The following is a 56,073-nucleotide window of genomic DNA, read 5'->3' as shown; positions in this document are numbered from 1 at the left end:
GCAGGCGATGTCCCGCCTCGCGCCCGCCGACCGGCTCACCGGCAGCGGCCTGTACCAGACGGCCGTACAGCTCGCCGCGGTCGTCACGGTCGCGCTGGTCGCCGCCCTGCTCGCCGCATACGCACCCGCGACCGCCCCGGGCCCGGCCGCCGCGGCCGCCGCCTGCCGGCCCGCGCTGACCCTGGTCGCCGTGCTCGGTTTCCTGGGCCTGCTCGTCGGCCTCACCGGCCTGATCCGTACCCCACCCTCCTCACTCCACGACGGGGAATGACCATGGACCAGACAACGCAGACCTGGGTCTTCGACGACCTGGAGGACGAACTCGACGACCTGGACTACGAGTTCGAGCGCGACCAGATCGTCGAGGTGGTCCCGCCCAGCCTCGCGCACCTCGCCTCCGTCGGCCTCACCGAGCGCACCCGGATCATCGACGCGTACGTGCGCGGCGAACTCGCCCGGGTGCTGCGGGTGTCACCCGAGAACATCGACACCGTGGGCCGCCCGATGAACAGCCTGGGCATCGGGTCCATCAACGGCCTGGAGCTCCAGCGGCGGATGGAGGCCGCACTGCGCGTCGACGTCAACCTCAACCGGCTGCTGCGCGCCAACAGCGCCGCCGAGCTGGTCGAGTGCCTGGCCGGACAGCTCGGCCCGGAGGACAGCCCGCACAAGCACGCCGGGAAGGGCGAGCACCACCTCGTCGCGCACGACGTGCCGAGCCCGAGGTGATCGGGCAGATGCCGGTCCTGGAGTTCGGCGCGGCCGCCCTCGCGGCCGGGCCCCGGCTGCCGGCGGCCGGGCAGCTGGACGTCTGGATGGTCCGCCGGGCGCCGCTGGAGACCGCGGCCGAACTGCTCGACCTGACCGAGCTGAGCGAGGCGGAGCGCAGGCGGACCGCGTCCTTCGTCCGGCCCACGGACGGGGTGACGTACGCCTCCGCGCATGTCGCCCTGCGCCGGCTCCTCGGGGCCTACCTGGGGCTGGCCCCGCAGGACGTGCCGTTCGTGCGGGAGCCCTGCCCGGGCTGCGCCGAACCGCACGGCCGCCCGGCGGTAGCCCACCCCGACCCGCCGCTGCACTTCTCGCTGGCGCACAGCCACGGCATGGCCGTGATCGCCCTCTCCCGTACGGTCGTCGGCGCCGACGTGGAGCGGCTGCCGCGGGCCGAGACCGTCGAGGTGTGCACCCCGGCGCTGCACCCGGGGGAGCAGGCGGAGCTGGCGGCGCTCGACGACGCCGGGGAACGGCGCGCGACCTTCGGGCGGCTGTGGACCCGCAAGGAGGCCTATCTCAAGGCGCTGGGCACCGGTCTGTCCCGCGACCCCGGCCACGACTACCTGGGTGCCGACCCGCACCGCAGGCCGGCCGGCTGGACGCTGCTCGACCTGCCGTCGGGGCCCCGGCACAACGCGGCCGTCGCGGTGCGCGGCGGGGCGCCGGAGCAGGTCACCGTGCGCTGGGTGCCGCCGGTCGCGCTGTACGCGGGACAGACGGTCGACCTGGACGCCGACGGCACCGTGGGCGTGCCCGTGCACCGGGGCGCCGAAGGCACGACCACCGCAGTATCCGACTGGGGAGCGTGACCCACCAATGTCACTCGAACAGAAAACCGGCCGCCCGAGCCTGCACGACCGTGAACATCGCGGCCAGTGGAGCGCCGCCGAGCGGATCGAGGAGCTCGGCCTGATGAAGGAGGCCGCCCGGCACGGCGACCCGCTCGCCACCGAGCGCCAGCACGCCAAGGGCAAGCTCACCGCGTACGAACGTATCGAACTCCTGCTCGACGAGGGGTCGTTCAACGAGGTCGAGATGCTCCGCCGGCACCGGGCCACCGGGTTCGGCCTGGAGAAGAAGCGGCCGTACACCGACGGTGTGATCACCGGCTGGGGCACGGTCCACGGCCGTACCGTCTTCGTCTACGCGCACGACTTCCGCATCTTCGGCGGCGCCCTCGGCGAGGCCCATGCCCAGAAGATCCACAAGATCATGGACATGGCCGTCGCGGCGGGGGCCCCGCTGGTGTCCCTCAACGACGGAGCCGGCGCCCGGATCCAGGAGGGCGTCTCGGCCCTCGCCGGCTACGGCGGCATCTTCCAGCGCAACACCCGCGCCTCCGGGGTGATCCCGCAGATCAGCGTGATGCTCGGCCCGTGCGCGGGCGGCGCGGCCTACTCGCCGGCCCTGACCGACTTCGTCTTCATGGTCCGGGACATCTCCCAGATGTTCATCACCGGGCCGGACGTGGTCAAGGCGGTGACGGGCGAGGAGATCACCCAGAACGACCTCGGCGGCGCCGACGTCCACGCCACCGCCTCCGGCGTGGCCCACTTCGCCTACGACGACGTACGCAGCTGCATGGAGGACGTACGGCACCTGCTGTCGCTGCTGCCGTCCAACAACCGCGACCTGCCGCCCCGGATGCCGACCGAGGACCCCGCCGACCGGCGCACCGACCACCTCCTCGAACTGGTCCCGGAGGACCCCGGCCGGGTCTACGACATCCGGTCCGTCATCGAGGAGATCGTCGACGACGGCGACTACTTCGAGATCCAGCCCGGCTGGGCGACCAACGTGGTGTGCGCGCTGTCCCGGCTGGACGGCGAGGTCGTCGGCATCGTCGCCAGCCAGCCCGCCTCCTTCGCCGGCGTCCTGGACATCGACGCCAGCGAGAAGGCCGCGCGGTTCGTGCAGTTCTGCGACGCCTTCAACATCCCGCTGGTCACCCTGATCGACGTACCGGGCTTCCTGCCGGGCGTCGCCCAGGAGCACAACGGCATCATCCGGCGCGGCGCCAAGCTGCTCTACGCCTACTGCAACGCCACCGTGCCGCGCATCTCCCTGGTGCTGCGCAAGGCCTACGGCGGCGCGTACATCGTCATGGACTCCCGCTCCATCGGCACCGACCTGGCGCTGGCCTGGCCGTCCAACGAGATCGCCGTGATGGGCGCCGAGGGCGCGGCGAACGTCATCTTCCGCCGGGAGATCGCGGCGGCGGACGACCCCGAGTCCATGCGCGCCCAGAAGATCAAGGAGTACCAGGCGGAGCTGATGCACCCCTACTACGCGGCCGAACGCGGTCTGATCGACGACGTCATCGACCCGCGGGCGACCCGTGGCACCCTGATCCGCGCCCTCGCGATGCTGCGCGGCAAACAGGCCGACCTGCCGTGCCGCAAGCACGGCAACCCGCCGCAGTGAGCGCGGCGCGACCCGCTGCGGTGAGTGCGGCGACGGGCACAGGCGGCACAGGCAGCGTCGCAGGCAGCACAGGCAGCACAGGCAGCACAGGCAGCGCAGGCAGCGCAGACGGCACGGTCGGCACGGACGGCGCCCTGGTCATCAAGGTCGTCAGGGGTGCGGCGAGCCCCGCCGAGCTGGCCGCGCTGACCACCGTCCTGCTCGCCCGTGCGGCCGCCCTGGCCGCGGCGGACCCGTGCCCGCTGGAGTCCCGCCCGGTGGCCGGCTGGCGCCGCCCGGAACGCCTCGCGGCGCACCGCGACCCCCGCGGCTGGCGTCTCGCGGGCAGCCCAGCAGCCTGACCGGCCCTCCTCACCCGAATTGGAGCCACGGATCCCATGACGTCCCCGTCCCTCGACCGCGCCGGCACGGTCCTCGAACTGCGTGCCGAACTCGACGCCCTGCGCGCCGAGTTCGCCGCACTCGCGGACCGCGCGGCCGTCGCCGAACTGATCGACCGCTACATCACCCTGCTCGACACCCAGGACGAACACGGCTTCGATCCCGCCTGGCCGGCCACGGTCTTCACCCCGGACTGCCGGCTGGAGTTCCCGGTCGGCACGGTCGAGGGCCGCGACCAGGCCGCAGCCTTCCACTACGACCGCAAGTCCCGCTTCGCCCGCACCCACCACCTGGCCGCCAACTACGGCATCCGGGTCGACGGGGACACCGCCCGGATCCGTATCCACCTCGTCGCGTCCCATGTGCACCACGACGACGGTCCGGACCCGGACGGCCGCTTCGACATCGGCGGCCACAGCGAGGGCGAGGCGGTCCGCACCCCGGACGGCTGGCGGCTCAGCCGCTGGCGCTTCCACCTGACGTGGTCCGACGGGGCCGGTCCGCGCCCCGGCCCCGACCCCCGCGCACTGCGCAGTTCCCAGCCACGCCCACGCCCCACGAAAGGACGATGAGACCGTGCCCGCCACCCCGACCACCACGCTCGACCTGGGCGCTCTGCGCGAGACTCCCGGCGACGACCGCCGGCGCGCGTTCGAGACGTTCCTCTGCCGGAATCTGGCCCAGCACCTGGACATCCCTCCGGCCCACCGCATCGCCCGCAACCGCCCCCTCTACACCCAGGGCATCGACTCCCTCACGGCCCTGACCCTCCAGCGCACCCTGGAGTCGGCCCTGAACATCCCGGTGCCCGCCCACCACCTCCTGCGCGAACAGTCGGTGGGCGAACTGGCCGCGACACTGAGCGACTTGGTCGACCGGACCTGAGCCTCCCAGTCTCCTGTGCCGTTGGGTGCGAGATGCCCGCATCTCGCACCCAACGGCACAGGAGACTGCTGACAACGATGTCAAGACCCGGATACCTCCGGGCGGGAACCCGCCCCGTGGCATGCTGAGAGCCGGACGGCCCGAAAGGCGGCGGACACGATGGACTGGGCCCGGTTCGCACAGAAGCTGGCGTCGATGGCGCGGGACCTGCTGGCACAGGAGTCGGTCGACGCCACCCTGGCCCGGATCACCGGCTCGGCCACGGAGCTGGTGGAGGGCTGCGACGCGGCCGGCATCCTGGTGCTGCGCGGCAAGGAAGTGCGGACACTCGCCCCCACGGAGCAGCTGGTCGTGGACAGCGACCGGCTCCAGGAGCGGCTGGGCGAGGGCCCATGCTTCGACGTGGCCCACGCCGAGAACGGGGAGCGGGTGTTCCGCATCCGGGACGTCACCCGCGAGCAGTCCCGCTGGCCGGAATTCGCCCCCCAGGCCCACCGGCTGGGCGTGGGCAGCATGATGGGCTTCCTGCTGTACACCGAGGGCGAGGAACTCGGCGCGCTGAACATCTACTCCCGCCGGCCTGGCGCCTTCACCGAGGCCAGTGAACTCGCCGGCTGGCTGCTGGCCTCCCACGCGGCGGTCGCCTTCTCCAGCGCCCGCACCCAGGCCCAGCTGGAGCAGGCCGTCGCCACCCGTCACCTGATCGGCGAGGCCATGGGCATCCTGATGGGTGGCCACCGCCTCACCGAGGACCAGGCCTTCGACGTACTGCGCCGCTACTCGCAGGAGAACAACATCAAGCTCCGCGAGGTCGCCCGCCGGGTCTGCGAACAGGGCTCGCTGTCCTGACCGACAGTGTGGGCGGGCGGCTGTTGCGGGAAGCCGGCGTACGACGTCGACAACAAGCCCTTTCTCGGCGGCCCGCGGTGCCCGCGCCCGTGATCGGCGAAACTCTGCCCGAACGGCCCCGAAGGCGCGTCTGACCTGCGGTTTCCCGGGGATCAAGGATGGCTGCGGAGTGGGCGCCCCCGGCAGGACTCGAACCTGCGGCCAAGCGCTTAGAAGGCGCCTGCTCTATCCACTGAGCTACGGGGGCCGGATGTGCTGGCCTCGTACGTCCTGCCCTTGTCGGGCCGGTCCGTGACGTTGCCGGGGACAAGGATAGAACTCCCCGGTCCTCGTCCCGGTTGCTTCGCCTCCGTGGCTCAATGTGGAGGTTCGGTGAAGCGGTCCTGATAATCGCAGGCAGGTACGAATAGTGCATCGCTTTTGGCGCCTGACGCACCGGGTGTTGTGCACTCGTTATGCCTGGACTGTGCCTCCGTCCCAGTCGTCCCTTCCGCCCGTTGTGTTCTGTCGGCGCGCAGACATGTCTATATGCTTCAGAATTCCCCTAAAATTGGGCATTCTTCGCATGTGGTGACCTTGGACGTACGGCCTCAGCTGCTCGACACACTCTCCGCTCTGCGCGACCGTGTCGCCGCCGCACGCTTTCCGTTGCCCCTGGCCGGGGCGGCACGCGCGCGTGCCAATCGCGACGAACTGCTCGCCCAACTCGACGACTATCTGGTGCCCCGGCTCAAAGAGCCGGAAGCGCCGCTTCTGGCCGTCGTGGGCGGATCGACCGGTGCCGGCAAGTCGACCCTCGTCAACTCTCTGGTGGGCCGCCGGGTCAGTGAGGCGGGCGTGCTGCGGCCGACCACCCGCACGCCGGTCCTGGTCTGTCATCCGGAAGACCATCACTGGTTCAGCGGCATGCGCGTGCTACCCGACCTCACGCGCGTGTGGGTACCGAACCAGGAACCCGGCGACGACTCCTTCCTCCCCGGCGAGAAACCCGAGCGCGTGCTGCGCGTCGAGACCGTCGACAGCCTCCCGCGCGGACTCGCCCTCCTCGACGCCCCCGACATCGACTCCCTGGTCGTCGACAACCGCGTTCTCGCCGCCGAACTCATCTGCGCCGCCGACATCTGGGTGATGGTCACGACGGCCGCGCGCTACGCCGACGCCGTCCCCTGGCATCTGCTGCGCACCGCCAAGGAGTACGACGCCACCCTGGTGACCGTCCTCGACCGGGTCCCGCACACGGTGGTCTCCGAGGTCTCCCGGCAGTACGGCGCCCTCCTCACCAAGGCCGGGCTCGGCGAGGTGCCCCGGTTCACGGTGCCCGAGCTGCCCGAGTCCGCGTGGGGAGGCGGGCTGCTCCCGGCCACCGCCGTCGCCCCGCTGCGCGCCTGGCTCCTGCAACAGGCCCAGGACCCCGGCGCCCGCCAGCACACCCTGGCCCGCACCGCCCACGGCGTCCTCGACTCCCTCAAGGCCCGGATGCCCGAGCTGGCCGCCGCCGCCGCCGCGCAGTACGCCGCGGCCCTGCGCCTGACCTCCGCCGTGGAGGCGGCCTACGACAGCGAGCACGCGCGCGTGCGTGGCCGGCTCCAGAACGGCGCCGTGCTCGCCGGTGACGCCCTCAAGCGCTGGCGCGCCTTCCCCGTCGACTGCGCCCCCGACGAGCTCCTGGACGCCCTGGTGGAGAGCCTCGCGGCACTGCTGCTGTGCGCCGTGACCGCCGCCGACGAACGCGTCGACGACTCCTGGCGCCGCGAACCCGCCTCCGCGGCCCCCGGGCTCACCGGCCGCGACCCCTCCGTGGAGAGCGCCGAGCACCGCATCGGCATCGCCGTCCGGCGCTGGCGGCGCGAGCTGGAGGAGTACGCCGACGACGAGGTGCGCGAACTCGACCGCAGTGTCGCGCCGGACTCCGAGGCGGTCGCCGCCCTGGTGGCCACCGCGCTGCTGGGCGGGCGCCGCACCCGGGTGGCGGGGGAGCGGCTCGCCGAACGCATCGGCGCCCATGGCGCGCTGCGGCTGCGCGACCGCGCGGGACGGCTGCTCGGCGAGCACGTGGACCGCGTCATGCACACCGAACGCGAACGCCGCCTCGCCCCGCTGGACGCCCTGGACGTCCACCCCGAACCCCAGGCCGAACTCATCGCCGCCCTGTCCGTCCTCCAGAAGGAGAGGTGACCGGTGACCGCCGTCACTGACCACGACCACACGGATCACATGGAACGCATGGATCACACCGGTGACTACACAGGTGAGTACACGAGTGAGTACACGAGTGACTGCACCAGTGACTGCACCGGTGACCTCGAAAGCGGCCTGACCGCGGCGGACTCCGCACCGGACGCCGGGCGTGAGCCGGGGCGGGAGCCGAGACGAGAGCCGGGACGAGAGCCGGGGCGAGAGCCGGGGCGGGGGCCCGGACGTGAGCCCGTGCCGGACCGCGTGCCGGACCGTGTGCCGGACCCCGTTCACGACCCCGGTCCGGACCCGGTGAGGGCCTCTGCGAAGGACACCGCGAAGGGCACCGTGATGGAGTCGGTCAAGGACCCGGGGAGGGACTCGGCCAAAGGCTCGGCGAGGGGTTCGGGAAAGGACTCCGCGCCGGACTCCGTGAACGAGGCCGCGAACGCCCCCGGGGCGCGCCTCACGAAGGACTCCGTACCGGACGGGTCCCGGGCCCGGCGGGACGGGACCGGCACGGAACCCGCCGGCCCGGCCGAGGGCGCCGCCGAGACCGAGACCGTGCCGCACGCGCGCGTGCAGGAGCAGCGGGAGCAACGCGAGCAGCGGGAACCGGGCGACCACGACCCGGGCGCCGCCGACGACGTCTGGGACGACGGCCTCATCGCCCGCCGGGTCAGCGAGACCGCGAAACCGGCCGTCCCCGTCCTGGAGACCCGGGGCCCGGGCGCCCCGCCCCCCGCCCCGCTGGCCTACGACGGACAGCTGCGCTCCCGCCTCGACGCGCTGCGCGAACTCGTCGGCCTCTCCCGCACCCGACTCGACAGCCAGACCCTCTCCGAGGCCGGCCGGGTCCTGGACGAGGCCGCCGCCCGGCGCCGGCTCTCCGGTCAGCACACCGTCGTCGCCATCGCCGGCGCCACCGGGAGCGGCAAGTCGCAGCTGTTCAACGCGCTCGCCGGAGTCGCCATCTCGGAGACCGGCGTACGGCGGCCCACCACCGCCGCGCCCATCGCGTGCAGCTGGAGCGACGGCAGCGCGGCCCTCATCGACCGGCTCGGCATCCCGGGCCGGCTGCGCCGCCGCCCCGTGCACAACCCGGAGGCGGACGCGCAACTGCGCGGGCTGGTCCTGATCGACCTGCCCGACCACGACTCCGCCGTGGTCCAGCACCGCGAGCACGTCGAGCGGATCCTGAAGCTGGTGGACGCGGTGATCTGGGTCGTCGACCCCGAGAAGTACGCCGACGCGGTGCTCCACGAGCGTTATCTGCGGCCCCTGTCCGGTCACGCGGAGGTCATGTTCATCGTCCTCAACCAGACCGACCGGCTTCCCGGCGAGGCCGCCGACCTGGTCCTCGACGATCTGCGCCGGGTGCTCGACGAGGACGGCGTCGCGCTCGGCGAGTACGGCGAACCGGGTGCCACGGTGCTCGCGCTGTCCGCGCTCACCGGGGACGGTATCGGCGAACTGCGCGAGGCACTCGGCCAGTTCGTCTCCGAGCGGGGCGCGGCGGCCCGCCGGGTCGCCGCCGACGTGGACGCCGCAGCGGCCGGGCTGCGGCCCGTCTACGCCACCGGGCGGCGCGCCGGGCTCAGCGAGGAGGCGCGCGACGACTTCGCCGCGCGGCTGGCCGACGCGGTGGGTGCCACCGCCGCCGGCGAGGCCGCCGAACGGGCCTGGCTGCGCAACGCCAACCGGGCCTGCGGCACGCCCTGGTTGCGGCTGTGGCGCTGGCACCAGGGGCGCGGCGAGCAGCCCACGGGACGCCTCCAGCAGGCCCAGCCGGAGGAGGAGGCCACCGCGCGGCAGCAGGTCGAGCAGGCGGTGCGCACGGTCTGCGACCGGGCCTCGGCCGGACTGCCCGCGCCCTGGGCGCAGGCGGTGCGGGAGGCGGCCCTACGCGGCTCGCAGGGCCTGTCGGAGGCTCTCGACGACCTGGCCGCACGGGCCGGGCTGCCCCCGGGGCGGCCGCCACGGCCGGGCTGGTGGCCGGTGGCGGTGCTCGCACAGGCCGCCATGACGCTCCTCCAAGTGGTCGGCGGGCTGTGGCTGGTGGGGCAGATCACCGGGGTGATGGCGCCCAACCTGGGCGTGCCGGTGCTGCTGATGATCGCCGGGATCGTCGGCGGGCCGCTGGTCGAGTGGGGCTGCCGGTTGGCGGCACGGGGCCCGGCCCGGCGGTACGGCCTGGAGGCGGAGCGCCGCCTGCGGGAGGCGGCGGCCGGGTGCGGCCGGGCCCGGGTCCTGGACCCGGTGGCGGCGGAACTGCTGCGTTACCGGGAGGTACGGGAGCAGTACGGCAGGGTGACGCGGGCGGGGGCAGGGGTGAGGTGACCTCGGCGGGGGGACGGGCGGGGGCAGGGGTGAGGTGACGTCGGCGGGGGGACGGGCGGGGCGAGGTCCGCCGTGGGGGCTGTGGGTCACTCGTCCGGGTGGTGGGGTTTTCCACAGGCCGCCGGTGGTCCACAGCGCTCGGCGGGGCCGGTCCGGCCGCGGCAGTCTGGCCCCGCGGCGATCGCCACGAGGGCGGCCGCCGTGGTGGACACAGCCGTACGGGACGGGCCCGTACGGGGATCCGCCCGGCCCCGGCGGCCGGGCGTGGGAGGGGTTCGTGATGAACGAGACGTTGGTATGCGCGGTGGGCAACGTGGCGACGCAGCCGGTCTACCGGGAGCTGGCGGCGGGACCGTCGGCGCGTTTCCGGCTGGCGGTGACCTCGCGCTACTGGGACCGCGAGAAGAACACCTGGACGGACGGCCACACCAACTTCTTCACGGTGTGGGCCAACCGGCAGCTCGCCACCAACGCGGCGGCCTCGCTGTCCGTCGGCGACCCGGTCGTCGTGCAGGGGCGGCTGAAGGTGCGCACCGAGACCCGGGAGGGCCAGCAGTGGACCTCCGCCGACATCGACGCGGTGGCGATCGGCCACGACCTCGCCCGCGGTACGGCGGCCTTCCGGCGGGCCGGGAAGCCGGAGACGGCGGCACCGGCACCGCCCCGGCCGGAGCCGGACTGGGAGACGCCGGCGGAGTCCTCCGCAACCGCCGCGCAACAGCAGTCGGAACCAGTGGCGGTGACATGAAGTCGCCCCGGATGGCGGACCGTTCGCCATGTCCTGCCCGAACTGCGGTCGGCCGAACATTCCTTGACGGTTTGTCGGCGCGTGCACCGCGAAGTACCCATCGGAACGGCTTGGTGGATTTGTCGATATGCGCTGCTCATCCGGCGTCCCGCGATAACGATTACGGATCGGATCGCTCATCCGACCATCTCACCGGGAATGGGCGGTCCGACTGATCCATAGGATGCCGGGCGTGGCCCCTGGGGCCGTTGATTCTGCTGGTGGGACCACCCCCCGCGTTCAAGGGGTCCTGCTCGAAGGGGAATTCTGTGCTCGCTGCGTTCTCTGGTTCCTCGGCGCCCGGTGCGTCCGCCAGGCACTCCGGTACGCCCGTGTCCGCGAGAGGCGTGGCCCGCCTCGCCGCCGCGGCACTGACGTCCGGGCTGGTGGCCGCCCTCGCGCTGACCGGTGCCGGCCGGGCCGCGGCCGACGACGGCACCACCCAGAGCCAGAGCGGGGCGACGGCGACCATAGGCGGCCTGAAGACCTACGGCGAGGCCGTCGTGCACGGCGACAGCGGTGACGAGCAGGTGGCCGCGGGCCTGTTCGAGATGTCCGTGGACGGCGGCGGCATGCTCCAGACGTACTGCGTCGACCTCCACAACCCCACCCAGCGGGACGCCAAGTACCACGAGGCGGCCTGGAGCGGCACCTCGCTGGGCGCCAACAAGAACGCCGGCAAGATCCGCTGGATCCTGCAGAACTCCTACCCGCAGGTCAACGATCTCGCCGCGCTAGCCCGCAAGGCCGGGGCCGGCAGCCTCACCGAGCAGGACGCGGCGGCCGGCACCCAGGTGGCGATCTGGCGATACTCCGACCCGGACGCCGGTGCGGACGTCGACGCCGTCGACCCGCAGGCCGAGAAGCTCGCCGACTACCTGGAGAAGAGCGCCCGCGGTCAGACGGAGCCCCAGGCCTCGCTGACCCTGGACCCGCCCGCGGTCTCCGGCCGGCCGGGCGGCCTGCTCGGTCCGGTCACGGTCCACACCAACGCGCGCACCGTCACCGTGGTCCCGCCCGCCGACGCGGCCCTGACCGGCGTACGGATCACCGACAGGACCGGCAAGCCGGTCACCACGGCGCAGGACGGTACCGAGCTGTACTTCAAGGTCCCCGACGACGCCGCGGACGCGTCCGCCGAACTCGCCGTCCAGGCGTCGACCACCGTCCCGGTCGGCCGCGCCTTCGCCTCCGAGAGCCGCAGCCAGACGCAGATCCTGGCCGGCTCCAGCGAGTCCACGGTCACCGCGACCGCGAACGCGACCTGGGCGGAGCAGGGCGCGATACCGGCACTGTCGGCCGAGAAGGACTGCGCCGCGGGCGGCGTGGACATCACCGCGGCCAACACCGGAGACCAGCCGTTCACCTTCGACCTGATGGGCACCGAGCACACCATCCCCGCGAACACCTCGCGGACGGTGACCATCCCGCTCCAGGAGGACCAGGTCTACGACTTCACGATCACCGGCGGCAACAGCCTCGAACGGCGCTTCACCGGCGTCTTCGACTGCAAGACCCAGGCCGCCGAGAGCGGCCTCGCCACCCAGACCCTCAGCGAGCCCAGCCCCGCCTCGGTGGGCGGCACCGCCTCCGACGTCAACCTCGCCGCGACCGGCGGCGACTCCGCGACCGGCGTGATCACGGGCGTCGCCATCGGCCTGGTGGTGATCGGCGGCGCGGTCCTGGTGATCCTCCGCCGCCGGGAGAACCCCATGGGCGACTGAGCCCCGCCGAACGGCCCCGCGGGGCAGGATGACCTCATGACCAAGTCACCCCGCGGTACGTCCCCGGACTCGGTGCTGTCCCTGTGGTCGCAGGACTCGGTGCTGTCGATCGGCTCGGTGGGATCCGTCCTGTCCATCGGGTCGGTCGGCTCGGCCCTGTCCGTCGGCTCGATCGGCAGCGCCCTCTCGGTCGGTTCGATCGGCTCCGCGCTGTCCCTGATCTCGGCCGGCTCATGGCTGAGCACGGCATCCCTCCTGTCGGCACAGTCCCGCTGGTCGGTCCTGTCCTGGCGCTCCTCACACGCCCTCCGCGCGGCCGGAGCCGCAGGAGCCCTTGCGGCCACCGCCCTGCTCCTGCACCACACCCTCCAGCCCCCTTCCGCCCCCGGCCCCACCAACCGCCCCTGACTCCCGTCCCCCACAGCCACAGGCGTAGCGGCCGACGCGCCGCACGGCCCTGGGCTTCGGATGAGGCCACGGGTCCACATCCTGTTGGCCCCACCAACGAGAAGGCCCCCGGCGCCGCCAAGGCCGGGGGTCCTCGGCTTTTGCCGATGGTGCGCCAGAGGGAACCCGCGTTCACACGGTCACGGGGACCGGGTGGATCTCGTCGGCCCGATGACCGGCACGTTCGTGAATACGCTGGACCGCTTCGGCCGAGGGGGCGTCAGAGAGGCAGTAGACCGTGCCGGACTCCGGGTCCGCCCAGGCTTTCTCGAAGTGGACGCCTTCTTCCTGTTCAATGGCAAGATCGGCCCCGTGGGCCTGCTGCAGCTGGTCGGCCGTGATGCCGTTCATCCCGTGGTGGACGTCCATGAACTGGGGCATGATTTCGCGCCTCCATCCAGCTCTCGCGCCCCGGCGAACTGCCGAGTCGCGCTCGTCGGCTCCGTCATTTCCATCCTGTGCCCGTACGACCATGACGGCGACTGTGCAGGCCCTGGGCCGACGGGTTACCGGCGAGGTGCACCAGAGGGGAGAGGCGTCCCAGGACCACCGGCATCCCGCTGGCGAATGTGTGTCGAAGGCGCCGAACATTCGGGCCTGGCGTCCAGCGAACGCCAGTTCGGAAGGGGGGTACCGGTGATCACACCGAGCGCCTTCTCAGCGCATGGCCGCACGGCGTTGCCGGTGGGCGAGGCCTCGGCAGAGGGTGCGGGTGAGCTGGTCGGGGTCGGTGACGGCAGTGTTGGCCATCGGCCCTCGCCGTAACAGGGACCGGGCGCCTTCCACCGGGTTCAAGTCCGGGCTGTAGAAGGGAAGCTGGATGACCGCCAGCCAGTCGTGGCTGGCGGTGAACTTTGATCGGCCCTGCTGGGTGTCGGCGCAGCTACCTCTTCTTGATTTTCTTCACTTTCTTCGCGCTCTGTGCGTTGCCCTGACCTGTGGACGCCTTCTTCTTTCCTTGATCGGTGGATGCGCTCGCGGGCTTCGTCCTGACGTTGATTGTGTCCTGCCGAGGGGCGGCGCTGCCTGGTTTCAGGGCCGCGTCGGTGACCGATTGCCCGCTCAGGTTTCCCGGTGCCGGACTGACGCTGTGTGCAGGGGCGGAGATGGTACGGCTGATGGACGGCTGTGGCGCGGGGGTGTCGTTGCCGTCTTCTGAGGTGTCGGGGGAAGAGGAGGTCACGGCTGGAGCGCTGGTGGGAGGGGCCGTCTTGCTCTCGGCGCTCTGATGCGAGGAACCGTCGGCGACGGCGAGGGTGGCGGCCATGGCTGCGGCTAGTGCGGCAGTTGCCCCGGCCATCAGGACGCGGCTCCGGGGACGAGCAGGTGGGGAACTGGCCAGGGAAGCCGCTTCGGAAACGGGCCCCTCCGGGCCGGGCAGCGGCGTCCTGTGGGTGCTGGTGCTGTCACCTGCGGGGCGCCGGCTTGCAGCTGTGCCCGTGGTACGGGCTGCGGACCGGTGGGACGTGAGGTTCGTGCCGGTGGACAGAGCTGCCAGTGTCCGGGCGCAGTCCTGTGCCGTCGGCCGTGCCTGCTCGTCAAGTGCGGTCATGTCGCTCAGCAGGGCGTCGAGTTCCGCGGGGAGGTGGTCCGGGAGGCCCGGCTGGCGGTGAAGCCGTGCTATCGCGGCTTCCAAGGGACCACCGTCGTATTCGAGTCTGCCGGTGAGGCATTCGAGAAGCACCAGACCCAGGGCGTAGACGTCGGCAGGCCGTCCGACGGGCCGGCCCAGGACCTGTTCGGGCGACAGATAGGCCGCCGTGCCGATGAAAGTGCCGGTAGCGGTGCATGTGGTGGCATCAAGCAGCCGGGATATACCGAAGTCGGTGAGATGGGGGTGATCGGATGCATCGAGGATGACATTGGACGGCTTGACGTCACGGTGGACGACTCCAGCGGCGTGCGCGTGGACCAGGGCATCGGCGAGGCCGGCGCCGAGCGCGGCGGTGGCTTCGGGAGACAGGGGGCTCCCGGCGATGCGTGCCTTGAGGGTGTGGCCTTCGATCAGTTGCATGACCAGATAGGCGTCACCGTCGTGCCGTCCCGCGTCGTAGGCGGTCACCAGCCCAGGATGCTGCAGGCGGGCCAGGATCATGGCTTCGCTCAGAAAGGCTTCCTCTGTGTCGAAGCCGGTGTTCGGCCGGAACATTTTCACTGCCACCGGCCGACGCAGCCGCAAGTCGAACCCGCGATGGACGTCCGCGGCACCCCCCGAACCGATGAGCGCGTCCAAACGGTATCGGCCCGCCAGTATCCGGGCGGAGTACCGGGAAGCCAATGCGAAACCCGACTCGCGGAACCCCATGCTCTCTCCCACTTCCGGCGTAGGCCCGCTGGTGGCGGGCTCCGCACGCAGGTACCCACAAGGCACCGGACTACCCGTAGCACCTCCCTTGCGGCGCCGACTCAGGCTGCTTAGACGTCATCGAGTCGATCGCGCACCGGCTCCAGTCCAGGTCACCGCGCCTGCCCAGCTCGTCCAGGACCAGACGGTGGAGCTTGGCCCAGACCCGGGCCATGGTCCACTCGGTGAACCGCCGGTGGGCTGTCGGCCCCGAAGGTCCGAACGAGCCCTGAACGCTCCACCGCAGGTCACAGCCCCTCGGCCGAACGGGTTTCCCCCCAGGGGTAGCCGTCAGGCAAGATGGGGTGTATCTGCCCACTGCCAGTTTCAAGCTGCCGGACGGTTTCTCTTGGCTGAGTTCATTTACACCATGCGCAAGGCGCGCAAAGCGCACGGCGACAAGGTGATCCTCGACAACGTCACCCTGAGCTTCCTGCCGGGGGCGAAGATCGGCGTCGTCGGTCCGAACGGCGCCGGTAAGTCGACCGTGCTGAAGATCATGGCTGGGCTGGAGCAGCCGTCCAACGGCGACGCCTTCATCTCGCCCGGTTACAGCGTCGGCATCCTGATGCAGGAGCCCACGCTCAGCGAGGACAAGACCGTCCTGGAGAACGTCCAGGAGGGTGTCGCCGAGATCAAGGGCAAGCTCGACCGGTTCAACGAGATCGCCGAGCTGATGGCGACCGACTACTCGGACGCCCTCCTCGACGAGATGGGCAAGCTCCAGGAGGAGCTGGACCACGCCAACGCCTGGGACCTCGACGCCCAGCTGGAGCAGGCCATGGACGCGCTGGGGTGCCCCCCCGGCGACTGGCCGGTCACCACCCTCTCCGGTGGTGAGCGCCGCCGCGTGGCCCTCTGCAAGCTCCTCCTCGAGGCCCCCGACCTGCTGCTCCTCGACGAGCCCACCAACCACCTCGACGCCGAGTCGGTGAACTGGCTGGAGCAGCACCTCGCCAAGTACGCGGGGACCGTGGTCGCGATCACTCACGACCGGTACTTCCTGGACAACGTCGCCGAGTGGATCCTCGAGCTCGACCGCGGCCGCGCCTACCCCTACGAGGGCAACTACTCCACGTACCTGGAGACCAAGGCCACCCGGCTCAAGGTCGAGGGCCAGAAGGACGCCAAGCGGCAGAAGCGCCTCAAGGAAGAGCTGGAGTGGGTCCGCTCCAACGCCAAGGGGCGGCAGGCCAAGTCCAAGGCCCGTCTCGCGCGGTACGAGGAGATGGCCGCCGAGGCCGACAAGATGCGGAAGCTGGACTTCGAGGAGATCCAGATCCCGCCGGGCCCGCGCCTGGGCAACGTGGTCGTGGAGGTCGACAAGCTCAACAAGGCCTTCGGTGAGAAGGTCCTGGTCGACGGGCTGAGCTTCACCCTGCCGCGCAACGGCATCGTCGGCGTGATCGGCCCGAACGGCGCCGGCAAGACCACGCTGTTCAAGATGATCCAGGGCCTGGAGACGCCGGACGCGGGTGACATCAGGGTCGGCGAGACCGTCAAGATCTCCTACGTCGACCAGAGCCGCGCCAACCTCGACCCGAAGAAGACGCTGTGGGAGGTCGTGTCCGACGGCCTCGACTACATCAACGTCGGCCAGGTCGAGATGCCCAGCCGGGCCTACGTGTCCGCGTTCGGCTTCAAGGGCCCGGACCAGCAGAAGCCGACCGCCGTCCTCTCCGGCGGTGAGCGCAACCGCCTCAACCTGGCGCTCACCCTCAAGCAGGGCGGCAACCTGCTGCTCCTCGACGAGCCGACCAACGACCTCGACGTCGAGACCCTCTCCAGCCTGGAGAACGCGCTCCTCGAGTTCCCGGGCTGCGCCGTGGTCGTCTCCCACGACCGCTGGTTCCTGGACCGGGTCGCCACCCACATCCTCGCCTACGAGGGCGAGTCCAAGTGGTTCTGGTTCGAGGGCAACTTCGAGTCGTACGAGAAGAACAAGATCGAGCGGCTCGGTCCGGACGCCGCCCGTCCGCACCGCGCCACCTACAAGAAGCTGACCCGGGGCTGATCGGACTTGCGTCACCACTACCGCTGCCCCCTGCGCTGGTCCGACATGGACGCCTACGGCCATGTCAACAACGCGGTCTTCATCCGCTACCTGGAGGAAGCCCGCATCGACTTCCTGTTCCGACCGGAAAAGGATTTCAAGCAGGGGTCGGTGGTGGCACGCCACGAGATCGACTACAAGCGGCAGCTCGTCCACCGGCACCACCCGGTGGACATCGAGTTGTGGGTCACCGAGATCCGGGCCGCCTCCTTCACCATCACCTACGAGGTGAAGGACGACGACGTGATCTACGTACGGGCCTCCACGGTGGTCGTGCCCTTCGACTTCGAGAGGGGCCGGCCGCGCCGGATCACCGCCGACGAGCGGGACTTCCTGGAGGAGTACCGGGACGACAAGGAGGAGGCCGTCGCCGCATGACGGTGCTCCACCTGGCCGACGAGGGGGAGGCGGCGGATCTCGCGGCCTTCCTCTCCCGACTGCTCCACTACGACCGTTCGGCCGCGGTACGCCTCCAGGCGGCCGGCACCGCGCTGGCCGTCTTCGGGCGGCCGCCGTCCTTCGAGGTGCTGGCGATCCGCGCGGTGCGGCTCGCCAAGCCGTACGAGCAGGGTCTCGACGTCACGCTCGATGTGACCGTCTCGGCGGGGGAGCTGCTGGAGTCGGTGGACGAGCGGGCCGCCACGGCCGGAGTGCCGGGGGCGGTCACCGGCCCGCCGTGGGCGGGCGTGCTGCCGCCGCGCGGTGGCTGGCGGCCGGAGCCGGGCCTGCCCGCACCGCGGGCGCTGGCGGCCACGGTGGCCGCCGCGGTGGGTGAATTCCGGTCCCGTACGGCGGAGTTGGCACCGGAGGACCGTACCCGGGCCGAACTCGACCGGATCGGACGGGACATCTGGTCCCGGACCGTGGGCGACACCCGGCTTCCGGTACGGGCCGTGCACGCGGCCCAGTCGCTGCGCTTCCTGCGGCCGGCCGGCGAGGCCGTGCTGCTCTCCGCGGGGGCGTGGCTACGGCTGCGCACACCGTTCGGGTCGATCGCGGTACGGCGGGCGGGACTCGGGGCGCTGGACGTCAGCGTCCGCTGAGCCGGCGCCCGCGGCCGGTCGGGGGTCAGTCCGGGGTGTTCACCATCGAGGCGGCCGCATAGGTGAGGTAGTTCCAGAGGGTCTCCCGGTGCTCCTCCGACAGACCCAGCTCGTCCACCGCCACCTGCATGTGCCGCAGCCAGGCGTCGTGCGCCGCCCGGTCCACGGTGAACGGGGCGTGCCGCATCCGCAGCCGAGGGTGGCCCCGGTTGTCGCTGTACGTCGTGGGGCCGCCCCAGTACTGGATGAGGAACAGGGTGAGCCGCTCCTCGGCCGGACCCAGGTCCTCCTCCGGGTACATCGGCTTGAGGAGCGGGTCCTCGGCGACCCCCTCGTAGAAACGGTGGACCAGCCTGCGGAAGGTCTCCTCCCCGCCGACCTGCTCGTAGAAGGTCTTCTCCTGAAGCGTGCCGCGCCGAATCTCTCTCACCCGTACATGGTCTCAGACGCGGTGACCGAGGACTCGAGGCTTAGGACCAGCTCGGGGGGCGCGGTTCTAGGGTGGACGTATGGGCGCCCACGACGCGGAGATCTCGGACATCGAGGGGCTGGCCTCGGCGGCACGGGCCGAGCTGGTGCGGGAGATCGACGCCGAGGGGGTCTGGGCGGCGGAGCCGGTGTGGCGGGAGGCCTTCGAGGCGGTGCCCCGGCATTTGTTCGTGCCGTACTACTACGTCGCCGGGCCACACGGCTATGAGCGCCGGTGGGGCCAGAGCGCCGATCCGGGGGCCCGGGAACGCTGGGTGCGCGGCGCCTACGAGGACGTTCCGCTGGCCACCCGGCTGCGCGACGGTCAGCTGCTGTCCTCCAGCAGCCAGCCCTCGCTGATGGCGCGGATGCTGGTCGCGCTGCGGGTGGCCGACGGCGACCGGGTGCTGGAGATCGGCGCCGGGACCGGGTACAACGCGGCGCTGCTGGCCCATCGGCTCGGCGACGACGATCTCGTCACCACGGTGGATGTGGATCCGGAGATCACCGAGTCGGCGCGACTGCATCTGGCCGCGGCCGGTCACCGGCCGGCCGTCGTCACCGGGGACGGGGCGCGGGGGGTGCCCGAGCGGGCGCCGTTCGACCGGATCATCGCGACCTGTGCGCTGCCGAGCGTGCCGCCGGCGTGGGTCGCGCAGTGCGCGGCGGGGGCGCGGATCCTCGCGCCGGTCTCCACCGGGCTGCTGGCGCTGACCGTACGGGGCGAGGGGTGCGCCGAGGGCCGGTTCCTGCCGTCGGCCGCGTTCTTCGTGCCGTTGCGCGGGGTGGAGCGGCCGGCGGCGGGGGATGTGGGCGGGGTGCCGTCCCGGGCGCTCGAGGACGAGCTGTTCCGGTTCCTGATGGAGCTGACCCAGGGGGTGCTCAGTCCTCGGGAGGCCTACGAGGTGTGGGAGCGGACGGGGCTGCCCGGGCGCGAGCGGTACGGCGTCACGATGGAGGGGGACGGGGAGTGGGTGTGGCTGGACGACCGGGAGGGGCCGTGGGTCTGGCCTCTCCCGGTCTGAGCCCCGTACGGAGTGCTCCGGCTCAGCCCCGTCGAACAGTGATCGTCGTCCAGGCCCCTACGTGCACCCGGTCCCCGTCCTGCAACGGCACCGGGACGAACGGCTGGATCGGCTCCTCGCCGCCGTTCACCGTCGTGCCGTTCGTCGAGTTCTGGTCGACGACCGCCCAGCTGCCGTCCGGCTGCTGGACCAGGACCGCGTGCTGGTGCGAGACGCCCGGGTCCTCCGGCGGCACCGACAGGTCGATGTCGGGGGTGTCACCGGTGGAGTGCCGGCGGCGGCCGATGGTGACCTGGTTGCCGGCGAGCGTGCGCTGCTGCTCGGGGGAGTACGCGGGCAGGTTGAGGCCGGCCGCCTCCGGGCCCGAGCGCTGCATCATCGCCATGAAGTACTCGCGGTCCGGGCCGATCGTCGCCGTCCAGGTCGCCGGAGCCTGCGGGGCCTGCGGGAAGCCGGGACCGGCCGGGGCGGCGGGCTGCGGATAGCCGTAGCCGCCGGAGCGGGCACCCGGGGCGGGCGCGCCGGGGCCGGCCGCCGGCGGGGAGATCACCCAGTCGTCGTCGCCGCCGAAGGAGGGGCCGGCGGCCGGGGGCCTGCCGGTCTCCTGCGGGTAGCCGGGAGGCGCGGGCGGGGCCGACTGCTGGAAGGCCCCGGGAGCGCCACCGGTGGTCCCGCCGGGACCGCCGGGCGGCGGCGGAACCGGCGGCCGGGACGGGTCCCCGCCGCCGAAGGGCCCGGCGGCCGGGCCACCGGAGGGGTCGCGGGTGAAGGGGCCGGAGGCCTGGCCGGGCCCGGGGGCGCCGCCGAAGGCGGAGGGACCGCCGGCGTTCTGGCCCGGAGCACCACCGAACGAGGGCGGCGGAGCCGAAGGACCACGCTCACCACCGAAGGGCGGCGGCCCGGACTGGCCGCGGTCGCCGCCGAAGGCCGAAGCTCCGGGCGGCCCGGACTGGCCGCCGCGGTCGCCGCCGAACGCCGGGGGCCCGGACTGGCCTCGGTCGCCACCGAAGGCGGGTGGCCCGGACTGGCCTCGGTCGCCGCCGAAGGCCGAAGCTCCGGGCGGCCCGGACTGGCCGCCGCGGTCGCCGCCGAACGCCGGGGGCCCGGACTGGCCTCGGTCGCCGCCGAAGGCGGGCGGGCCGGACTGGCCCCGGTCGTTGCCGAAGGCCGGAGGCGCCGGGGGGCCCGACGGGCCGCCGCCGCGTTCGTTCGCGAACGGGGTCGGGCCCGAGGGCTCGCTGCCGAAGGAGGGGATCGGCTCGGCCGGGCGGTTCATCTGGGACGGACGCGAGCCCTGGTACTCGTACGAGTCGGTGTTGCCGCCGTACGACGGCGGGGTGGGCGGCCGGAAGGTCGGCGCGGCCGGGGCGCCGCCCGCGGGCGGGCGCGGGGCGGCCGGGGTGTACGAGGTGGCCGTGTTGGTCAGGAAGTTCCAGCGGCATTCCTCGCAGAACGGCGCACCGCCCTCCCGGGGCGTACGGCACTGCGGGCACAGCTCCGGTTCGTGCGCGTTCGGCACGGCGGACAGATGCCGGCCACCGGCGGGACCGCCGGCCGGGGCGCCGGGCGCGGGCGGCGGGAAACCGTAGCCGCCGGCGGTCGGCGGGGGCGGAGGCGGCGGGGGCACGGCACCGGCCATGCGGTGACCGCACACCTCGCACCAGTCGTCGGAACCCGACTGGTGTCCGTTCGGGCAGGTCGGCATGTCGGTGGTTCCCTCTCTGTCAGGTTCGTCCTGAGCCTGTCTGGGTGTCCTGCGTGTGCTGCTAGGTCACTTCTTTACACGAACAGTCTTTGTGGACCGTGTTTCGAGAGTCATCTCGTCGGCCTCCGCAACCTTCGCTTTCAATCGCACAGTACCTGTCGCGGCGTCGACCACGTCCACCACCTTCGCAAGCAGTTTCGCAGTATCCGCGTTCCCGGAGGCGCTGGCGAGCTGAACGGCCCGGCCCAGTTTGGCCGTTGCTCCATCCATATCGCCCGCTTTGCGAAGATCCAGCCCTTGTTGGATGGCTTGTGCCAGTTCGGCCTGGCCGGTGTAGTGGGCGACTTGGGGGTTGATGGAGGTCGAGGCGACCATGTCGTCCGTCCACACCGCCCTGACCAGCCCCTGCGCGCCCAGGTTCTGGACGCTGCCGTCGGACTGCGGGACCACCAACGACACCCGGGCGGCGAGCATCTCCTGGCCGAGACCGGCCGTGGGGACCTCCACGCAGATGTGGTAGTCCCGGGACTCGTCGCCCCAGGAGCCGGTCGGATAGTCCCCGGCGCGCGGCCCGGCCTCGATGCGGCGGCCGGTCAACTCCTCGACCGTGGGCGCCACTTGCTTGACGAACTTGATCGTCGTGCCGACCGGGGTCCACAGCCGCAGCGCGACGTCCGCGACCTCCTTGCCCATCGCCGTCTCCATCATCTGCGTGAAGTCGGCGGCCAGACCCGTGGGGTCGGCGACGATGTCGGCGGTGCCGAGCAGCGCGGAGGCTATCCCTGTGACTTCTTTCACTTCCCAGTCGGTGCCCACACCGCGGGCGTCACAGGTGAACCGTCCGGCGCAGGAGTCCAGGGCGGCCTTGAGGTCCTCCGGCGACTCGTGCTCGTTGCGGCCGTCGGTCAGCAGGATGCCGTGCCGGATCGCGACGTCCGCCGAGGACAGCAGCCGGTCGGCGAGGCGCAGCCAGGTCCCGATCGCCGTACCGCCGCCCGCGCTCAGCCGGCGCAGCGCCTGCTTGGCCTGCTCCCGGGTGCTGCGGTCGGCCACCGCGAGCCGGCCATCGCCCGGGTAGACCTCCTTGGCGACGTGCGTGCCGCCGATCACCGCGAAGTGGGTGCCGTCACGCAGGGTGTCGATCGCGGCCGCCGTGGCGTCCCGGGCGTTGCGCATCTTGGTCGGCGGGTAGTCCATCGAACCCGAGCAGTCGACCATGATCGCCACCCCGGCGGCCGGTCCCTGCCCGGGTGCGTACGACGGCCCGGCCACGCTCCCGACGGTGCCGCCGCCGGTCGACGTCACCGTGACGATCGCGTTGACCTCGCGGCCGCCGTCCGGCAGGTATTCGTTCTGGTACACGTCCACCGAGAACTGCGGCACGTTCGACTTCGAGAAATTGGCCATGACTGCTCTGGTCCCCCTCCACCCCACGCGTGGTGGGTGCTGACGGTGTGCGGACCGGTCCCCTCCGGTCCGCGGGTGCTTCCCTGTGCTGTCCGTGCCCCGTTCCTGATTCCCCGTTTGCGGCCGTTTTGCGCGGCCTCAGGCGGATCCTGCCCCCTGCGGCGTCGCCGGGAACGGGAGCAGTGCCACTGTTACGTTGTCGTGGCCCCCGCCGTCCAGGGCGTGCCCGACCAGGACCCGCGCCGCGTGCAGCGGCCGTACGGCGGCGTCGGCGGGGACGACCTCGGACATCTCCTCGGCCGACTCCGCGTAGTTCCACAGGCCGTCCGTGCACACCACCACCACACCAGGCCGGTCCGGCTTGAAGGAAGCGGTGTGCGGCTCCAGTTCGTAGGCGTCCGCGCCGAGCCAGCCGGTGATCGCGTGCGCGCGTTCGTCGGCGTACGCCTCGGCCTCGCTCATCAGTCCCGCGGCCACCATCTGTGCCGCCCAGGAGTCGTCCTCGGTGAGCCGGGCCGGCGGTGCGCCGCGGTCCACCGGTACCCAGTAGGCGCGGCTGTCGCCGACCCAGCCGACCACCAGCAGGCCCGCGGTGACGACCGAGGCGACGATCGTGCACGCCGGGGCGTTCTGGTGCGGGCTGTGCTCGCGGGCCGTCGGCGGCTCCTCGGCGAGGGCGTTGACGGCCTGGGAGGCGACGACGATCGCCTCGTGCATCGCCGCTTGCGGATGCGTGCCCTGCGGCAGCGCAGCCAGCAGCGCCTCGCTCGCGGCCCGGGAGGCGGCCAGCGACGCCTCGTCGGGGCGGGTCGCCGAGGAGACGCCGTCGCAGACGACCGCGAGCACCGCGGGGGTGCCGTCGGGCAGCGCGGTACGGCCGACGGTGAACGCGTCCTCGTTGCGGTGGTGGCGCAGCCCGCGGTCGCTGACGGCGGCCACCGGGCCCACCTCCTGCTCCATGTGGTCGCGCTCGCGCGGCTGCGCGTGCCCGCAGTTCTCGCAGTAGCCGTCGTCGTCGACCCGGCCCGCCCGGCAGGCCACGCAGACCTTCGGCAGCTCGGTGGTCTCGGCGGACTCGGTGGTCTCGGCGGTCTCCGTGGCGGAGGCGGCCACCCGCGGGTCCGGCGCCTGGAGCGCGTAGTCGTCGTCGGGCTCCGGCGGCCGGTCGAAACGCACCCCGGAGGCCGGCGACACCGGCGGGCCCTGCGGCGGCGACACCGGCGAGCCGTGTGGCGGTGACCCCGGCGACCCGTGTGGCGGTGAACCCGGCAGTGGCTTGCCGCCCGAGTCCGTGCCAGGCAGGTCCGTCGGCAGATGCGGGGCCGACGGCGGGCCGGAGCTGTCCGGCTCGGGCGGTGGCCAGTCCACGCCGGAGGCGCCCATGGTGAGGGTCGGGTGGTCCTGCGGCTCGGCGGGCACGGCCGACAGGTCGTACCCGCACGCACCGCAGAACAGGTCACCCGATTCGAGCGGCTCCGCGCAGCTCGGGCACTTCGCCGGTGCGGCCTGCTGGGGCATCTGCGACATCAACTACACCCACGTCCGGGGGCGGTAACGGTTGGCCCGTTCCACCAGGTCGATCCTCTCCTCACCGCCGGTCGCCAGTCTGGCCAGCGTGCGGTACGAGCGTTCCAGGCCGAAGCGGAGGCCCCGCTCGTCCAGACCGCTGCCGAGCAGCACCCGGCCACCGCCGCCGGCGGCGGGCTGGGCGTCCTGGCCTCCGGAGAGTATCCAGTCCAGCGCGCAGCCGAGGACTTCCGCCGACAACTGCTCGCGCCGTGCCGGATCCAGACCGTATGCGTCCAGCGCCTCGATCTGCCCGGCGGCGGCCGTCAGGTCGTCCAGGAACGGCGTGTCGTCGGGCGTCGCGGTCCGGTGCCGCAGCCGCGCCCGTACGGCCGCCACCCGGGCCGCCGTGTAGTGGATCGACGCCTCCGGCACCGACTCCAGCGTACGCACCGCGCCGTGCCGGTCCCCGGCCGCCAGCTGCACCCGGGCCAGGCCGAAGGCGGAGCTCACGAAGCCCGGGTCGGTCGCCCACACCAGCCGGTAGTACTCGGCCGCGTTGTCCAGCTGCCCGAGCACCTCCGCGCACAGGCCGAGCGCCAGCTTGGGCGCGGTCTCGCCGGGGAAGGCGTCGTAGATCGCGTCGAAGGACAGCGCGGCGCCCTCGAAGTCGCCGGTGACCAGGGCGGCCACGCCCCGGTACCAGACCACCCGCCAGTCGTCGGGCCGCTCGTCCTCCAGCCGCCCGAGGCCCACCAGCGCGGCCTCGAAGGCGCCGTTCTCCAGCCGGGCGCGGATCTGCCGCAGCTCGGTCTCGACCGTCTGCGTCGGCGCCGCGGCCAGCGCGCCGAGCAGGCTGACCTCGCCCACCAGCGAGGTCGACAGGCCCGCCAGGAAACCGGCGTTCGGATCGCTCTGGTCGACCAGCGGGACCGGCAGGGCGAGCGCGGCGGCCGGCGTGGCGATCGGCCTGACCAGGGCGGGGTCGGCCGGGTCCGGGGCCGCTCCCGACGGGTCCAGCGCGAGGGTTCTGGAGGCCACCGCCCGCCCGCCCAGCCGGGACACGTCCCCGTCCAGCTTGGGGAACAGCTCGGTGTCCGTGACCTTGACCTCGGGCCCGAACAGCGTCGACAGCGCGGGCCGGGCCTTGCCGGTCTGCACCGACACGACCTCGCGCAGCACACCCGTCAGCTGCTCGGCCATCTCCTGCGCGGAGGCGAACCGGCGGGCCGGGTCGGGATCGGTGGCCCGGACCAGCAGCCGGTAGAAGGACTCGTACTGCCGGAACACCTCGATGTTGTCCGGGTCGGGCAGCGAGTCCACGAAGACGGTCGTGTAGCCCTGGAAGTCGAACGTGAGGACCGCGAGGGTGCGGCCGACCGTGTAGAGGTCGGAGGCGACCGACGGGCCGACCTCGGCGACCTCCGGGGCCTGGTAGCCGACCGTGCCGTAGATCGCCGACTCGTCGTCGTCCATGCGGCGCACCGCGCCCATGTCGATCAGCTTGAGCTGGTCCTCGGTCTGGATGGCGTTGTCGACCTTGAAGTCGCAGTACAGCAGGTTGCGGCTGTGCAGATGGCCGAGGGCCTCGAGCGCCTCGATGCCGTAGGCGCAGGCCTGCTCCACCGGCAGCGGGTCCCGGCGGCCCTCCGGGGTACGCCGGTCGTTGGCGATCTCCTTGAGGGACTTGCCGCCGACGTACTCCATGACGATGTACCCGTCGAGGGAGCCGGTGCGCTGGTCCAGATGCTCCACGAAGTTGTAGATCCGCACGATGTTGGAGTGCTCGATCTCCGCGAGGAACCGCCGCTCGGAGATCGCGGCGGCCATCGCGTCCTCGTCGCCGGTGTCGAGCAGGCCCTTGAGCACCACCCAGCGGTCGGACACCGCCCGGTCCACGGCCAGGTAGATCCAGCCCAGGCCACCGTGCGCGATACAGCCCACGACCTCGTACTGGCCGTGCACGACGTCCCCGGCCTTCAGCTTGGGCACGAACGAGTAGGGGTTGCCGCACTTGGTGCAGAAACCCTCCGTCCGGCCCGGCCGGTCACCACGGGCCCGCCCGACCGGCGCCCCGCAGTCAGAGCGCGAGCAGAACCGCTTCCGCTCGGGCACCTCGGGGTTCTCCAGCACCATCTCGCGCGGGTCCGGCTTCGGCACCTGCGGGACCGTGACCAGCCCCGCGCCCAGCCGGCTGCGCCCCGACCCGCTCGTCGACGAGCCGGAGCTGCGCACCGACACCGAACGGCCCGTCGACTTGCCCGACAGGGACCGCGAGAGCCGCCCGGAGACCGAGCGCCGCGACTTCGACGACTGCGACGACGTACGCGAGCTGCGGCTGCTGGAGCGCGAACTCCCGCCGCTCGCCGAGGACCGGCCGCCGACCGTGATCCCGGTGGGCGGCGAACCGACCATTCCTCCCCCAGAGGGGGGACCCCCAGCCGAGACGACCGGGGCCAGACCACAGGTGTCGCAGTACAGCTCACCGCCGCCGACGTCCTCGTACGTCCCCTCGCAGCCCGGCCGCTGGCACGTCTGTCCCGCCTGACTCATGGCTACTGCTCCCCCCTACGGTCCTCGGGCCCGCTCTGCGGCGGCACCCGCGGCGCGGCCAGCGCCTCGGCCGCCGCCCGCTGATAGCGCAGCACCGCCTGTTCCGCGACCCGCAGGTCGCAGGGCGCGCTCCACAGCATCCGCCGGGCCGCGTCGTACCGCTCGATCAGGAACGGATCCTCCGCCAGCCCGTGCCGGGCCACCTTCGCCTTGTACGCGTCCAGCCGGCCGCGCAGCTCCGCGCGTACCGCCAGCGGCGCGGTGACCGCCGTCAACGACTCACGCGCGCGCAGCAGTTCGTCCTCCGCCTTCTGCTCCAGGGACTCCAGGAGCGGCGACAGCCGGTGCCACTGGGCCGTTCTGCGGTACTCGGCGGCCGTCGCCAGCTGCTCCTGGAGCGCGGTCGGCGGGCCGCTGACCACCGGCACCTCGGTCGCCGCGATCTTCGCCAGCACCTCGCCGCGCGCGGTGCGCGCCTCGGCGAGGGTGCGGTCCGCACGGGACAGCACGTCCCGCAGCCTGATCAGCCGGGCCTCCGCGTCCTGCCGTACCGTCAGCACGGCGTCGATCTCCCGCCGCACCTCCTCCAGCGCCCGCGCCTCCCGGTCGTACACCGTGGTGTCCGGCCGGCCGCCGCCCGGCGCCGAACTCCCCTGCGCCGGCACCCAGAAGCCCAGCGGGTCCGACACGACGTCCTCACGGAGCCTGGTCAGGGTGCGGGTGATCCGCTCCAGGTCGTCGCCCGCCGGGTGCTCGCCCGGACGCACCCCGACGGAGTGCGCCAGCTTGCGGGTGCGCTGCAGCTCGGCGGCGAGTAAATCGATCCGCGCGGGCAGCGCCGACCACACCGCGTCGGCGGTGACCACCAGGTCCAGCGAGGTCGCGTACAGCTCGTTCATCCGGTCGACCAGGGACACCAGCGAGAAGCGCTCGCTGAGCCGGCCGGCCGCCGACAGCAGCGTCGGCGCGTTCGCCGTCGCCGTGGCGCTGCCCGCCACCGTCACCGACTCGCCGCGCAGCAGCTCGGTCAGCTCCACCAGGTCCTCACGGCTGGACCAGCGGCGCCGCGCCCTGATCTCCCGGGCGCTGCGCAACGCGTCCGTGTACGCGTCGAAGTACGCCCACAGCAGGGTGATCGACGCGTCGGCGGTCGTCCACCGCTCCCGGGTGGTCCCGGTCAGCTCGGCGCCTTCGAGGAGCCTGCGGCCCGCGTGGTCCTGCAGGGCGAGCAGCGAGGTCTCGATCGCCTCGTGCTCCGCGCCGAGCCGCGCCAGCGCACGGTCCACCTCGTCCCGGTCCATCACCGGCCCGGCGGGGTCCGTGACGCCCATCGATCACCTCTCGCTTGATTGTCGGGGCTGGGCCGGCGGATGCGGGTCAGCTCTTGAGCAGGTACTGCTGCGGCGAGGGCGGTTTCGACGCCGTCGAGTCCCGACCAAGTGTCGCCGACAGCCAAGTGCCGTACGACGCCTGCCAGCCGTCGGCCCGGTAGTCCACCAGGATCTGGTTGACCCGGCGTACCAGATCCTTCGCCTTCTTGTTCATCGCCACGCCGTAGTACTCGGTGGTGAACGCCGGGCCCTTCAGCTCGACGGTCGGGTCCTGGGCAGCCTGACTGGCGGCCAGCGCACCGTCGGTGATCACCGCGTCGACCTCGCCGAGCTGCAGCCGCACCAGACAGTCGAGCTGGTTGGGGACGCGGGTGATCGCGACCGAGGAGGGCAGCTTGCCGGACTCCTTGTCGGCGGTCACCCTGTCGTCCGCCGTCGAACTGTCCGCCGTGCACACCCTCTTGCCGGCGAGCGTCCCGTCGTACCCCTTGATCGGCGACGACTTGGGCGCCAGCACCTGCTGACCGGTCTTGAAGTACGGCGCGGAGAACGCGACCTCCTTCAGCCGGTCGCAGTTGATGGTCATCGTGCGCACCACCATGTCGACGGTGCCCTTCTGGAGCGCCAGTACCCGCTGGCTGGTCGGAATCGCCTTGAACGTCACGGCGTCGGGGTCGCCGAGGATGTCCTGGGCGATCCTGTGCACCAGGTCGATGTCGAAACCCTCCAGGTCCGCCTCCGAGTTGTTCGGGTTGCGGTAGCCCCAGCGGTAGCTGTTCTGGTCGACGCCGACGATCAACTTCCGTTTGCCGGGGCGCGCCTTGATGGCGTCGATCGTCGCACCGTCCGCGCCCGACGGCTCCCAGGTCTCGTTCTGTGCCTCGGAGTTCTTGCAGTCGTCGGCCTTCGCCTGACTGCCGGTCGCCACGCCCTGCCCGCCGAGCCCGGCCTCGCCGTCGCCCTCACCACGCGACTGGGTGAGGGGCAGCAGGAGGACGAACGCCAGCGCCAGAGCGCAGCCGACCGCCATCGCGCCCACCCCGCCCCAGCCGCGCAGGGAGGCCCTCATCCTCCGCACGAACATGGCCACGCCCCCTCTCACCGGTACTCCGAAAGCCTGCGTCCGATGCCGAACAGCGCGCCCGCCGCCGCCGCGACCCCCAGCATGGCGGCGCCGATCGGCAGCCCCGACATCGCGTCCAGCCCGTCGGCGGCCCGCTCCTCGAACTCGTGATCCTCGTGCACCAACGCGGTCTTCAGGTTCTTGTCGACGCTGACGAAACACTCGGCGGTCGCGCCGTCCGTGCCGATCACCTTGTCCAGCGCCGCCTGGTAGTCGCCGTTCTCGTCCGCGTCGCGGGCGGCAGTGTGCCGCTGCTTCCACACCTGCATGTTGCCCTCGGCCGCCACGACAGGCTTGCTGCCGGCCGAATCGTCCGCGAGTTTCGCGGCCTGGGTGAGGCCCTGGCCGAGGGCGGCCATGTCCTCGTCGAAGTGGTAGTAGTACGTGTCGTACGACTTCTTGTCGACCGTGATGGTCTCGGCGCCGCGCGCCACCAGGCTCAGGTTCTCGTTCCCGCGCGCCTTCAGGGAGGCGATCTGGGCGTCGTGCAGCACGTTCAGCGAGCGGACGCCGTGGTCGTAGGAGCCGTTCAGGCCGACGCGGGCGACGGTGTGGCCGACGACCAGCCACAGCAGGGTGACGACGGTGGCGGCCGAGGCCGCGACCAGGCCGTGGTTCAGCAGGCGGTTGGTACGGCGGTAGTGACGCAGCTGGGCCCAGCCGAGCGCGGCGAGTGCGAGGAGGCCGAGGACTATGGCCGCCCATGGGTACGGGGTCGCGTCCGAGTAGTCGGACGACAGCCGAGCGTTCTCCTTCTGGTAGAGAGCGTGGGCCGCCGGGAGCATCTCGTCCTGCATCTTGTCGTTCGCGTACCGCAGGTAGGCGCCGCCGACCGGGTAGCCCTGCCGGTTGTAGACCCTGGCCCGCTCGACGAGCCCCTTGTACTCCGGGAGCAGTTTGTTCAGCTTCGCCACGGCCGCCTCGGCGGGCGAGCCGGGTTCGGAGTTGGCGGCGGCGGTGACCAGTCCGGCGGCGGCCGTCCGGATGTCCTTCTCGTAGGTCTCGCGGGAGGCGTCCGTCTCCTGACCGCCCGCCAGGAACCCGCTGGAGGCCGCCGTGTTGGCGTCCGCCAGGGAGCGGTATATCTCGGCCGCGCTGGAGCTGAGCGGCTGGCTGCGGTGCAGCACGTCGTCGGCGGCGGCCGCGCGTTCGGTCATCTGCCAGGCGGTGACGGCACCGAAGGCGACGATCAGGACGGCCAGGATCGCGCCGATGAGCCGGAGCCGGCCGGGCTCGGTGGTGACGGCGGCGCGCACCTGCTCCACGCCCTCCGCGAAGGCGCTGCGGCGCGGGGGCGTTGCCGCGGGCGCGGGGGAGCCGGCCCGCTGTGCGGGCAGGACGGTACCTGCGCCTGGCGGTGCCGCGCTCTTCGTCGGCGGGTGTGTCACTTGACCTCCCCCATGGTCATCCGGTCGCCGCCCAGTATCGCTGTCCGGACCGACATTCGGCACCGGGCGTCACTGGATCTTGATCCGATCGCAGCGGAACCCCTGCCCATGAATACGCCGGGGGAATCGGTTCGGTTCCGGAGGGGTGGTGTGGGGGCGTTCGGGCGGCGGGCCGGTGGGGGCTGGTCGCGCCCACGCGGCGGAGCCGCACATCGACACAGCCCCGCGCGCCCAGGACGGGGCGCGCTGCCCAGCCCCTTGTCTTCAGCCGCGGGCAGTCGCGCCTCCCCCAGCGCCTCAAAGACCTGGGAGGTGCCCCCAGCGCGGCACGGGTGGGCGATGGAGGCCCTCCCGCTCGAGCGGAGCCGAGAGTGGGGGAGGCACCCCGCAAGCGCCGGTAAGCGCCCCCCGCCCCAGCCCACCGTCACCCCTCGAAGTACGCCCGCACCCTCCCCTGCACATCCGCTCCCGCCCCCACCGCGTCCAGCCCCAGCAGCGCCGCTCCCAGTACCGGACGCGCCGTCACCACCCTCGGTACCGCCTTCGGGGCGCGGGCCGCCAGCAGTTCCCGCACGCCGTCGTCCAGTTGCGGGTGACCGCCCGTCAACACGCCGCCGCCCAGCAGCACCGGCGCCTCCTCGTCCAGCAGGTCGAGGCGGGTCAGGGCGACCGTGGCCATCGTCGCGACCTCCTGGGCCAGCCGGTCCACCACCGAGCGGGCGATCGGGTCGCCGTCGGCCGCCGTCGCGAACAGCACCGGCGTCAGCTCGTGCCGGCGGCCGTACCGGACGTGTTCCAGGTGCAGCGCCTCGATCAGCGCGTACATGGACGTCAGCCCGAAGTGCGCCGGCAGGGTGCGGGCCAGGGCCGTCGGGGCGCCGCGGCCGTCCTCCGCCCGCGCCGCGTGCCAGAGGGCCTCCTCGGCCAGTCCCCAACCGCCGCCCCAGTCACCGGAGATGCGCCCTATCGCGGGGAAGCGGGCGGTACGGCCGTCGGGGCGCATGCCGACGCAGTTGATGCCCGCCCCGCACACCACGGCCACGCCCCGGGGCTCGGCCACGCCCGCCCGCAGGATCGCGAAGGTGTCGTTGCGGACGGTCACCGGACCGCCCCAGCCGCGGGCGGCCAGCGCGGCGGCCAACTGCTCCTCCTCCACCGGCAGATCGGCGTTGGCCAGGCAGGCGGAGACATGGGCGGCCGAGGTGACGCCGGCGGCGGTGTACGCCTCGGCGACCGCCACCGCCACCTCGTCCACGGCCTGCTCCACGCCCACCACCGGCGGCCGGAAGCCGCCGCCGCGGGCCGTGGCGAGGACCTCGCCGTCCGCCGCCACCACCGCGACGTCGGTCTTGCTGTTGCCCGCGTCGATGGCGAGGACACTTGCGGTCAGGCCCACGCGAGGTGCTCCCGGTTGTGCGCGATCAGTCGGTCGGTCAGGGCTTCGGCGTACTCGTACTGGCCGACGAGGGGATGCGAGAGGAGGGCCTTGTACACACGGTCGCGGCCACCGCGCAGCGCCGCCTCCAGGGCCAGTTCCTCGTACGCCGTCACGTTCGCCACCAGGCCGGCGAAGAGCGGGTCGACGTCCGGGACGGGCAGCGGCACGGGTCCGCCCTTGCCGATCGCCGCCTGCACCTCGATCACCGCGTCGTCGGGAAGGAAGGGGAGCGTGCCGCCGTTGTAGGTGTTCACCACCTGGTAGGGGTTGCCGCCGCCGCCCAGCAGCGCCGCCGCCAGGTCCACGGCCGCCTCCGAGTAGTACGCGCCGCCCCGCCTGGCGAGCAGCTCGGGCTTCTCGTCGAGCGCCGGGTCGCCGTACATCTCCAGCAGCCGCCGCTCCATCGCGGCCACTTCGGAGGCCCGGGACGGTTTGGTGCGCAGCTCCCGTACGACCTCGTCGTGCGCGTAGTAGTAGCGCAGGTAGTAGGAGGGGATCACGCCCCCCAGGCGGTCGAGGAGGGCCGTCGGCAGCTTCAGGTCGGCGGCGATGGCGTCGCCGTGTTCCCCGAGCAGCTTGGGCAGCACGTTCTCGCCCTCGGGGCCGCCGAGGCGGACCGCCGTCTCCCAGGTGAGGTGGTTGAGGCCGAGGTGGTCCAGGTGGACCTCGGCGGGCGTGACACCGAGGAGGTTCGCGAACTTCCGCTGGAAGCCGATCGCCACGTTGCACAGCCCGACCGCCCGGTGCCCGGCCTGGAGCAGGGCGCGGGTGACGATCCCCACCGGGTTGGTGAAGTCGATGATCCAGGCGTCCGGGTTGGCCCGGCGGACGCGTTCGGCGATGTCCAGGACGACGGGGACGGTCCGCAGCGCCTTGGCGAGCCCGCCGGCGCCGGTCGTCTCCTGGCCGATGCAGCCGCACTCCAGCGGCCAGGTCTCGTCCTGCTGCCGGGCCGCCTGGCCGCCGACGCGCAGCTGGAGCAGCACCGCGTCGGCGCCCTCCACGCCGGCGTCCAGGTCGGAGGTGGTGACGATACGGCCGCTGTGGCCCTGCTTGGCGAAGATCCGGCGGGCCAGTCCGCCCACCAGTTCCAGGCGTTCGGCGGCCGGGTCCACCAGGACCAGTTCCTCGATGGGCAGCGTGTCCCTGAGCCGCGCGAAGCCGTCGATGAGTTCGGGGGTGTAGGTCGAGCCTCCGCCGACCACGGTGAGTTTCATACGTGGTTAACCCTTCACTCCGGTGAGCGTGACGCCCTCGACGAACGCCTTCTGGGCGAAGAAGAACACGAGGATCACGGGGGCCATGACCAGTACGGTCGCGGCCATGGTGAGATTCCAGTCGGTGTGGTGCATGCCCTTGAACGACTCCAGGCCGTAGGACAGCGTCCAGGCGCCCGGGTTCTCCGAGGCGTAGATCTGGGGTCCGAAGTAGTCGTTCCAGGCGTAGAAGAACTGGAAGAGCGCGACGGCGGCGATACCCGGTTTCGCCATCGGGACCACCACCCGCAGCAGGGTCCGCAGGTCCCCGCAGCCGTCCACCTTCGCCGCGTCCAGGTACTCGTTCGGGATCGTCGTCAGGAACTGGCGCAGCAGGAAGATGGAGAACGCGTCGCCGAACGCCATCGGCACGATCAGCGGCCACAGGGTGCCCGAGAGGCCGAGCTGCTTCGCCCAGAACAGGTACATCGGGATGATGACCACCTGCGGTGGCAGCATCATCATCGAGATCACCAGCATGAGTGAGAGGTTGCGGCCCCGGAAGCGGAACTTCGCGAGCGCGTACGCCACCGGCAGCGAGGAGACGACCGTCAGGACGGTGCCCAGACCGGCGTAGAACAGCGTGTTCCGCCACCAGGTCAGGAAGCCGGGGGTGTCGAAGACCTTCCGGTAGTTGCCCCACTCCCAGGTGTGCGGGATCAGGTCCCGGCTGAGCGCCTGGCTGTCGCTCATCAGCGAGGTCAGGAAGACGAACACGAAGGGGAGGGTGAAGAAGAGGGCGGCGGCGACGCCGAGGGAGTGGACCGCCACCCAGTTCAGCAACGCCTTGCGGCGGGCGGTGCGTTCGGCCGAGGTCATCGGCCGCGGGGTCACGTCCACCGGCCGGTCCAGTACCTGGGCCATGTTCAGTCACCTGCCTGGATGAGACCGCCCCGGCGCCGCATCAGGAACGACGTGAACACCATGGACAGGACGAAGAGGACGAGGGCGACGACACACGCGGAGCCGTAGTCGAAGCGCTGGAAACCGAGGTTGTAGACGAGCTGGGGCAGGGTGAGCGTCGACTTCTCCGGATATCCGGGCTCGAACTGGGTGCCCGCGCCCTGGATGACCCCCGAGGCGACCTTCCCGGCGATGAGCGGCTGGGTGTAGTACTGCATCGTCTGGATGACGCCCGTGACGACCGCGAACATCACGATCGGCGAGATGTTCGGCAGCGTCACGTACCGGAAGCGCTGCCACGCCGACGCGCCGTCCAGCTCCGCCGCCTCGTACTGCTCCGCCGGCACGTCGAGCAGCGCGGCCATGAAGATGACCATCAGGTCGCCGATGCCCCACAGCGCCAGGAGGGTCAGCGCGGGCTTGGACCAGGTGGGGTCGTTGAACCAGCCCGGGGCCGGGATGCCGATCTTCTCGAGGATGGAGTTGACCGGGCCGGTACCGGGGTTGAGGAGGAAGGCGAAGGCCATGGTGGCCGCGACGGGCGGGGCCAGGTAGGGCAGATAGAAGAGGGTGCGGAAGACGCCCGTGCCCGTCTTGATCTTCGTGATGAGCATGCCGATGCCGAGGCCGAAGACGACCCGGAGCGAGACCATCACGACCACGAGCCACAGGGTGTTGCGCATCGCGGGCCAGAAGTAGGGATAGTGCTCGAAGACGTACGTCCAGTTCTTCGTGCCGTTCCACGTCGGCGGTTTGAAACCGTCGTAGTGCATGAACGAGAAGTAGACCGTCGAGATCAGCGGATACGCGAAGAAGACCGCGAAGCCGATCAGCCAGGGCGACATGAAGGCGAGAGTCCGGAGTGCTTGTTTCCTGCGCTTCGCCACAAGGCCGGACCGGCGGCGCTCCGACGCCAAGGTGATGGTGCTCATCGTCACTTCGCCTGCGCGATGTCCGTGTCGATCTGCGCGGCGGCCTGCTTCAGGCCCGCCTTCAGGTCGGTGACCTTGCCGCTCTCGTAGTCGTAGCCGAGCTGCTGGATCGTCGTCAGGTACACACCGCCGTTGACGGAGGCGGGTGCCGTCGTGGAGTCCGGGTTCGCGGCGATGTCCAGGAACGTCTTGAACCGCGGGTCGTACTTCAGCTTCGGCGACTTCAGGGCGGCCAGCGTGGACGGCACGTTGTGGATGGCGTTGGAGAAGTCCACCACCGCGTCCGTGTCGGTGCTGATGTACTTCACGAACTCCCAGGCCGCGTTCTGCTTCTTGCTGGTGGCGGCGATGCCGGCGATGGTGCCGGTGATGTAGCCCTTGCCGTACTGGGCGGCCTGGTCGTCGGGGACCGGCATCGGGGCGACGCCTATGTCGAACTTCGGCTTGGCGTCCAGGGCCATGCCCAGCCGCCACTCACCGTCGAGCTGCATGGCGACCTGGCCGGTCTGGAAGGGGTGCTTGGGGCCCCACTCGTCGCCGAGCGTGGCCCGGAACGTCTCCAGCTTCTTGTAGCCGCCGAGCGTGTCGACGAGGTGCTTCTGGAGCGTGAAGGACTTCTCGAAGGCCGGGTCCTTGGCGACGTTCGACTTGCCCTTGCTGTCGAAGTACGTCGGCGAGAACTGCCCGAGGTAGTGCTCGGTCGTGGTCTCCCAGCCGTGGTAGTCCGGCATGAAACCGAGCTGCTGGTAGCCGTCGCCCTGGGTGATCGTCAGTTTCTTGGCGTCGGCCTTGAATTCGGACCAGGTCTTCGGCGGGCTGGTGATGCCGGCCTTCTTGAACGCCGTCTTGTTGTAGTAGAGCCCGTACGCGTCCCCGAGCAGCGGCACCGAGCAGCGGTTGCCGTCGAACTGGGTGTACTCGTTCATCGCCTTGGGGAACGTCGTCTGCGGGTCGACGCCCGACTTCTTGAAGAAGGGGTTGAGGTCGACCAGCGCGCCCGAGTCGCAGAACTTGCCCACGCTGTTGGTGGTGAAGGACGAGATGACGTCGGGGGCCTTGTCGCCGCCGGTGCGCAGCGCCTGGTTCATCTTGTCGTCGGTCATGTTGCCGACGACGTTGACGTGGATGTTGGGGTGCGCCTTCTCGAAGCCGGCGATCAGCGCGTTGACGGCCTTGACCTCGCTCGGCGCGCTCCAGGCGTGCCAGAAGTTGATGGTGGTGTCCGCGGAGGCGTCGTCGGAGGCGCCGGAGGAGGACTGGCCGGTACAGGCGGTGAGAAGGGCGAGTGAACTGGTCAGGGCGGTCAGGGCAAAAGCCGTCTTTCGGGCAGCGGAGGGTATGGGCATGGCAAGGTCTCCCAGGGGCGGGCGGTGAGGGAAGGGGCCGGTGCGGGGGTCGAGAGGGGCCGGTGCGGGGGTCTGGTGCGGGTCAGCGCGAGGTGTCGAAGACCTCGTCGCGGGCGGTCGCGAGCGCGCTCTCCAGCGCGCCGCGCAGCACGGGGTGTTCCTGGACGTCGCCGACGACGAGCCGCGGCCGGGCGGCCGCCAGCTCCTCCAGCTCGGCCTGGACCAGGGCGCGCAGCACTTCGCCGCCGGAGGTCAGGACGGTGCCGCTGAGGACGACGAGTTCGGGGTCGAGGACGGAGACGAGGGAGGCGAGACCGGTGGCGACCCGGGTCGCGTAGGTCCGCAGGAGTTCGTGGTGCGGGCCGCTGCCGTGCTCGGCGGCGCGGGCGACGAGCGCGGCGGCCACCTCGGAGTGCGACCCGGTCGGCAGGTCCCCGATGCCGAGCGCGCCGGCCAGCCTGGGCAGCGACTGCGCACCGGCGAGTTCCTGGTAACCGCCGCTGTTGGCCTTGGTGACCTGGCGGACCAGCGGGGTGCCCGGCACCGGCAGGAAGCCGACCTCGCCGGCACCGCCGGTCCAGCCGCGGTGCAGCCGGCCGCCGAGGACCAGGGCGGCGCCGAGGCCCTCCTCGTTCCACAGCAGCACGAAGTCGCCGTGGCCGCGGGCCGCGCCGAGCCGCTGTTCGGCGATGGCGACGAGGTTGACGTCGTTCTCGTACTCGACCGGCATCGGCAGCGCGGCGGCGAGGTCGTCGAGCAGCGCGGGGGAGTGCCAGCCGGGCAGGTGCGAGGCGTAGCGCAGCCGGCCGGTGTTCGGGTCGAAGGCGCCGGGTGTGCCGATGACCAGCCGGCGGACGTCGTCCCGGGCCAGCCCGGCCGCCTTCACGGCACCGTCGAGGGCGTCGGTGACCTGCCGTACGACGGACTGGGCCGACCGCCGTCCCGGGGTGGGGAGTTCGTACTCGCCGACGGTGCGGCCGGTGACGTCGGCGACGGCGGCCCGGATCCGGGCCGGGTTGACGTCGAGCCCGGCGGCGTAGGCGGCGCCCGGATTCACCGCGTACAGCTGGGCGTTGGGGCCCGGCCGGCCCTCGCTGGTGCCGGTCGCCAGCACCAGCCCGGCCGCCTCCAGGCGGGCCAGCAGCTGGGAGGCGGTCGGCTTGGAGAGGCCGGTGAGCTTGCCGATCCGGGTCCGCGACAGCGGGCCGTGCTCCAGCAGCAGGTCCAGTGCGGCGCGGTCGTTCATGGCGCGGAGTACGCGCGGGGTGCCCGGCGTACCGGCGGTTCCTGCCATGTGGTTCGACACCTGCCTTTCCAGCCGCTCAGTTTCCCAGTGACCCGGGTGATCGGTCCACCCGGGTGACCCGCCCGGATCACCGGCCCGGGATCACTGGCCCGGATCACCGGCCCGGATCACTGGCCCGGCTCGCCTGCCCGGACGGTTCACCGGATCGCTCACCGGATCGCTCACCCGTTGATCACTGTTAGGAAAGTTTCCTGTTGGCTGGAAAACGTAGGGCGCCGGAAGGAGAGCGTCAATAGCCCGCCGGCGCGGCAACCCACTCGTTACCTGGGCTCGGACACACGAAGGGCCCGCCCGGAAGACCGGACGGGCCCTGTGATGAAGGCGCCGCGGGCCCTAGTTGACCTTGATGAAGTCGCCCGTGGCCGTCGCCGCCGCGGTGGTCGTCGTACCGGCGAAGACATAGCGGTAGTAGCCGCTCTTCGACGCCTTCACCGTGGTGGACAGGGCGCCGTTCGTGCCGGAGGTGATGCCCTTGACGTTCGTGTACGTCTTGGTGCCCTCGGCGCGGAACTGCAGGACGGCCTTCTGCCCCTGGTAGCCCTTGTACGCGAAGGCGTCCCAGTCCGCCCGGGTCAGCTTCCCCTTGACGGTGATCGTCCTGCCCTTGGCCACCGGCTCCGGGGAGGCGTCGGCGGTCAGCTTGGCCGCGCGCTGCACCTCGGCCGTGCCGAGGTTGCCCCAGATCGCCGTGCCCGAGTTCGAGCTGAGGAAGTCGTCCGAGACGGTGCCGTCGATGTAGCTGTAGAACCCGCCGGCCTTCCAGGTGGTGGCGTCGGCGGCCGAGAGCAGGCCGTCCTCCGGGTAGATGACGATCTTCTCGGAGCAGGTCGCGGTGACGGTCGTGTCCGTCGTCGCCGTCGTCGTGCAGGTGGGCAGATCGTCGGGGCCGACGATGTTGCCCACCGACTTCAGGGTGCCGCGGTAGAGGATCACGCCGGCGAACGACGAGTCACCGTCCACGGCCACGTCCACGGGCCGGGTCAGGGTGTACGTCACCGGCACGCTCACCGACTTGGTGGTGCCGACCACGATCGCCTTGCCGTTGTTCACCTTGATGTCGGTGAACTTCAGGTCGGGCGTGCTCGTGGCCGCGGAGGCGGCGGGCGCCGCGAGACCGGCCAGGGCCAGGGCGCCGGACAGGGCGGCGCCTATGGCGAGCTTTCTCATGTATCCCCACATTCGCAACGGGTCCCCGGGCGACTTCGCGCTCCAGAACAAGGACCCGTGGTGCCGTGACCCTAGATGATCGCGTGACGCGCGGAGAATGCGGGGGACCTGTGAAGGGCATCTGAATCCGGCCGGATCCCGCTCCGCGATCACGACTCCGTCACGATCTTCGTCGCCCCTGGTCAAGCAGGCCCTTGGCAAGGCTTCCTGCTCTTGGACCCCGACACCGACCAGGAGAACGACGACTGAAAATGCCCCCTCGAAGACGGTCGTTCCTACGGCTGCTGCCGGCCGCCCTCGTCCTGGCGGCGGGCTGTACGACGACGGGGACGACGGATACGGCGGCGACGGATACGGCGGCGACGGCGGATCCCGGGCCCTCGGCCAAGGCGTCCGCCACCGCCCCCTCCTGCCCGGGCGGGACCTTCCGGTGGACCGGTGTGACACGGGAGGTCCGGCTCACCGCGGTCTCCCCGGTGGTGAAGGTGGACGACGGCGACCGGGGATGGATCACCTTCCACACCCGGCTGGTACGGAACATCGTGCCCCGGGTCGACACCAGCGACGGAAGCCTCTCCGCGCGCCGCGTCCTGGCCGCGCTCGCCCGCCACCTCAAGCTGTGGGACCTCGGGGAGTTCGCGGCGCCCGGGGAGGACTCGGCCCACCACGAGCGCCATGCGGTCCGGATGAACCCCCTCGGGCACGGCGCGCGCTTCGTCGAGGCCAAGGGCGTGACGGTGATCGAGGGCAGCTTCACCGTCGCCTGCCCCGGCCGTGCCGTCTACGGCAGCGTGTCCACCTGGGCGGTCGACCACGGGGCCTCCCTGGCCTGCGGCGTCGACCCCGGTGACGAGGCATGGGTCAAGGAGGCCTACCGGCTGGCCTGCGGCGGCGGTACCGCTTAGCCGACCGCGCGCCGGTCAGGTGCCGCCCGAGCGCCGGCTACTTGGGCGCCGGCCGCTGCGGAGTGATCGGGGTCGTCGCCGCCACCTGGGGCGAGTCCGTGTTGGAGAACGCCGACGGGGCGGCCACGGTCGCCGTCGGGTCCGGGGGGTCCTCCTCCGAGAGTGCGGTGGGGGCGCCGCCGACCATCCTGATGTCCGCCTCGTCGAAGGCCCGCTTGATCCGCCAGCGGAGCTCGCGCTCCACCGTCAGGGCCTTGCCGGGCATGGTCTTGGCGGAGAGGCGGACCACCATCGAGTCGATGAGGACGGAGTCCAGGCCGAGGATCTGGATCGGGCCCCACAGCAGCTCGTTCCAGGGCTCCTCCTTGGCCATCTTCTCGGCGACCTCGTCCAGGGTGGCCCGCATCCGGTCCAGGTCCTCGCTGGGCCGGACGGTGACGTCGACACCGGCCGTGGCCCAGCCCTGCGAGAGGTTGCCGATGCGCTTGATCTCGCCGTTGCGGACGTACCAGATCTCGCCGTTGTCGCCGCGCAGCTTGGTCACCCGCAGACCGACCTCGACCACCTCGCCGGAGGCGACCCCCGCGTCGATCGAGTCGCCGACGCCGTACTGGTCCTCCAGGATCATGAACACGCCGGACAGGAAGTCCGTGACCAGGTTGCGGGCGCCGAAACCGATCGCCACACCGGCCACACCGGCCGACGCCAGCAGTGGCGCCAGGTTGATCTGGAAGGCGGACAGCACCGTCAGCGCGGCCGTGCCCAGGATCACGAAGCTCGCCACCGACCGCAGCACGGACCCGATCGCCTGCGAGCGCTGCCGTCGCCGCTCGGCGTTGACCAGCAGCCCGCCGAGAGTGGTGCCCTCCGCCGACTCGACGGTCCGGTTCATCCGGTCGATGAGTTTGGTTATCGCCCGCAGCACGACCCTTCTGAGGACCACCGCGATCACCAGGATCAGCAGCACCTTCAGACCTATCGCCAGCCAGGTCGACCAGTTCTGCTCGACCCAGCTCGCGGCGTTCGTGGCGCTCTCCTGGGCGTCCTGGAGCGTGGGCACCGCAGGGGTGGCCGACCCCGAGGGGGTCGGCGACGGCGACGCACCGGCGGCCAGTAGGACGGCGGGCAAGGACACGGCGGGTACCTCCAGGCGGTGCGGTACTGCCCTCCGGTACGGCGTTCACGGTCACGTACGGCGTTCAAGGTCACGAAAAGGTCACCGGACGGGCAGGACCACCACACTAACGGGGCATCGCGTGTGGGCCCGACCAGTACGAGAAGGAGAGACCGTGCTCACTTCGCGGGCCTCCCGGTTGAACAGGCTCGCTTGAAAAGGGGGGTATCCGGGGGATGAATGCGGTGTGGTCGAAAACACTCCCAGGCCGTTACGCGGACATGGTGGCGCGTCCACCAGGCAAGAGGGGAGACTGACCACAGATCGTCCCGGCGCGAGCCACGCGCCGCCGACGCCCAAGGAGGCCCCCGTGCCGCATGTCCTGGTCCTCAACGCGTCGTACGAGCCGCTCGGCGTCGTACCGCTCCGCCGCGCGCTCGTCCTCGTCCTGGAGAACAAGGCAGTCGCCTTGGAGGAATCCGGCGCCTATATGCACAGCGCAACCGTCACAGTCCCCGCACCCAGCGTGGTCCGGCTCAAGCGATTCGTCCGGGTTCCCTACCGGGGGCCCGTTCCGCTCACCCGAAGGGCGCTCTTCGCGCGCGACGGGGGCCGGTGCATGTACTGCGGTGGCGTCGCAACCAGCGTCGACCACGTCATCCCGCGCAGTCGCGGGGGTCAGCACGTCTGGGACAACGTGGTCGCGTCGTGCCGTCGCTGCAACCACGTCAAGGCCGACCGCCATCTCTTCGAGATCGGCTGGCGGCTGCGGCACAAACCAGCCCCACCCACCGGCCTGGCCTGGCGCATCATCGGGACCGGCCATAGGGACCCGCGCTGGCTGCCCTACTTGCAGCCGTACGGCGCGGATGACGCCCTGGCCCGGATCGACGGCATCTCCGCCTGACGATCCGGGCCTTCGCATACCCGGGCGCCCGGGTGCTCCGGCGTCCGGGGGTCCCCTGTGCCCCCGGAGGCCGGACATTCATCCTGCGGTCACGCGTAGCGCAGCTCCGCGGGGCGTACCGAGCGGTGCAACAGCGGGAGCCCGGTGGCCGCCGCCAGCAGACAGGCGCCGTAGACCGCGAGCGGAACCAGCAGGGCGGCGTACGGCACGGCCGGCGAGGTGTACGTCGTGGCGGTGGAGGCGTACCAGACGCCGATGGCCATGCCGCCCGTGCCCGCCACCAGGACCGCCGGGGCCAGCGGCAGCGCGGTCTCCAGGAGCAGCGCCCGGCCCAGCACACCGCGAGGCACTCCGGCGGCGGCCTGCGCGGCCAGGCCCCGGCGCCGGGTGGCCAGCGACTCGGCGGTGCCGACGGCGAGACCGGACAGGACGATCGCCAGGGCGACGAGGATCGCGGCAGCCGTGAGGTCCAGACCCGTCGTGTAGTACGTGAGGTCCGTGCCGAGGTGGTGCGCCCGGTCCATGGCGTGCAGCACCGCGAGCAGCACCTGCCGCACCCCCACGAATCCGGTGCCCACGACGGTCACCAGCAGGACGGCCGCGTGCGTGCGGGCCGCCGCCCACGGGTCGTCGCGGAGCCGTTCGGCCGCGATCAGCAGCGCCGGGCTCTGCGCACGGGCGGCGAGCACCCGGCCCAGCCACCGGGACGACCAGCCCGCCAGCCACACCGCCGAGGCGCCGACCAGCACACAGGCGGCGAAGACCGTGAGCGGACCGAGAGCGAGCCCGACGTGGGGGAACGCGAAGGAATCGCCGACGAGCGCGGTCAGCGCGACCAACACCGCCAGTACGGTCAGCGACCCGGCCGCCACCCGGAACGCCCGCCCCGGCCCCCTGGTCGGCCGCGCCCGTCGGATCCAGCCCAGCGGCGAGGCCACCACCCCGCGCAGTGCCAGAGCGCTCACGGCCGCGCCCAGCACCGGCACCAGCACGGCCACCACGGCGATGCCGGCCCAGGCCAGTGGATCGGAACCGTGCCACAGACGCAGCAGGGACAGCACGGCGAACACGGTGGCCACGGCCGAGCCGGCCAGGCAGGCCAGCCCCGACTCCAGCGCCGCGATCCGCCGCACCTGCACGGGCGTGGCACCCGCCAGCCGCAGCGCGGCCAGCCGCCGGTCGCGGTGCACCGCGCCGACCCGCGCGCACTGCCCGAGGAACCCGAACACCGGGATGAACAGCAGCATCAGCGCGGTGATCACTCCGTCGCGCGTTCCCGGCTGGTCCAGCAGCCCCGAACCGACCGGGATGCGGTACTGCCCGTCCATCGGGGCGAGGACCGCGATCACCAGCCCGATGCCCGTGGCCAGCGCCGCCCCCGTCGCCGTCAGCAGGACCCGCCACCACTCCCGTCGGTCCGACCCCCGCGTGAGCAGCAGCGCCAGTCGCAGCTCGGTCCTCACGCCGCCACCCCCGCACTCGCCACGGTCCCGTCACTCAGCCGCACCTCGCGGTCCGCGTACGCCGCGACCTGGGCGTCGTGAGTGATCAGCAGCACGGCCGTGCCCGACTCGCGGGCCGTCCGCATCAGCGACGTCATCACCTGCTCGCTCGCCAGCGAGTCCAGCGCCCCGGTCGGTTCGTCCGCGAAGACCACCTTCGGGCCGGTCACCAGCGCTCGTGCCAGAGCGGCCCGCTGTGCCTGGCCGCCGCTCATCTCGCCCGGCCGCAGCTCCTCCTGTCCGCGCACCCCGAACCGCTCCAGCCACTCGCCGGCCCGCGCCCGGGCCTCGGTGCGGGCCGATCCGGCCAGCATCAGCGGCAGCGCCACGTTGTCGAGGGCGGTCAGTTCCGGGATCAGCTGCCCGAACTGGAAGACCACGCCGAAGTCGGAGCGCCGCAGCTCGCTCAGCCGCTTCTCCGGCAGCTGGTCGAGCCGCAGCCCGTCGTAGGCCACCGAGCCCGCGTCCGGTCGCACGATCCCGGCCAGGCAGTGCAGCAGCGTGGACTTGCCGCTGCCGCTGGCCCCCGTCACGGCGAGGATCTCGCCGGCGCGCAACTCGACGCAGGCGCCGCGCAGCGCCTCTGCCCTGCCGTGCGCCTTGACGAGGTCCCGGCCCGCCAGAAGCGGCACCGAGGAGTCCCCCTGGTTGCTCATGCTGCGTCGACCTCCGCGGTCAGAGTGGTCAGCCGGGCCGCCGTGGTGTTCATCCAGCGGAGGTCGGCATCGAGGTGGTTGAGGGCGTAGTCCGCCGAGAGCACGGTCGCCAGGTCGGCGCCCGGGGCCGTCTTGACGGCCGTGAGCTCCCGCATCCGCTCCATGTGCGCGGCGCGCTGGGCGCCCAGGTAGGCGGCCGGATCACCGCCGGCCAGGATCGAGACGACGACCTTGGTAAAGATCTCGTTCGACACGAAGGGCACGGGCGGCGCGATCTCCCCGGCCCAGCGGGCCAGTTCACGTGCCCCGTCGTCCGTCGACCGGTACAGCGTCCGCTCCGGCCCCCCGTCGGCGTCGGTCCCTTCGAGCTCGGCGAGACCGTCACGGACCAGGCGTTGCAGGGTCGTGTACACCTGCCCGTAGGCCAGCGGACGGGCCTGCGGAAAGCGTTCGTCGTGGCGCCGCTTGAGGTCGTAGCCATGACTCGGCCCTGCCTCCAGCAGCCCCAGAAGGATGTGCCGGGTGCTCATGGGGATCAGTATGCACTGGGTACATGTACTCAGTGAATAGTGATCACCGAGAATCCGCCTCGAAGTCCTGAGCGGGGTTCATCGCGGCGACGCCGATCGCCGTCCCCTGGCGGATCGGGGGCCGGGACCCGGCCGTCACGAGTGCCCTCGCGACGATGGGGTAGGGCTCCTCTCACCCGGCAACCGCCGCCGTACCCGACGTCATGACGAGGAGGCCACCGTGGCCGCAACGGTTCACCATCCGATCCCGGCCCAGTTCAAACCCCCGGTGGAGACCGAGGAGGAGTCCCGTCTGTGTGTGTTCAGCGCCGAGACCGTCTGCGCGGAGGCGCCGCTGACCAGCGAGCCGCCGCTGCCCGACGCCGAACCTCTGACCAGCGAACCGCCGCTCGCCGACCTGGCCCCGCTGACCAGTGAGCCGGGGTTGTAGATGAGCGAAGCCCTGGACCGGGGGCTGTGCCGGCTGGCCGAACTGCACGGCGTCGCCACCTCCTACAGCCCGTCCCCGGACCGTACGGTCGCGGCCTCCGCCGGCGCCGTGACCGCCGTGCTGGCCGCCCTGGGCGTCGACGCGAGCGGCCCGGAGGCCGTCCGCACCGCCCTCGCCGAACGCGAGCGGGACCTCGCCGAACGGCTGCTGCCGCCGACGCTCGTCCACTGGGCCGGCTCCGGCGACCCCGCCCTCGAGCTGCCCGCCGGCACCCGGCTGGAGGTGCGGACGGAGGACGGGGAGATGCGGGACGACGTACGGGACCTGCCGACCGGCGTGCACCTGCTGACCGCCGCCGCGCCCGACGGCCGTACCGCCCGCACCCACCTGATCGTCGCCCCCGACCGGCTGCCCACCCCCTCCGGCCGCTCGTACGGACTCCTCGTCCAGCTGTACTCGCTCCTCTCCAGCCGCTCCTGGGGCATGGGCGACCTCGGCGACCTCGCCGAACTGGCCGACTGGGCCGGACGCACCACCGGGGCCGGATTCATCCAGGTCAACCCGCTGCACGCGGCCGTACCCGGCCCCCCGACCGACCCCTCCCCGTACCGGCCCTCCTCCCGCCGTTTCCCCGACCCGGTGCACCTGCGGCTGGAGTCCGTCCCCGAGTACGTCCCGGATCCCGCGCTCGCGGAACGCGCCGGACGGCTGCGCGCCGCCGTTCTCGACCAGGGCGCCCACATCGACCGGGACGCGGTCTGGGAGCTGAAGCGGGAGGCGCTGGAGGCGCTGGCCGCCGTACCGCTCACCCCGGCCCGGCAGGCCGCCTACGACGCCTTCCGCGCCGAACAGGGGCAGGCCCTGGAGGACCACGCCACCTGGTACGCGCTCGCCGAGCGGCACGGCTCCGACTGGCACCGGTGGCCCGAGGCCCTGCGCGACCCGCGCTCACCTGAGACCGCCCGGGCCCGCGCCGGGCTGCGCGACCGGGTCGCCTTCCACTCCCGGCTCGCCTGGCTCACCGACACCCAGCTCACCGCCGCCCAGCACACCGCCCGCGACGCCGGGATGCCGGTCGGGATCGTGCACGACCTCGCCGTCGGCGTGCACCCCCAGGGCGCGGACGCCTGGGCGCAGCGCGCGTTCTTCGCCGCCGGGATGTCCGTCGGCGCCCCGCCCGACGCCTTCAACGCCCGCGGCCAGGACTGGGGTCTGCCGCCCTGGCGCCCCGACCGCCTCGCCGCCTCCGGCCACGCCCCCTACCGCCAGCTGCTGCGCGCCCTCTTCCGCTACGCCGGCGCCCTGCGCATCGACCACGTGATGGGCCTGTTCCGGCTGTGGTGGGTGCCGGAGGGCCGGCCGCCCACCGAGGGCACCTACGTCCGCTACGACGCCGAGGCGATGCTCGCCCTGCTGGCCCTGGAGGCGACCCGGGCGGGAGCGGTGGTGATCGGGGAAGATCTCGGGACCGTGGAGCCGGGGGTGCGCGAGACGCTCCAGCGGCACGGGGTGCTCGGTACGTCGGTGCTCTGGTTCGAACGGGACTGGGACGGCGACGGCCGCCCGCTCCCCCCGGAGCGCTGGCGCGCCGACTGCCTCGCCACCGCCACCACCCACGACCTGCCGTCCACCGCCGCCCGCCTCACCGGCGAGCATGTCGAACTCCGCGACCGGCTGGGCCTGCTGACCCGTCCGGTGGCTCAGGAGCGGGCGGACGCGGCGGCCGACACGGCGGAGTGGCTGGCCCTGCTGACCAGGCTGGGCCTGCTGGCCGTGTCCGACGCCGGTGACGAGGAGGCCGAGATCCAGGCCGTCCACCGCTTCCTGCTCCGCACCCCGGCCCGCCTGATCGGTGTCTGGCTCCCGGACGCGGTCGGCGACCGCCGCCCCCAGAACCTCCCCGGCACCTGGGACCAGTACCCGAACTGGCGCCTCCCGATCGCCGACGCGACGGGCCGCCCGGTGACACTGGAGGAGCTGACGGGATCAGCAAGGGTCCGGGCACTCCTGGAGGTACTGCGGTCGGACAGCCCACCCGACCAGGAGGAGAACGGCCGCACGGTGCCTCTGCCCAGCCCGTCATGAGACCGGCGGCTGACCGTTCGGACCGCCGGGCGTTCGGTGACGATGCCGCCCAGCCGCGACTTCAGCCCGGTCGGCGTGGGCCGGCTGCTGCCGGCCTCTCGCGTCCGTGCTCACCGCCGATAAGGCCGGCGGCGCGCCGCCGCCTTCGCGGACGTCATGGGCCGCCCGCGCCCTGGCACTCAGCAAAGACGGACCGGGCGGCAGCCCCTCCTGGCAGCCCCTCCTGGCACGGCCGCCGCAGCGCGCGGCGCCGCGTACAGGGACCCCGGGCGCGCGCCCCTCAAGTCGGCCCGCTAACTTTGGCAGCGTGGACAAGAAGAACGCCCTGCGCGCCGGCGCCCTGGCTGCCGGTACGACGCTGATGATGCTGCTCATGTCGTCCCCTGCCCTCGCGCTCACGCGTGACGACGGCGACGACCCCGGCAACGGCCTGAGCGTCATCGAGACGCTGGGCCTCTACGTCCTGATGCCGCTCGTGCTGTTCGCGGTCATCGCGGGCCTGGTCATGGTGCTGGACAAGTCCAAGGTCCGGGTCACCAAGCCGGGCACGACGAAGGCCAAGGCGAAGGCCTGACCTCCGCTTCTCCACCGAGGGCGCCGGTCGTCTTCCGTACGTCCCACGACGGGACGTACGGGAGCTGACCGGTGCCCTCGGCGCGTCGGTCAGGGGCTCGGCGCGGTCAGATACCGCTGCAGGGTCGGTCCGAGCCACGCCAGGATCTCCTCCTGCGCCAGCGCCACCACCGGCGGCAGCCGCAGCACGTAACGGGTGAGTGCCAGCCCCACCAGCTGCGCGGCGCACAGCCCCGCCCGAGTCTGCACCTGCTCGGGGTCGGGGCACACCCGCTGGGCCACCGGTACCACCTGCTCCCGGAAGATGCCCTGCAGCCGCTCGGCCCCCGCCCTGTTGGTGACGCCGACCCGCAGTACCGCGGTGAGCTCCTCGTTCGTCTCCCAGAGGGACAGGAAGTGGGCCACCAGCCTCCGCCCGACCTCGGTGCTCGGCACCTGGGACACGTCGGGCATCCGCAGATCGAGCGCGACGGCCGCCGCGAACAGGCCGTCCTTGTTGCCGAAGTAGCGCATGACCATGGACGGGTCGATATGCGCGTCCCTGGCGATGGCGCGGATGGTGGCCCGCTCGTAGCCGTCGGTGGCGAAGCGCTCGCGGGCCGCGGCCAGGATGGCGGAGCGGCTGGCGTCGGAGCGGCGCGCCGCCGAGCCGTTCGTGGGCTCCGTGTTTCTACTGGGGGTGCCGGTCATGCCAACGATCGTAGGCCAACATCTGTGGGCCAATAAGCGTTGGCGCCAGGTATGGGTCAGCATGGGTTGGTCAACAAGCGTGGGTCAACAAGTGTGGGTCAACGTGTGTGGGTCAACGTGCGTGGGCCAACAGGTGTTGACTCGTGCACTTGCCCGCCCTACGCCTGCCAACAAGTGTTGACCGCGGCGGACCGGCTCAGCCGACGGTGAAGTCGGTCACCTTGGTGTCCAGGGTGGTGCTGCCGTCCTCTGCGGTGGCGAGTACGGCGATGTGCCAGGCGCCGTGCGGGGTCGACGCGGCGTCGGTGGCGGACACCACGGCCCGGTACGCGCACCGCGCGGTGTCTCCCTCGGCCGGCTCGCAGGCCGCCGACTCCACCTCGGCCATGTCCTTGGCGGTCGGCGGCTTCTTCGCGAACCCGGACTTCTCCGGCCACGCCAGCACCTTCAGGCTCTTCAGCCCGGAGGACGCGGTGACCTCGGTGGAGAAGGCGAGCGAACCGTCCCGGCCGCCGGCGGGCGCGGTGTAGCGGGCGGTGCTGTGCGCGAAGGCGGGCGGCTGGTCCCCCGCGTAGGCGAGGGCGAAGGCCCCGGCGCCTCCGAGGACGACGACACCGGCGGCGATGGACAGAGCGATACGACGGGACATGACGGGTTCTCCGTGACGGTCTGAGTGCCTCGACTGGATGAACCGGCGCTCTGTGCCGCGCCGTTGCACCGATGCTCGCAACCCACGGGCACCCCGGGCGTGAGCACGGGTACTCAACTCCGCCTAGGTGATCGGGATCCGGGCATGAGGGGGCGAGGAGGCCCGGGGGCGGCCTCGACAGTCGCTGCGCCTGGAGTTCCCATGGGGGCGCTCAACGTCCTTGCGGAGAAGGAGAGTTGACATGCCGGCCAAGATCGGGATCGTTGCGACCCTCGGCGTCTCCGCCCGCCGTATCCCGCTGCGGGTGGCGGCCATGGCGCGCCGGGCGCTGGCCCGCACCGAGCCCGCGACCGCCGACGCGCTCGCGGACCTGGTGCGCGAGTGGTGCCGGGAGCTCGGCAAGGCCTGCGAGCCGCGCTGGATCCCGGTGTCCGCGCAGACCGGACTGCAGGTGCGCACGATGCTGGACCTCGCCGCACGACTGTGCGCATGACGAAGGGGGCGCCCGGAGCAGCGGCCCCGGGCGCCCCCTTCGTCGTACCGTCGGCTACTCCGCCGCCGCGTCCGCCGCCTGGGCCCGCAGGGCGCGCTCGACGCCCGCGCGGGACTCCGAGACGAGGCGGGCCAGGGCCGCGTTCGGCTGGGCCGTGGCCAGCCAGGTGTCCGTCTTGGCGACGGTCTCCTCGGAGACCTGGAGGGCCGGGTAGAGGCCGATCGCGATCTGCTGGGCGATCTCGTGGGAGCGGGTGTCCCACACCGACTTCAGGACCTCGAAGTACCGGTCCGTGTACGGCGCCAGCAGCTCACGCTGGTCGGTCTGGACGAAGCCGCCGATCACCGCCTCCTGCACGGCGTTCGGCAGCTTGTCGGAGTCGATGACCGACGCCCACGCCTCGGCCTTCGCCTCCTCGGTCGGACGGGCGGCACGGGCGGTGGCCGCGTGGCGCTCGCCGGCGGCCGTCTTGTCCCGCTCGTACTCGCCCGCGATCTCCGCCTCGTCGAACCGGCCGACCGCCGCCAGCCGCTCCACGAACGCCCAGCGCAGGTCGGTGTCGACGGCCAGGCCCTCGATCGTGTGGGTGCCCTCCAGCAGGCTGTCCAGGAGGTCCAGCTGTTCCGGGGTGCGGGCGGTCGCCGCGAACGCGCGGGCCCAGGCCAGCTGGTGGTCGCTCCCCGGGGCGGCGGACCGCAGGTGGGCGAGGGTGGCGTCGGTCCAGCGGGTGAGCAGGGCCTCGCGGGCGGTCGGGTCGGCGTACAGCTCGACGGCCAGCTTCACCTGGCGGTGCAGCGACTGCACGACACCGATGTCCGACTCCTTGCCGATCCCGGCCAGCACCAGGGACAGGTACGCGCGGGCGGGCAGTTCGGCGTCGCGGGTCATGTCCCAGGCCGACGCCCAGCACAGCGCGCGGGGCAGGGAGGCCTCGAAGTCGCCCAGGTGCTCCGTCACGAACTGCAGCGACCGCTCGTCCAGGCGGACCTTCGCGTAGGACAGGTCGTCGTCGTTGAGCAGGAACACCGCCGGCCGGCGGCGGCCGGTCAGCTGCGGTACGGCGGTCAGCTCGCCGTCCACGTCCAGCTCGATGCGGTCGGTGCGGACCAGCTTGCCGGTCGCCTCGTCGAGGTCGTACAGGCCGATCGCGATCCGGTGCGGGCGCAGCGTCGGCTCGCCCTTGGCGCCGGCGGGCAGCGCCGGGGCCTCCTGGCGGATAGCGAAGGAGGTGATGACACCGGCCCCTCCTTCGCCGTCTGTCTCGACCTCCGGGCGCAGGATGTTGATCCCGGCGGTCTGGAGCCACTTCTTCGACCAGGTGCTCAGGTCACGCCCGGAGGTCTCCTCCAGGGCGCCCAGCAGGTCGGACAGGCGCGTGTTGCCGTACGCGTGGCGCTTGAAGTACGCCTGCACGCCCTTGAAGAACTCGTCCATGCCGACGTAGGCGACGAGCTGCTTCAGGACGGACGCGCCCTTGGCGTAGGTGATGCCGTCGAAGTTGACGAGGACGTCGTCCAGGTCGCGGATCTCGGCCATGATCGGGTGCGTGGAGGGCAGCTGGTCCTGCCGGTACGCCCAGGTCTTCATGGAGTTGGCGAACGTCGTCCACGAGTGCGGCCAGCGCGAGCCGGGCGCGTACGCCTGGCAGGCGATGGAGGTGTAGGTGGCGAACGACTCGTTCAGCCACAGGTCGTTCCACCACTCCATGGTGACCAGGTCGCCGAACCACATGTGGGCCAGCTCGTGCAGGATCGTCTCGGACCGCGTCTCGTACGCCGCGTCGGTCACCTTGGACCGGAAGACGTACTGGTCGCGGATGGTCACCGCGCCCGCGTTCTCCATCGCGCCCGCGTTGAACTCCGGCACGAACAGCTGGTCGTACTTCTTGAACGGGTACGCGTAGTCGAACTTCTCCTGGAACCAGTCGAAGCCCTGCCGGGTCACCTCGAAGATCGCGTCCGAGTCCAGGAACTCGGCGAGCGAGGGCCGGCAGTAGATGCCGAGCGGCACGCTCTGCCCGTCCTTCTCGTACACGCTGTGCACGGAGTGGTACGGGCCGACGATCAGCGCGGTGATGTACGACGAGATGCGCGGCGTCGGCTCGAAGATCCAGACGTCGTCCTTGGGCTCGGGCGTCGGCGAGTTGGAGATGACGGTCCAGCCGCTCGGCGCCTTCACCGTGAACTGGAAGGTCGCCTTGAGGTCCGGCTGCTCGAAGCTGGCGAAGACCCGGCGGGCGTCCGGCACCTCGAACTGGGTGTAGAGGTAGGCCTGCTCGTCGACCGGGTCGACGAACCGGTGCAGGCCCTCGCCCGTGTTGGTGTACGCGCAGTCGGCCACGACCCGCAGGACGTTACGGCCCGCCAGCAGGCCCGGCAGCGCGATCCGGGAGTCCTCGAAGACCTCGGCGGCATCGAGCGGGTCGCCGTTCAGGGTGATCTCGTGGACCGCCGGGGCCACCAGGTCGATGAAGGAAGCGGCGCCTGCTTCGGCGACGTCGAAGCGCACCGTGGTCACGGACCGGTAGGTACCGCCCTCCTGCGCGCCGGAGAGGTCGAGATCGATCTCGTACGAGTCAACGGTGAGCAGCTTCGCCCGCTGCTGCGCCTCTTCGCGAGTCAGGTTTGTGCCAGGCACGCGGTCATCTCCTCGTTATGTGTGGGTTGCGCCATCCTTCCACGGGACCCTGGCCCGGGGCGACGAGGGAAAACCCCAGAGATCCCTTGGCCGGGGGTGTCAGGTGGCCGTCGTGCCGCCGTCGACCGGCCTCGCCGCGCCGGTGACGAAGGAGGAACGGTCGCCGCACAGCCACAGCGCGGCCTCGGCGACCTCGGCGACCTCGGCGGGGCCGGTCATCCGCTTCTGGAGTGTCCCCCCCTCGAACCGCGCCCGCAGCTCGGGCAGCGTCCGCACGGCCCGGTCCGTCATCTCGGTGCGGGTGCGGCCCACGACCAGCGCGTTGACGCGGGTCGGGGTTCCCCTTCGATGACGAACCTCGCCGCAACGCGCCCGAAGGGGCACGGGGAACGGCGCGACCGGCCAGGACGGCGCCGCACCCGCGCGGGACCAGCCAAGACGGCCCCGCACCCGCGCGCGACGGGCCAGGACGGCGCCGCACCCGCGCGCGACTGGCCAGGACGGCCCCGCACCCGCGCACGACCGGCCAGGACGGCCCCGCACCCGCGCACGACCGGCCAGGACGGCCCCGCACCCGCGCGCGACCGGCCAGGACGGCGCCGCACCCGCGCGACGGCGCGACGCGGCACCCCCTGAGGCGCCCGGCCTCCTACTTCGCCGGTCCGGCCCCCCTACTTCGCCGACAGCTCCTCCGCCACCAGCTCCGCGATCTGCACGGCGTTCAGCGCAGCGCCCTTGCGGAGGTTGTCGTTGGAGATGAACAGCGCGAGCCCGTTGTCCACCGTCTCGTCACGGCGGATCCGGCCGACGTACGAGGGGTCCTGACCGGCCGCCTGCAGCGGGGTCGGGATGTCGGAGAGCTCGACGCCCGGCGCGTCCGCGAGCAGCTCGGTCGCGCGCTCGGGGCTGATCGGGCGGGCGAAGCGGGCGTTGACCTGGAGGGAGTGGCCGGAGAACACCGGGACGCGGACGCAGGTGCCGGAGACCTTGAGGTCGGGCAGCTCCAGGATCTTGCGCGACTCGTTGCGCAGCTTCTGCTCCTCGTCGGTCTCGTTCAGACCGTCGTCGACGAGGTTGCCGGCGAAGGGGAGGACGTTGAAGGCGATGGGCCGCTTGTAGACCTGCGGCTCGGGGAAGTCGACCGCCGCGCCGTCGTGGGTGAGCTTGTCCGCGTCGGCGGCGACCTTCTGCACCTGCCCGTGCAGCTCCGCGACGCCCGCGAGACCGGAGCCGGACACCGCCTGGTAGGTGGTGGCGACCAGCGCCTGAAGGCCCGCCTCCGCGTCCAGCGCCTTCAGGACCGGCATCGCGGCCATCGTGGTGCAGTTCGGATTGGCGATGATGCCCTTGGGACGGTCGGCGATCGCGTGCGGGTTCACCTCGGAGACGACCAGCGGGACCGCGGGGTCCTTGCGCCAGGCGGAGGAGTTGTCGATGACGACGGCACCCTGGGCGGCGACCTTCTCCGCGAGCGCCCTGGAGGTGGCGCCGCCCGCCGAGAACAGCACGATGTCCAGGCCGGTGTAGTCGGCGGTCGCCGCGTCCTCCACCGTCACGCCGTCCAGCACGGTTCCGGCGGAGCGGGCCGAGGCGAACAGCCGCAGCTCGGTGACCGGGAAGTCGCGTTCCGTGAGGATTCCGCGCATGACCGTGCCGACCTGACCGGTGGCTCCGACGATTCCGACCCTCACGGTGACTCCCTTTGCGAACGTTGACGTGTGTCTGCGGCCTTTCCATCATGCGGCCGACCCGGGTCAGCCTGTCCAATCCTTTGCCCGCCATACCCTCCGAACGGACCTCACGGCCTGTGGAACTCCCGTCGGCACCCACGCTGAGCTGCAGAAATTTCCTCTCCGCGGCCCTCGTACCGCAAGCTGTGCTGCGTGGCGCGCCGGTGTGACGTACGCCTCGGAAAAGATTTCCCGGAGTCGTCCGAACGTTTCCGGGGGCCGCGGCGTCGTAGGAGAAACGCGGTGAGGGGGGTGGGTTGTGCTGCGCAGAAAGGCCCGCCGGGTCCAGGGGGACCAGCACGGTGATCCGCTGGACGCGGACCAGGAGCGCCGGGTGCGGGCGGTGCTCGCGCTGGGCGGCGTACCGCAGGCGGACCTGCTGGACGGGGTACAGCAGGTCCGCCTGCGGCTGCTGGAGCGGGCCGCGAGCGGCCGGGAGGCACCGCGGGACGTCTCGGCGTGGGCGGCGGTGGTCGCCTCCAACCTCGCCATGGACTGGCACCGCGCCAAGCGCCGCCAGGAACGCATCGGCGAACGGCTGGCCGCCCTCCGCATCCCCGACCACACCTACGGCGAGGACAGCAGCCTGCTCTCCGTCTCCGTCGCCCGCGGCCTGGACGAACTGCCGGACGCCCAGCGCCAGGTCCTCGTCCTGCGCTTCTACGCCGACCTGCCGGTGCGCGGGATAGCCGAGGAACTCGGCATCCCCGAGGGCACGGTCAAGAGCCGGCTGCACACGGCGGTACGCGCCCTGCGCGCCCGCCTGCACGAGGACGAGGTGGTGTGACATGACCGCCGGACAGACCGCCGGAGACGACCGTCACGACGGCGACGACGCCCTGCTGGCCGTACTCATGGACGCGGAACCGAGCGACGCGCAGCGTGCCGACCCCGCCTTCATGGCCGAGTACCGGGCGGCCACCGCGGATACCGAGATCCTGCGCGAACGGCTCGGCCTCATCGGGGACGCCCTCGCCGGCCCCCGGCCCGCGGCCCGCCCCGCGGCCCGGCCCCGGCCGCGTCCCCGGCGGCACCCCCGCCTCCGCGCCCTCGGCATCGCGGGCGCCCTCGCCGCCGCGTTCGCCTCGGTCGTGCTCGGCTTCGGCTGGCTGGCGGCGCACGGCCCGAGCGGGGCGGGGTCCGACAGCAGCGCCGGCGAGAAGGCGGCCGACAGCGCTTCGGGCGCGAAGCCCACCACCGGGCCCGGCTATCTGGCCTGCGCCCGGCTGGTGGCCGAGGGCACCGTCACCGGCGTACGACAGCTCCCGGACACCGGCACGGAACGCGTCACCCTGCGCGTGACCCACGCCTACAAACCGGCGAAGACCGCCGGGGAGGTCGACGTCGTCGTCGCGTCCGACGCCCGGATCAGCGCGGGGGCCCGGCTGCTGGTCGGCGTCACCCGCGGCCGGACCGTGGCCGACCTGTACGCGGTCGGCGAGGCCGGGATCGCGCGGGAGCGCGCCTGGATCGTCCGGGACCTGCCCGGGTCCCGGACGACGACCTGCCCGGGCACGTGAAGAGGCGGGCGCCCCGAAGGACGCCCGCCTCAGCATCGGACCTGCTACGGAACGACCTTCTCGATCTTCACGCTGCCGACGCCCGCGACCGTGCCGCGTGCGTTGACCAGCTGGACCCGGCCGAAGAACTCACGTCCCTCGGGGGCCGCCGTGGCCGCCGTGACCTGGCCGGTCACCGTGGCCGAGGCGCCGGTGCCGAGTTCGACCGGCGTCGACTCGTCGACCGTGACCGTGCCGAGCGCGGCGGAGAAGAACACGTCCCGGTAGTCGTAGTCGGTGGCGCCCGACGGCACCGAGTAGCCGGTGACCTCGACGGTGTAGGTGCCGGCGGCCGGCGAGGCGATGGACACCGCCTCCTCCGAGTCGCCGTCGGCGGACAGCCCGACCTGCGTGCCGGACGCGTCGTACACCGCCAGGTCGAGGTCGGCGGCCGTGTCGGAGACGCCGCCGATCGCGACGTCCAGCGACTTCGCACCCGCCGGCACGGTCACCGTGGTGGTCTGGACCTCGCCCTCCTTGATCGAGGGACGGGCCGTCTTCGAGGAGCCGAGCGGACCGCCGACCAGCCTGCC

Annotated in this window: 52 protein-coding genes, 1 tRNA gene and 1 pseudogene (2 of these 54 running past the window's edge); 25 read left to right on the top strand and 29 right to left on the bottom strand. The window is 72.1% G+C overall.

Annotated elements, in window-relative coordinates; all coding sequences use genetic code 11:
• The 8 genes from AB0N16_RS26665 to AB0N16_RS26630 all read left to right on the top strand — a co-directional run.
• Window positions 1-271, top strand: the 3' portion of a protein-coding gene (locus AB0N16_RS26665) for an MFS transporter (RefSeq protein WP_365800823.1). 1,268 nt of this gene lie to the left of the window's left edge; the window shows 271 of its 1,539 coding nt (coding positions 1,269-1,539); its start codon lies off the left edge, out of view; the stop codon is at window positions 269-271.
• 2 nt (window positions 272-273) lie between these two features.
• Window positions 274-729 carry an acyl carrier protein gene (locus AB0N16_RS26660; protein WP_351735184.1) on the top strand — a complete coding sequence of 152 codons (456 nt, stop codon included), beginning with the start codon at window positions 274-276 and terminating at the stop codon, window positions 727-729.
• An 8-nt stretch (window positions 730-737) separates the two neighbouring features.
• The gene (locus AB0N16_RS26655) at window positions 738-1,583 is read left to right on the top strand and encodes a 4'-phosphopantetheinyl transferase superfamily protein (protein WP_365800821.1); all 846 of its coding nucleotides are present in this window, start codon (window positions 738-740) and stop codon (window positions 1,581-1,583) included.
• Between the two features lie 103 nt (window positions 1,584-1,686).
• On the top strand, window positions 1,687-3,198 hold the full coding sequence (locus AB0N16_RS26650) for an acyl-CoA carboxylase subunit beta (RefSeq protein ID WP_365801185.1): 1,512 nt from the start codon (window positions 1,687-1,689) through the stop codon (window positions 3,196-3,198).
• Entirely contained in the window at window positions 3,195-3,539 is a 345-nt protein-coding gene (locus tag AB0N16_RS26645; protein WP_365800819.1) for an acyl-CoA carboxylase subunit epsilon, read from the top strand. The genes AB0N16_RS26650 and AB0N16_RS26645 overlap by 4 nt, the downstream gene beginning before the upstream one ends.
• Window positions 3,540-3,575: 36 nt before the next feature.
• Window positions 3,576-4,151, top strand: coding sequence for a nuclear transport factor 2 family protein (locus tag AB0N16_RS26640; RefSeq protein ID WP_365800817.1), 576 nt, complete (start codon window positions 3,576-3,578; stop codon window positions 4,149-4,151).
• Window positions 4,152-4,155: 4 nt separating this feature from the next.
• Window positions 4,156-4,464 carry an acyl carrier protein gene (locus AB0N16_RS26635; protein WP_351735192.1) on the top strand — a complete coding sequence of 103 codons (309 nt, stop codon included), beginning with the start codon at window positions 4,156-4,158 and terminating at the stop codon, window positions 4,462-4,464.
• 159 nt (window positions 4,465-4,623) lie between these two features.
• Window positions 4,624-5,313 (top strand): GAF and ANTAR domain-containing protein, encoded by a 690-nt coding sequence (locus tag AB0N16_RS26630; protein ID WP_365800815.1) that lies wholly within the window; start codon window positions 4,624-4,626, stop codon window positions 5,311-5,313.
• A 174-nt stretch (window positions 5,314-5,487) separates the two neighbouring features.
• Here AB0N16_RS26630 and AB0N16_RS26625 read toward each other — a convergent pair.
• A tRNA-Arg gene (locus AB0N16_RS26625) sits at window positions 5,488-5,560 on the bottom strand.
• Window positions 5,561-5,880: 320 nt separating this feature from the next.
• On the opposite strand from AB0N16_RS26625, the gene AB0N16_RS26620 reads away from it, so the two are divergent.
• The 5 genes from AB0N16_RS26620 (at window position 5,881) to AB0N16_RS26600 (ending at window position 12,747) form a co-directional block, all read left to right on the top strand.
• Entirely contained in the window at window positions 5,881-7,488 is a 1,608-nt protein-coding gene (locus AB0N16_RS26620; protein ID WP_365800813.1) for a dynamin family protein, read from the top strand.
• Window positions 7,489-7,839: 351 nt separating this feature from the next.
• Complete coding sequence (locus AB0N16_RS26615; protein ID WP_365801183.1) at window positions 7,840-9,828, top strand: YfjP family GTPase; 1,989 nt, start codon at window positions 7,840-7,842, stop codon at window positions 9,826-9,828.
• 280 nt (window positions 9,829-10,108) lie between these two features.
• Entirely contained in the window at window positions 10,109-10,576 is a 468-nt protein-coding gene (locus AB0N16_RS26610; protein ID WP_365800811.1) for a single-stranded DNA-binding protein, read from the top strand.
• Window positions 10,577-10,947: 371 nt separating this feature from the next.
• A complete protein-coding gene (locus tag AB0N16_RS26605) occupies window positions 10,948-12,339 on the top strand; it encodes a Cys-Gln thioester bond-forming surface protein (protein WP_365800809.1) in 1,392 nt (463 codons plus the stop codon).
• Between the two features lie 36 nt (window positions 12,340-12,375).
• Window positions 12,376-12,747 (top strand): hypothetical protein, encoded by a 372-nt coding sequence (locus tag AB0N16_RS26600; protein ID WP_365800807.1) that lies wholly within the window; start codon window positions 12,376-12,378, stop codon window positions 12,745-12,747.
• A 171-nt stretch (window positions 12,748-12,918) separates the two neighbouring features.
• On the opposite strand, the gene AB0N16_RS26595 is transcribed toward AB0N16_RS26600, so the two are convergent.
• The 3 genes and pseudogenes from AB0N16_RS26595 to AB0N16_RS26585 all read right to left on the bottom strand — a co-directional run.
• Complete coding sequence (locus AB0N16_RS26595; RefSeq protein ID WP_365800805.1) at window positions 12,919-13,167, bottom strand: SCO4226 family nickel-binding protein; 249 nt, start codon at window positions 13,165-13,167, stop codon at window positions 12,919-12,921.
• A gap of 502 nt (window positions 13,168-13,669) precedes the next feature.
• On the bottom strand, window positions 13,670-15,091 hold the full coding sequence (locus tag AB0N16_RS26590) for a protein kinase (RefSeq protein ID WP_365800803.1): 1,422 nt from the start codon (window positions 15,089-15,091) through the stop codon (window positions 13,670-13,672).
• A gap of 109 nt (window positions 15,092-15,200) precedes the next feature.
• Window positions 15,201-15,353, bottom strand: a pseudogene (locus tag AB0N16_RS26585) (IS5/IS1182 family transposase); the annotation flags it as partial.
• A 126-nt stretch (window positions 15,354-15,479) separates the two neighbouring features.
• On the opposite strand from AB0N16_RS26585, the gene ettA reads away from it, so the two are divergent.
• From ettA to AB0N16_RS26570, 3 genes are read left to right on the top strand one after another with little or no spacing between them, the layout of a single operon-like run.
• Window positions 15,480-17,144, top strand: a complete 1,665-nt coding sequence (gene ettA / locus AB0N16_RS26580) for an energy-dependent translational throttle protein EttA (RefSeq protein WP_365800801.1) — start codon at window positions 15,480-15,482, stop codon at window positions 17,142-17,144.
• Window positions 17,145-17,150: 6 nt separating this feature from the next.
• Window positions 17,151-17,561, top strand: a complete 411-nt coding sequence (locus AB0N16_RS26575) for a thioesterase family protein (protein WP_365800799.1) — start codon at window positions 17,151-17,153, stop codon at window positions 17,559-17,561.
• A complete protein-coding gene (locus AB0N16_RS26570; RefSeq protein WP_365800797.1) occupies window positions 17,558-18,226 on the top strand; it encodes a hypothetical protein in 669 nt (222 codons plus the stop codon). Before AB0N16_RS26575 ends, AB0N16_RS26570 begins: the two co-directional genes overlap by 4 nt.
• 25 nt (window positions 18,227-18,251) lie before the next feature.
• Here AB0N16_RS26570 and AB0N16_RS26565 read toward each other — a convergent pair whose 3' ends face one another.
• On the bottom strand, window positions 18,252-18,656 hold the full coding sequence (locus AB0N16_RS26565) for a globin (protein WP_365800795.1): 405 nt from the start codon (window positions 18,654-18,656) through the stop codon (window positions 18,252-18,254).
• Window positions 18,657-18,735: 79 nt separating this feature from the next.
• Between AB0N16_RS26565 and AB0N16_RS26560 the strand changes: the two genes are divergently transcribed.
• On the top strand, window positions 18,736-19,719 hold the full coding sequence (locus tag AB0N16_RS26560) for a methyltransferase domain-containing protein (protein WP_365800793.1): 984 nt from the start codon (window positions 18,736-18,738) through the stop codon (window positions 19,717-19,719).
• A 22-nt stretch (window positions 19,720-19,741) separates the two neighbouring features.
• Here the strand turns inward: AB0N16_RS26560 and AB0N16_RS26555 are convergent, their stop codons facing one another.
• The 14 genes from AB0N16_RS26555 to AB0N16_RS26490 all read right to left on the bottom strand — a co-directional run bounded on the left by AB0N16_RS26555 (window position 19,742) and on the right by AB0N16_RS26490 (window position 39,080).
• On the bottom strand, window positions 19,742-21,424 hold the full coding sequence (locus tag AB0N16_RS26555) for an FHA domain-containing protein (protein ID WP_365800791.1): 1,683 nt from the start codon (window positions 21,422-21,424) through the stop codon (window positions 19,742-19,744).
• Window positions 21,425-21,490: 66 nt separating this feature from the next.
• Window positions 21,491-22,831 (bottom strand): VWA domain-containing protein, encoded by a 1,341-nt coding sequence (locus tag AB0N16_RS26550; RefSeq protein ID WP_365800789.1) that lies wholly within the window; start codon window positions 22,829-22,831, stop codon window positions 21,491-21,493.
• 138 nt (window positions 22,832-22,969) lie between these two features.
• Window positions 22,970-24,358: a PP2C family serine/threonine-protein phosphatase gene (locus AB0N16_RS26545; protein WP_365800787.1), complete on the bottom strand. Its 1,389-nt coding sequence runs from the start codon at window positions 24,356-24,358 to the stop codon at window positions 22,970-22,972.
• A gap of 3 nt (window positions 24,359-24,361) precedes the next feature.
• Window positions 24,362-26,890: a tetratricopeptide repeat protein gene (locus AB0N16_RS26540; RefSeq protein ID WP_365800785.1), complete on the bottom strand. Its 2,529-nt coding sequence runs from the start codon at window positions 26,888-26,890 to the stop codon at window positions 24,362-24,364.
• Window positions 26,891-26,892: 2 nt separating this feature from the next.
• The gene (locus AB0N16_RS26535; RefSeq protein WP_365800783.1) at window positions 26,893-28,221 is read right to left on the bottom strand and encodes a hypothetical protein; all 1,329 of its coding nucleotides are present in this window, start codon (window positions 28,219-28,221) and stop codon (window positions 26,893-26,895) included.
• Window positions 28,222-28,267: 46 nt separating this feature from the next.
• Complete coding sequence (locus AB0N16_RS26530) at window positions 28,268-29,305, bottom strand: glutamate ABC transporter substrate-binding protein (RefSeq protein WP_365800781.1); 1,038 nt, start codon at window positions 29,303-29,305, stop codon at window positions 28,268-28,270.
• A 14-nt stretch (window positions 29,306-29,319) separates the two neighbouring features.
• Window positions 29,320-30,681 carry a hypothetical protein gene (locus AB0N16_RS26525; protein ID WP_365801181.1) on the bottom strand — a complete coding sequence of 454 codons (1,362 nt, stop codon included), beginning with the start codon at window positions 30,679-30,681 and terminating at the stop codon, window positions 29,320-29,322.
• 475 nt (window positions 30,682-31,156) lie between these two features.
• Window positions 31,157-32,128, bottom strand: coding sequence for a BadF/BadG/BcrA/BcrD ATPase family protein (locus tag AB0N16_RS26520; RefSeq protein WP_365800779.1), 972 nt, complete (start codon window positions 32,126-32,128; stop codon window positions 31,157-31,159).
• Window positions 32,119-33,387, bottom strand: coding sequence for a 6-phospho-beta-glucosidase (locus AB0N16_RS26515; RefSeq protein WP_365800777.1), 1,269 nt, complete (start codon window positions 33,385-33,387; stop codon window positions 32,119-32,121). The genes AB0N16_RS26520 and AB0N16_RS26515 overlap by 10 nt, the downstream gene beginning before the upstream one ends.
• Before the next feature lie 6 nt (window positions 33,388-33,393).
• Window positions 33,394-34,290: a carbohydrate ABC transporter permease gene (locus AB0N16_RS26510; protein ID WP_365800775.1), complete on the bottom strand. Its 897-nt coding sequence runs from the start codon at window positions 34,288-34,290 to the stop codon at window positions 33,394-33,396.
• Window positions 34,291-34,292: 2 nt separating this feature from the next.
• Window positions 34,293-35,261 carry a sugar ABC transporter permease gene (locus AB0N16_RS26505; protein WP_365800773.1) on the bottom strand — a complete coding sequence of 323 codons (969 nt, stop codon included), beginning with the start codon at window positions 35,259-35,261 and terminating at the stop codon, window positions 34,293-34,295.
• Window positions 35,262-35,263: 2 nt separating this feature from the next.
• Entirely contained in the window at window positions 35,264-36,607 is a 1,344-nt protein-coding gene (locus AB0N16_RS26500; protein ID WP_365800771.1) for an ABC transporter substrate-binding protein, read from the bottom strand.
• Between the two features lie 82 nt (window positions 36,608-36,689).
• Window positions 36,690-37,901, bottom strand: coding sequence for an ROK family transcriptional regulator (locus AB0N16_RS26495; protein ID WP_365800769.1), 1,212 nt, complete (start codon window positions 37,899-37,901; stop codon window positions 36,690-36,692).
• Between the two features lie 345 nt (window positions 37,902-38,246).
• Window positions 38,247-39,080, bottom strand: a complete 834-nt coding sequence (locus AB0N16_RS26490; RefSeq protein WP_365800767.1) for a hypothetical protein — start codon at window positions 39,078-39,080, stop codon at window positions 38,247-38,249.
• Window positions 39,081-39,331: 251 nt separating this feature from the next.
• On the opposite strand from AB0N16_RS26490, the gene AB0N16_RS26485 reads away from it, so the two are divergent.
• Window positions 39,332-39,985 (top strand): hypothetical protein, encoded by a 654-nt coding sequence (locus AB0N16_RS26485; protein WP_365800765.1) that lies wholly within the window; start codon window positions 39,332-39,334, stop codon window positions 39,983-39,985.
• 37 nt (window positions 39,986-40,022) lie between these two features.
• On the opposite strand, the gene AB0N16_RS26480 is transcribed toward AB0N16_RS26485, so the two are convergent.
• Window positions 40,023-41,120: a mechanosensitive ion channel family protein gene (locus tag AB0N16_RS26480; RefSeq protein WP_365800763.1), complete on the bottom strand. Its 1,098-nt coding sequence runs from the start codon at window positions 41,118-41,120 to the stop codon at window positions 40,023-40,025.
• Window positions 41,121-41,469: 349 nt separating this feature from the next.
• Between AB0N16_RS26480 and AB0N16_RS26475 the strand changes: the two genes are divergently transcribed.
• Window positions 41,470-42,006, top strand: coding sequence for an HNH endonuclease (locus tag AB0N16_RS26475; RefSeq protein ID WP_181805740.1), 537 nt, complete (start codon window positions 41,470-41,472; stop codon window positions 42,004-42,006).
• An 89-nt stretch (window positions 42,007-42,095) separates the two neighbouring features.
• On the opposite strand, the gene AB0N16_RS26470 is transcribed toward AB0N16_RS26475, so the two are convergent.
• Genes AB0N16_RS26470 through AB0N16_RS26460 form a run of 3 tightly spaced genes read right to left on the bottom strand, consistent with a single transcriptional unit; the run spans window position 42,096 to window position 44,694 of the window.
• A complete protein-coding gene (locus AB0N16_RS26470) occupies window positions 42,096-43,469 on the bottom strand; it encodes an ABC transporter permease (protein ID WP_365800761.1) in 1,374 nt (457 codons plus the stop codon).
• Window positions 43,466-44,164, bottom strand: coding sequence for an ATP-binding cassette domain-containing protein (locus AB0N16_RS26465; RefSeq protein WP_365800759.1), 699 nt, complete (start codon window positions 44,162-44,164; stop codon window positions 43,466-43,468). Before AB0N16_RS26465 ends, AB0N16_RS26470 begins: the two co-directional genes overlap by 4 nt.
• Complete coding sequence (locus AB0N16_RS26460; protein WP_365800757.1) at window positions 44,161-44,694, bottom strand: PadR family transcriptional regulator; 534 nt, start codon at window positions 44,692-44,694, stop codon at window positions 44,161-44,163. Before AB0N16_RS26460 ends, AB0N16_RS26465 begins: the two co-directional genes overlap by 4 nt.
• 244 nt (window positions 44,695-44,938) lie before the next feature.
• Between AB0N16_RS26460 and AB0N16_RS26455 the strand changes: the two genes are divergently transcribed.
• From AB0N16_RS26455 to AB0N16_RS26445, 3 genes are all read left to right on the top strand, one after another.
• A complete protein-coding gene (locus AB0N16_RS26455; RefSeq protein WP_351692800.1) occupies window positions 44,939-45,124 on the top strand; it encodes a hypothetical protein in 186 nt (61 codons plus the stop codon).
• On the top strand, window positions 45,125-47,209 hold the full coding sequence (gene malQ, locus AB0N16_RS26450; RefSeq protein ID WP_365800756.1) for a 4-alpha-glucanotransferase: 2,085 nt from the start codon (window positions 45,125-45,127) through the stop codon (window positions 47,207-47,209).
• Window positions 47,210-47,516: 307 nt separating this feature from the next.
• Window positions 47,517-47,783, top strand: coding sequence for a hypothetical protein (locus AB0N16_RS26445; RefSeq protein ID WP_365800754.1), 267 nt, complete (start codon window positions 47,517-47,519; stop codon window positions 47,781-47,783).
• Window positions 47,784-47,872: 89 nt separating this feature from the next.
• On the opposite strand, the gene AB0N16_RS26440 is transcribed toward AB0N16_RS26445, so the two are convergent.
• Both AB0N16_RS26440 and AB0N16_RS26435 read right to left on the bottom strand, forming a co-directional pair.
• On the bottom strand, window positions 47,873-48,472 hold the full coding sequence (locus AB0N16_RS26440; RefSeq protein WP_365800752.1) for a TetR family transcriptional regulator: 600 nt from the start codon (window positions 48,470-48,472) through the stop codon (window positions 47,873-47,875).
• Between the two features lie 196 nt (window positions 48,473-48,668).
• Window positions 48,669-49,121, bottom strand: coding sequence for a DUF5707 domain-containing protein (locus AB0N16_RS26435; protein WP_365800750.1), 453 nt, complete (start codon window positions 49,119-49,121; stop codon window positions 48,669-48,671).
• A 241-nt stretch (window positions 49,122-49,362) separates the two neighbouring features.
• On the opposite strand from AB0N16_RS26435, the gene AB0N16_RS26430 reads away from it, so the two are divergent.
• On the top strand, window positions 49,363-49,614 hold the full coding sequence (locus AB0N16_RS26430; RefSeq protein WP_365800748.1) for a hypothetical protein: 252 nt from the start codon (window positions 49,363-49,365) through the stop codon (window positions 49,612-49,614).
• Between the two features lie 54 nt (window positions 49,615-49,668).
• On the opposite strand, the gene pepN is transcribed toward AB0N16_RS26430, so the two are convergent.
• From pepN to AB0N16_RS26415, 3 genes are all read right to left on the bottom strand, one after another.
• Window positions 49,669-52,251: an aminopeptidase N gene (pepN, locus tag AB0N16_RS26425; protein WP_365800746.1), complete on the bottom strand. Its 2,583-nt coding sequence runs from the start codon at window positions 52,249-52,251 to the stop codon at window positions 49,669-49,671.
• Window positions 52,252-52,350: 99 nt separating this feature from the next.
• Window positions 52,351-52,635 carry an SDR family oxidoreductase gene (locus tag AB0N16_RS26420; protein WP_365800744.1) on the bottom strand — a complete coding sequence of 95 codons (285 nt, stop codon included), beginning with the start codon at window positions 52,633-52,635 and terminating at the stop codon, window positions 52,351-52,353.
• Between the two features lie 287 nt (window positions 52,636-52,922).
• Entirely contained in the window at window positions 52,923-53,942 is a 1,020-nt protein-coding gene (locus AB0N16_RS26415) for an aspartate-semialdehyde dehydrogenase (RefSeq protein WP_365800742.1), read from the bottom strand.
• Window positions 53,943-54,240: 298 nt separating this feature from the next.
• Between AB0N16_RS26415 and AB0N16_RS26410 the strand changes: the two genes are divergently transcribed.
• Window positions 54,241-54,768: a sigma-70 family RNA polymerase sigma factor gene (locus AB0N16_RS26410; RefSeq protein ID WP_365800740.1), complete on the top strand. Its 528-nt coding sequence runs from the start codon at window positions 54,241-54,243 to the stop codon at window positions 54,766-54,768.
• 1 nt (window position 54,769) lies between these two features.
• Window positions 54,770-55,501 (top strand): hypothetical protein, encoded by a 732-nt coding sequence (locus AB0N16_RS26405; RefSeq protein ID WP_365800738.1) that lies wholly within the window; start codon window positions 54,770-54,772, stop codon window positions 55,499-55,501.
• A 44-nt stretch (window positions 55,502-55,545) separates the two neighbouring features.
• Here AB0N16_RS26405 and AB0N16_RS26400 read toward each other — a convergent pair whose 3' ends face one another.
• Window positions 55,546-56,073: the end of a S8 family serine peptidase gene (locus AB0N16_RS26400; RefSeq protein ID WP_365800736.1), read on the bottom strand. Its footprint extends 2,775 nt past the window's final position; the window shows 528 of its 3,303 coding nt (coding positions 2,776-3,303); the start codon falls outside the window, past its right edge; its stop codon occupies window positions 55,546-55,548.

Origin of the sequence: Streptomyces sp. NPDC051105 (assembly GCF_040682795.1) — a bacterium.
Taxonomy (GTDB): domain Bacteria; phylum Actinomycetota; class Actinomycetes; order Streptomycetales; family Streptomycetaceae; genus Streptomyces.
The sequence above is the reverse complement of the archived record's forward strand: the minus strand, read 5'-3'. Positions and strand labels throughout refer to the sequence as shown.

What these genes read in the sequence shown, in the direction of transcription:
- AB0N16_RS26440 (WP_365800752.1), bottom strand. Translation starts at nt 48,472, where the DNA reads ATGACCGGCACCCCCAGTAGAAACACGGAGCCCACGAACGGCTCGGCG.
- AB0N16_RS26640 (WP_365800817.1), top strand. Translation starts at nt 3,576, where the DNA reads ATGACGTCCCCGTCCCTCGACCGCGCCGGCACGGTCCTCGAACTGCGT.
- AB0N16_RS26660 (WP_351735184.1), top strand. Translation starts at nt 274, where the DNA reads ATGGACCAGACAACGCAGACCTGGGTCTTCGACGACCTGGAGGACGAA.
- AB0N16_RS26530 (WP_365800781.1), bottom strand. Translation starts at nt 29,305, where the DNA reads ATGTTCGTGCGGAGGATGAGGGCCTCCCTGCGCGGCTGGGGCGGGGTG.
- AB0N16_RS26495 (WP_365800769.1), bottom strand. Translation starts at nt 37,901, where the DNA reads ATGGCAGGAACCGCCGGTACGCCGGGCACCCCGCGCGTACTCCGCGCC.
- AB0N16_RS26630 (WP_365800815.1), top strand. Translation starts at nt 4,624, where the DNA reads ATGGACTGGGCCCGGTTCGCACAGAAGCTGGCGTCGATGGCGCGGGAC.
- AB0N16_RS26570 (WP_365800797.1), top strand. Translation starts at nt 17,558, where the DNA reads ATGACGGTGCTCCACCTGGCCGACGAGGGGGAGGCGGCGGATCTCGCG.
- AB0N16_RS26555 (WP_365800791.1), bottom strand. Translation starts at nt 21,424, where the DNA reads ATGCCGACCTGCCCGAACGGACACCAGTCGGGTTCCGACGACTGGTGC.
- AB0N16_RS26430 (WP_365800748.1), top strand. Translation starts at nt 49,363, where the DNA reads ATGCCGGCCAAGATCGGGATCGTTGCGACCCTCGGCGTCTCCGCCCGC.
- AB0N16_RS26505 (WP_365800773.1), bottom strand. Translation starts at nt 35,261, where the DNA reads ATGAGCACCATCACCTTGGCGTCGGAGCGCCGCCGGTCCGGCCTTGTG.
- AB0N16_RS26590 (WP_365800803.1), bottom strand. Translation starts at nt 15,091, where the DNA reads ATGGGGTTCCGCGAGTCGGGTTTCGCATTGGCTTCCCGGTACTCCGCC.
- AB0N16_RS26510 (WP_365800775.1), bottom strand. Translation starts at nt 34,290, where the DNA reads ATGGCCCAGGTACTGGACCGGCCGGTGGACGTGACCCCGCGGCCGATG.
- AB0N16_RS26650 (WP_365801185.1), top strand. Translation starts at nt 1,687, where the DNA reads ATGAAGGAGGCCGCCCGGCACGGCGACCCGCTCGCCACCGAGCGCCAG.
- AB0N16_RS26615 (WP_365801183.1), top strand. Translation starts at nt 7,840, where the DNA reads ATGGAGTCGGTCAAGGACCCGGGGAGGGACTCGGCCAAAGGCTCGGCG.
- malQ (WP_365800756.1), top strand. Translation starts at nt 45,125, where the DNA reads ATGAGCGAAGCCCTGGACCGGGGGCTGTGCCGGCTGGCCGAACTGCAC.
- AB0N16_RS26550 (WP_365800789.1), bottom strand. Translation starts at nt 22,831, where the DNA reads ATGGCCAATTTCTCGAAGTCGAACGTGCCGCAGTTCTCGGTGGACGTG.
- AB0N16_RS26655 (WP_365800821.1), top strand. Translation starts at nt 738, where the DNA reads ATGCCGGTCCTGGAGTTCGGCGCGGCCGCCCTCGCGGCCGGGCCCCGG.
- AB0N16_RS26485 (WP_365800765.1), top strand. Translation starts at nt 39,332, where the DNA reads ATGCCCCCTCGAAGACGGTCGTTCCTACGGCTGCTGCCGGCCGCCCTC.
- AB0N16_RS26600 (WP_365800807.1), top strand. Translation starts at nt 12,376, where the DNA reads ATGACCAAGTCACCCCGCGGTACGTCCCCGGACTCGGTGCTGTCCCTG.
- AB0N16_RS26535 (WP_365800783.1), bottom strand. Translation starts at nt 28,221, where the DNA reads ATGGGCGTCACGGACCCCGCCGGGCCGGTGATGGACCGGGACGAGGTG.
- AB0N16_RS26405 (WP_365800738.1), top strand. Translation starts at nt 54,770, where the DNA reads ATGACCGCCGGACAGACCGCCGGAGACGACCGTCACGACGGCGACGAC.
- AB0N16_RS26540 (WP_365800785.1), bottom strand. Translation starts at nt 26,890, where the DNA reads ATGAGTCAGGCGGGACAGACGTGCCAGCGGCCGGGCTGCGAGGGGACG.
- AB0N16_RS26545 (WP_365800787.1), bottom strand. Translation starts at nt 24,358, where the DNA reads ATGTCGCAGATGCCCCAGCAGGCCGCACCGGCGAAGTGCCCGAGCTGC.
- AB0N16_RS26500 (WP_365800771.1), bottom strand. Translation starts at nt 36,607, where the DNA reads ATGCCCATACCCTCCGCTGCCCGAAAGACGGCTTTTGCCCTGACCGCC.
- AB0N16_RS26610 (WP_365800811.1), top strand. Translation starts at nt 10,109, where the DNA reads ATGAACGAGACGTTGGTATGCGCGGTGGGCAACGTGGCGACGCAGCCG.
- AB0N16_RS26595 (WP_365800805.1), bottom strand. Translation starts at nt 13,167, where the DNA reads ATGCCCCAGTTCATGGACGTCCACCACGGGATGAACGGCATCACGGCC.
- AB0N16_RS26435 (WP_365800750.1), bottom strand. Translation starts at nt 49,121, where the DNA reads ATGTCCCGTCGTATCGCTCTGTCCATCGCCGCCGGTGTCGTCGTCCTC.
- AB0N16_RS26465 (WP_365800759.1), bottom strand. Translation starts at nt 44,164, where the DNA reads ATGAGCAACCAGGGGGACTCCTCGGTGCCGCTTCTGGCGGGCCGGGAC.
- AB0N16_RS26490 (WP_365800767.1), bottom strand. Translation starts at nt 39,080, where the DNA reads ATGAGAAAGCTCGCCATAGGCGCCGCCCTGTCCGGCGCCCTGGCCCTG.
- AB0N16_RS26560 (WP_365800793.1), top strand. Translation starts at nt 18,736, where the DNA reads ATGGGCGCCCACGACGCGGAGATCTCGGACATCGAGGGGCTGGCCTCG.
- AB0N16_RS26460 (WP_365800757.1), bottom strand. Translation starts at nt 44,694, where the DNA reads ATGAGCACCCGGCACATCCTTCTGGGGCTGCTGGAGGCAGGGCCGAGT.
- AB0N16_RS26515 (WP_365800777.1), bottom strand. Translation starts at nt 33,387, where the DNA reads ATGAAACTCACCGTGGTCGGCGGAGGCTCGACCTACACCCCCGAACTC.